At 36.3% G+C, this 57,671-nt stretch carries 48 protein-coding genes and 2 tRNA genes (2 of these 50 only partly in view); 24 read left to right on the plus strand and 26 right to left on the minus strand.

Annotated elements, in window-relative coordinates; translation table 11 throughout:
- The 8 genes from HQN62_RS05870 to HQN62_RS05905 all read left to right on the plus strand — a co-directional run.
- A protein-coding gene (locus tag HQN62_RS05870) for an arylsulfatase (RefSeq protein WP_173503652.1) crosses the window boundary here: on the plus strand, positions 1 to 1,919 show its 3' portion. Its footprint begins 1 nt before the window's first position; 1,919 of the gene's 1,920 nt are visible here — the last part of the coding sequence; the start codon is cut by the window's left edge — 2 of its three bases fall inside, at positions 1 to 2; it ends in the stop codon at positions 1,917 to 1,919.
- Between the two features lie 196 nt (positions 1,920 to 2,115).
- On the plus strand, positions 2,116 to 3,183 hold the full coding sequence (locus HQN62_RS05875; protein WP_173503653.1) for a sterol desaturase family protein: 1,068 nt from the start codon (positions 2,116 to 2,118) through the stop codon (positions 3,181 to 3,183).
- Entirely contained in the window at positions 3,164 to 3,892 is a 729-nt protein-coding gene (locus tag HQN62_RS05880; RefSeq protein WP_173503654.1) for a thioredoxin domain-containing protein, read from the plus strand. Before HQN62_RS05875 ends, HQN62_RS05880 begins: the two co-directional genes overlap by 20 nt.
- 249 nt (positions 3,893 to 4,141) lie before the next feature.
- Positions 4,142 to 5,224, plus strand: coding sequence for a formylglycine-generating enzyme family protein (locus HQN62_RS05885; protein ID WP_173503655.1), 1,083 nt, complete (start codon positions 4,142 to 4,144; stop codon positions 5,222 to 5,224).
- A gap of 32 nt (positions 5,225 to 5,256) precedes the next feature.
- Entirely contained in the window at positions 5,257 to 6,519 is a 1,263-nt protein-coding gene (locus HQN62_RS05890) for a YeiH family protein (RefSeq protein WP_173503656.1), read from the plus strand.
- 268 nt (positions 6,520 to 6,787) lie between these two features.
- Positions 6,788 to 7,615 (plus strand): leucine-rich repeat domain-containing protein, encoded by an 828-nt coding sequence (locus tag HQN62_RS05895; RefSeq protein ID WP_173503657.1) that lies wholly within the window; start codon positions 6,788 to 6,790, stop codon positions 7,613 to 7,615.
- Between the two features lie 566 nt (positions 7,616 to 8,181).
- Entirely contained in the window at positions 8,182 to 9,102 is a 921-nt protein-coding gene (locus HQN62_RS05900; protein ID WP_116796008.1) for a family 2A encapsulin nanocompartment shell protein, read from the plus strand.
- Positions 9,086 to 11,095: a family 2A encapsulin nanocompartment cargo protein cysteine desulfurase gene (locus HQN62_RS05905; RefSeq protein WP_173503658.1), complete on the plus strand. Its 2,010-nt coding sequence runs from the start codon at positions 9,086 to 9,088 to the stop codon at positions 11,093 to 11,095. The genes HQN62_RS05900 and HQN62_RS05905 overlap by 17 nt, the downstream gene beginning before the upstream one ends.
- 56 nt (positions 11,096 to 11,151) lie before the next feature.
- On the opposite strand, the gene HQN62_RS05910 is transcribed toward HQN62_RS05905, so the two are convergent.
- On the minus strand, positions 11,152 to 12,321 hold the full coding sequence (locus HQN62_RS05910) for an acyltransferase family protein (RefSeq protein WP_173503659.1): 1,170 nt from the start codon (positions 12,319 to 12,321) through the stop codon (positions 11,152 to 11,154).
- A 135-nt stretch (positions 12,322 to 12,456) separates the two neighbouring features.
- Entirely contained in the window at positions 12,457 to 13,335 is an 879-nt protein-coding gene (locus HQN62_RS05915) for a LytTR family DNA-binding domain-containing protein (RefSeq protein WP_173503660.1), read from the minus strand.
- Positions 13,336 to 13,668: 333 nt separating this feature from the next.
- Between HQN62_RS05915 and HQN62_RS05920 the strand changes: the two genes are divergently transcribed.
- Complete coding sequence (locus HQN62_RS05920) at positions 13,669 to 13,974, plus strand: hypothetical protein (RefSeq protein ID WP_173503661.1); 306 nt, start codon at positions 13,669 to 13,671, stop codon at positions 13,972 to 13,974.
- 130 nt (positions 13,975 to 14,104) lie between these two features.
- Here the strand turns inward: HQN62_RS05920 and HQN62_RS05925 are convergent, their stop codons facing one another.
- The 3 genes from HQN62_RS05925 to HQN62_RS05935 form a co-directional block, all read right to left on the minus strand.
- On the minus strand, positions 14,105 to 14,803 hold the full coding sequence (locus HQN62_RS05925; RefSeq protein ID WP_173503662.1) for a pseudouridine synthase: 699 nt from the start codon (positions 14,801 to 14,803) through the stop codon (positions 14,105 to 14,107).
- A gap of 303 nt (positions 14,804 to 15,106) precedes the next feature.
- A tRNA-Met gene (locus tag HQN62_RS05930) sits at positions 15,107 to 15,179 on the minus strand.
- Between the two features lie 35 nt (positions 15,180 to 15,214).
- Positions 15,215 to 15,287: transfer RNA gene (locus HQN62_RS05935), tRNA-Met, on the minus strand.
- 117 nt (positions 15,288 to 15,404) lie between these two features.
- Here HQN62_RS05935 and era point away from each other — a divergent pair.
- Positions 15,405 to 16,286 carry a GTPase Era gene (era, locus tag HQN62_RS05940; RefSeq protein ID WP_111411329.1) on the plus strand — a complete coding sequence of 294 codons (882 nt, stop codon included), beginning with the start codon at positions 15,405 to 15,407 and terminating at the stop codon, positions 16,284 to 16,286.
- Between the two features lie 190 nt (positions 16,287 to 16,476).
- On the opposite strand, the gene HQN62_RS05945 is transcribed toward era, so the two are convergent.
- On the minus strand, positions 16,477 to 17,046 hold the full coding sequence (locus HQN62_RS05945) for a hypothetical protein (RefSeq protein WP_173503663.1): 570 nt from the start codon (positions 17,044 to 17,046) through the stop codon (positions 16,477 to 16,479).
- A gap of 74 nt (positions 17,047 to 17,120) precedes the next feature.
- Between HQN62_RS05945 and der the strand changes: the two genes are divergently transcribed.
- Positions 17,121 to 18,431, plus strand: coding sequence for a ribosome biogenesis GTPase Der (der, locus tag HQN62_RS05950; RefSeq protein ID WP_173503664.1), 1,311 nt, complete (start codon positions 17,121 to 17,123; stop codon positions 18,429 to 18,431).
- Positions 18,432 to 18,491: 60 nt separating this feature from the next.
- Here der and HQN62_RS05955 read toward each other — a convergent pair whose 3' ends face one another.
- The 14 genes from HQN62_RS05955 to HQN62_RS06020 all read right to left on the minus strand — a co-directional run bounded on the left by HQN62_RS05955 (position 18,492) and on the right by HQN62_RS06020 (position 31,783).
- On the minus strand, positions 18,492 to 18,722 hold the full coding sequence (locus HQN62_RS05955) for a hypothetical protein (protein ID WP_173503665.1): 231 nt from the start codon (positions 18,720 to 18,722) through the stop codon (positions 18,492 to 18,494).
- 118 nt (positions 18,723 to 18,840) lie between these two features.
- Entirely contained in the window at positions 18,841 to 19,581 is a 741-nt protein-coding gene (locus HQN62_RS05960; RefSeq protein WP_173503666.1) for a DUF2490 domain-containing protein, read from the minus strand.
- Positions 19,582 to 19,651: 70 nt separating this feature from the next.
- Complete coding sequence (gene pstB / locus HQN62_RS05965; RefSeq protein ID WP_173503667.1) at positions 19,652 to 20,413, minus strand: phosphate ABC transporter ATP-binding protein PstB; 762 nt, start codon at positions 20,411 to 20,413, stop codon at positions 19,652 to 19,654.
- Complete coding sequence (gene pstA, locus HQN62_RS05970) at positions 20,410 to 21,249, minus strand: phosphate ABC transporter permease PstA (RefSeq protein ID WP_173503668.1); 840 nt, start codon at positions 21,247 to 21,249, stop codon at positions 20,410 to 20,412. The genes pstB and pstA overlap by 4 nt, the downstream gene beginning before the upstream one ends.
- Positions 21,250 to 21,261: 12 nt before the next feature.
- Positions 21,262 to 22,155, minus strand: a complete 894-nt coding sequence (pstC, locus tag HQN62_RS05975; RefSeq protein WP_173503669.1) for a phosphate ABC transporter permease subunit PstC — start codon at positions 22,153 to 22,155, stop codon at positions 21,262 to 21,264.
- Positions 22,156 to 22,240: 85 nt separating this feature from the next.
- A complete protein-coding gene (locus HQN62_RS05980) occupies positions 22,241 to 23,188 on the minus strand; it encodes a PstS family phosphate ABC transporter substrate-binding protein (protein WP_173503670.1) in 948 nt (315 codons plus the stop codon).
- A gap of 103 nt (positions 23,189 to 23,291) precedes the next feature.
- On the minus strand, positions 23,292 to 25,865 hold the full coding sequence (locus HQN62_RS05985; RefSeq protein ID WP_173503671.1) for a TonB-dependent receptor: 2,574 nt from the start codon (positions 25,863 to 25,865) through the stop codon (positions 23,292 to 23,294).
- A gap of 244 nt (positions 25,866 to 26,109) precedes the next feature.
- Positions 26,110 to 26,523, minus strand: a complete 414-nt coding sequence (locus tag HQN62_RS05990; protein ID WP_111411322.1) for an RrF2 family transcriptional regulator — start codon at positions 26,521 to 26,523, stop codon at positions 26,110 to 26,112.
- 95 nt (positions 26,524 to 26,618) lie between these two features.
- The gene (locus HQN62_RS05995) at positions 26,619 to 28,313 is read right to left on the minus strand and encodes a S41 family peptidase (protein ID WP_173503672.1); all 1,695 of its coding nucleotides are present in this window, start codon (positions 28,311 to 28,313) and stop codon (positions 26,619 to 26,621) included.
- Between the two features lie 96 nt (positions 28,314 to 28,409).
- Positions 28,410 to 29,237 carry a TPM domain-containing protein gene (locus HQN62_RS06000; protein WP_173503673.1) on the minus strand — a complete coding sequence of 276 codons (828 nt, stop codon included), beginning with the start codon at positions 29,235 to 29,237 and terminating at the stop codon, positions 28,410 to 28,412.
- Positions 29,234 to 29,671: a TPM domain-containing protein gene (locus tag HQN62_RS06005; RefSeq protein ID WP_173503674.1), complete on the minus strand. Its 438-nt coding sequence runs from the start codon at positions 29,669 to 29,671 to the stop codon at positions 29,234 to 29,236. The genes HQN62_RS06000 and HQN62_RS06005 overlap by 4 nt, the downstream gene beginning before the upstream one ends.
- Before the next feature lie 44 nt (positions 29,672 to 29,715).
- Positions 29,716 to 30,303: a LemA family protein gene (locus HQN62_RS06010; protein ID WP_173503675.1), complete on the minus strand. Its 588-nt coding sequence runs from the start codon at positions 30,301 to 30,303 to the stop codon at positions 29,716 to 29,718.
- 82 nt (positions 30,304 to 30,385) lie between these two features.
- Entirely contained in the window at positions 30,386 to 30,718 is a 333-nt protein-coding gene (locus HQN62_RS06015) for a MerR family transcriptional regulator (protein ID WP_173503676.1), read from the minus strand.
- A gap of 87 nt (positions 30,719 to 30,805) precedes the next feature.
- On the minus strand, positions 30,806 to 31,783 hold the full coding sequence (locus tag HQN62_RS06020) for a M23 family metallopeptidase (RefSeq protein ID WP_116795989.1): 978 nt from the start codon (positions 31,781 to 31,783) through the stop codon (positions 30,806 to 30,808).
- A gap of 405 nt (positions 31,784 to 32,188) precedes the next feature.
- Here HQN62_RS06020 and alaS point away from each other — a divergent pair, with 405 nt between their 5' ends.
- The 5 genes from alaS (at position 32,189) to tamL (ending at position 44,068) form a co-directional block, all read left to right on the plus strand.
- The gene (gene alaS, locus HQN62_RS06025) at positions 32,189 to 34,819 is read left to right on the plus strand and encodes an alanine--tRNA ligase (RefSeq protein WP_173503677.1); all 2,631 of its coding nucleotides are present in this window, start codon (positions 32,189 to 32,191) and stop codon (positions 34,817 to 34,819) included.
- A gap of 128 nt (positions 34,820 to 34,947) precedes the next feature.
- On the plus strand, positions 34,948 to 35,880 hold the full coding sequence (locus HQN62_RS06030; protein ID WP_173503678.1) for a GSCFA domain-containing protein: 933 nt from the start codon (positions 34,948 to 34,950) through the stop codon (positions 35,878 to 35,880).
- A gap of 2 nt (positions 35,881 to 35,882) precedes the next feature.
- Entirely contained in the window at positions 35,883 to 36,503 is a 621-nt protein-coding gene (locus HQN62_RS06035; RefSeq protein ID WP_173503679.1) for a DUF4230 domain-containing protein, read from the plus strand.
- A 217-nt stretch (positions 36,504 to 36,720) separates the two neighbouring features.
- Entirely contained in the window at positions 36,721 to 41,784 is a 5,064-nt protein-coding gene (locus HQN62_RS06040) for a translocation/assembly module TamB domain-containing protein (RefSeq protein ID WP_173503680.1), read from the plus strand.
- Positions 41,774 to 44,068 carry a translocation and assembly module lipoprotein TamL gene (gene tamL / locus HQN62_RS06045; RefSeq protein ID WP_173503681.1) on the plus strand — a complete coding sequence of 765 codons (2,295 nt, stop codon included), beginning with the start codon at positions 41,774 to 41,776 and terminating at the stop codon, positions 44,066 to 44,068. The genes HQN62_RS06040 and tamL overlap by 11 nt, the downstream gene beginning before the upstream one ends.
- Positions 44,069 to 44,145: 77 nt before the next feature.
- Here the strand turns inward: tamL and HQN62_RS06050 are convergent, their stop codons facing one another.
- The 5 genes from HQN62_RS06050 to HQN62_RS06070 all read right to left on the minus strand — a co-directional run bounded on the left by HQN62_RS06050 (position 44,146) and on the right by HQN62_RS06070 (position 50,551).
- Positions 44,146 to 45,909 (minus strand): aromatic amino acid hydroxylase, encoded by a 1,764-nt coding sequence (locus HQN62_RS06050; RefSeq protein ID WP_173503682.1) that lies wholly within the window; start codon positions 45,907 to 45,909, stop codon positions 44,146 to 44,148.
- A gap of 662 nt (positions 45,910 to 46,571) precedes the next feature.
- Positions 46,572 to 46,964: a group III truncated hemoglobin gene (locus tag HQN62_RS06055; protein WP_173503683.1), complete on the minus strand. Its 393-nt coding sequence runs from the start codon at positions 46,962 to 46,964 to the stop codon at positions 46,572 to 46,574.
- Between the two features lie 52 nt (positions 46,965 to 47,016).
- Positions 47,017 to 47,580 carry a DUF4136 domain-containing protein gene (locus HQN62_RS06060; protein WP_173503684.1) on the minus strand — a complete coding sequence of 188 codons (564 nt, stop codon included), beginning with the start codon at positions 47,578 to 47,580 and terminating at the stop codon, positions 47,017 to 47,019.
- Positions 47,581 to 47,972: 392 nt separating this feature from the next.
- Entirely contained in the window at positions 47,973 to 49,952 is a 1,980-nt protein-coding gene (locus HQN62_RS06065) for a urocanate hydratase (protein ID WP_173503685.1), read from the minus strand.
- A gap of 422 nt (positions 49,953 to 50,374) precedes the next feature.
- On the minus strand, positions 50,375 to 50,551 hold the full coding sequence (locus HQN62_RS06070) for a C1orf53 family protein (RefSeq protein WP_165688760.1): 177 nt from the start codon (positions 50,549 to 50,551) through the stop codon (positions 50,375 to 50,377).
- 93 nt (positions 50,552 to 50,644) lie between these two features.
- On the opposite strand from HQN62_RS06070, the gene HQN62_RS06075 reads away from it, so the two are divergent.
- The 4 genes from HQN62_RS06075 (at position 50,645) to hemL (ending at position 54,199) form a co-directional block, all read left to right on the plus strand.
- On the plus strand, positions 50,645 to 50,986 hold the full coding sequence (locus tag HQN62_RS06075) for a hypothetical protein (RefSeq protein ID WP_173503686.1): 342 nt from the start codon (positions 50,645 to 50,647) through the stop codon (positions 50,984 to 50,986).
- Positions 50,987 to 50,989: 3 nt separating this feature from the next.
- The gene (locus HQN62_RS06080) at positions 50,990 to 51,967 is read left to right on the plus strand and encodes a 1-aminocyclopropane-1-carboxylate deaminase/D-cysteine desulfhydrase (protein ID WP_173503687.1); all 978 of its coding nucleotides are present in this window, start codon (positions 50,990 to 50,992) and stop codon (positions 51,965 to 51,967) included.
- A 46-nt stretch (positions 51,968 to 52,013) separates the two neighbouring features.
- On the plus strand, positions 52,014 to 52,838 hold the full coding sequence (locus tag HQN62_RS06085) for a glucosaminidase domain-containing protein (protein WP_173503688.1): 825 nt from the start codon (positions 52,014 to 52,016) through the stop codon (positions 52,836 to 52,838).
- A gap of 74 nt (positions 52,839 to 52,912) precedes the next feature.
- On the plus strand, positions 52,913 to 54,199 hold the full coding sequence (hemL, locus tag HQN62_RS06090; protein ID WP_173503689.1) for a glutamate-1-semialdehyde 2,1-aminomutase: 1,287 nt from the start codon (positions 52,913 to 52,915) through the stop codon (positions 54,197 to 54,199).
- Positions 54,200 to 54,410: 211 nt separating this feature from the next.
- Here hemL and HQN62_RS06095 read toward each other — a convergent pair whose 3' ends face one another.
- Entirely contained in the window at positions 54,411 to 54,839 is a 429-nt protein-coding gene (locus HQN62_RS06095) for a hypothetical protein (protein ID WP_173503690.1), read from the minus strand.
- Positions 54,840 to 54,966: 127 nt separating this feature from the next.
- On the opposite strand from HQN62_RS06095, the gene HQN62_RS06100 reads away from it, so the two are divergent.
- From HQN62_RS06100 to HQN62_RS06115, 4 genes are all read left to right on the plus strand, one after another.
- Entirely contained in the window at positions 54,967 to 55,341 is a 375-nt protein-coding gene (locus tag HQN62_RS06100) for a hypothetical protein (RefSeq protein WP_254454490.1), read from the plus strand.
- A 103-nt stretch (positions 55,342 to 55,444) separates the two neighbouring features.
- Positions 55,445 to 56,245 carry an MbnP family protein gene (locus HQN62_RS06105; RefSeq protein WP_173503691.1) on the plus strand — a complete coding sequence of 267 codons (801 nt, stop codon included), beginning with the start codon at positions 55,445 to 55,447 and terminating at the stop codon, positions 56,243 to 56,245.
- Between the two features lie 153 nt (positions 56,246 to 56,398).
- Positions 56,399 to 57,439 (plus strand): cytochrome-c peroxidase, encoded by a 1,041-nt coding sequence (locus HQN62_RS06110; protein WP_173503692.1) that lies wholly within the window; start codon positions 56,399 to 56,401, stop codon positions 57,437 to 57,439.
- A gap of 6 nt (positions 57,440 to 57,445) precedes the next feature.
- Positions 57,446 to 57,671: the 5' portion of a transporter gene (locus HQN62_RS06115; RefSeq protein ID WP_173503693.1), read on the plus strand. It continues 743 nt past the right edge of the window; only the first 226 of its 969 coding nucleotides appear in the window; the start codon lies at positions 57,446 to 57,448; its stop codon lies off the right edge, out of view.

A 57,671-nucleotide genomic window follows, 5' to 3' on the forward strand; every position in this document is an offset into this window, starting at 1 on the left:
TGAAAAATTTTAAAATCAGCTCAAAATTTAAAAGCCCTCAAAAAGGGCTACTAGTTACTGCTTTGCTTGTAGCACAATTTAGCATTGCTCAAAATAAGGCGGATGGAAACTATAAAGGCGTTATCGGTAAAACATTGGCAGAATCCAAAGAATATTGGCCAGAGCCTGTAAAAGCGCCAGCTGGTGCACCAAATATTGTTTGGATTTTGCTGGACGACGTTGGATTCGGGGCTTCCAGTGCTTTTGGAGGTTTAATTCAAACTCCAACTTTTGATGCCTTGGCAAATAATGGACTGCGATACACGAATTTTCATACCACGGCAATTTGCGCTCCAACTCGTGCGGCATTATTGACAGGAAGAAATTCAGGAAGAGTTCACGTTAGTGGTTTTTCACACACTATTTTATCGGCAGGTTTCCCAGGTTGGGACGGAAGAATTCCGGCGGATAAAGGAACTATAGCTGAGATTTTAAGGGAGAATGGTTACAATACTTTTGCAGTTGGTAAATATGGAGTGACTCCAGATGAAGATGCTACCGATGCAGGACCATTTGACAGATGGCCAACAGGTAAAGGATTTGATCATTTCTTTGGTTTCTTAGGTTCTCAAACCGATCAATACAATCCTGATTTGGTAGAAGATCAGGCACATGTAAAACCGGATGGACGCCATTTAACAGATCAAATTACCGATAAGGCCATTAGCTATATTACTAAACAACAAAAAGCGGCACCTGGAAAGCCATTCTTTTTATACTATGCGCCAGGAGCTGTCCATGCACCACATCAAGTTGCCCCAGAATGGAGTGATCAATATAAAGGAAAATTTGATGAAGGCTGGGATGTTTATCGTGAAAAAGTGTTGGCAAATCAAAAGAAATTGGGCGTGATTCCTGCCAATGCAGTATTACCGGAACGCAATCCACTAATTACTGATTGGAAAAAATTGACCCCAGACCAAAAGAAAGTGTATGCAAGATTTATGGAAGTGTATGCTGGATATCTTACCTATACGGATCACGAAATTGGAAGAGTGGTAAATTATTTAAAAGAAAGCAATCAACTGGATAACACCTTGATTTTTGTCGCAATTGGCGATAATGGAGCCAGTAAAGAAGGTACTACCCAAGGTACAATTAGCCAAAATCTTTTTGCTCAAGGGGTTTCTGATGAAAAAAATCTTCAGGATAATTTAAACAACATAGGAGAAATCGGTACTGCAAAAGGATTAAATACCAACTACCCTTTGGGATGGGCACAAGCTACAAATGCCCCTTTCAAAAATTGGAAACAAGATGCACATTCAGAAGGAGGAACTCGTAATCCATTGATTATTCATTATCCAAAAGGGATTAAGGAAAAAGGAGGAATCAGAAACCAATATAGCCACGTAACGGATATACTTCCTACTACATTGGAAATTGCCGGAATAAAAGCACCAGAATATATTAAAGAAATTAAGCAAGATGTAATACAAGGATCTTCTTTATATGCTTCTTTAAATGATGCTAAAGCCGAGTCATTACACAAAGTACAATACTATTATATTTTTGGTAACAGAGCCATTTACAAAGATGGTTGGAAAGCGGCAGCGGCACATCTTCCTGATTCTTTTGCCTTAAAAAATTCGTTGGGCAAAAATGAAAAACCGGTAGCCAGTAATTTTGACGCTGATGTTTGGGAATTGTACAACTTGAATGAGGATTTTAACGAGCGTGTTAACTTGGCTAAAAAGTATCCTGAAAAATTGGAAGAACTTAAAAAATTGTTTGATGAGCAAGCCAAAGAGAATAACCTTTATCCGTTAATTGATTGGCAAGATGTATTTGCCAGAAGAATACATAACCCTACAGGAGATAAAAACCAAAATCTTCAGGAATTGATTCATAAAGCAACCCAAGCAGGTAGCACTAATTAATAACTCAATCTGGAATTCAGGTCTTTTATTAGAACTTAAAAAAGACCTGATTCTTTTAAAATTCAGAGATATGAAACTAATAGATTTTCAAATAATAGGAAAAAAGATTGTCGTCGGGGCGATTGTCTTTTTAGTGCCGCTAGTTATTTTGGCTGGTGGCTTGGCATTAGTAAATCATTTTTTAAAATAGTAAATCATGGCATTAGATCAAAATTTAAAAAGAAAACTAACAAGAGATTTGAGTATCAGTTTTTTGTTGTACAGCTTGCCGGTGTTGGCAATTTACCTTTATTTTAAATTAAATAACGGTATCGTAACAGAATCACACCTTACATTGCCATCGTTTTTGGAATTTGCAAAACCGGCGTTTGAGAACATTCGCACTTGGGGTTTGGTTGCTTTTATGCTCGTTTTAGGAGTTGTTGAATTTGCGGCAGGTTTATATGACGACCAATGGACAGGAACAGAACGTAAAATAGATATTGTTTGTTTTTTGGCGCCAAAACTGCTTTTGCCTCCTGTAATTGCTTTTTTTAGCTTAACTGCTTTACCATTTTTAATTCCAAATTTGGCGAATACACTTTCATGGGTTCCGTTTTGGGGAGGATTTTTCCTGATTGCTATAGCTGATGATTTAACCCAATATTGGTATCATCGTTTGCACCATCAGGTACCGTTTTTATGGCGTTTTCATAGAACTCATCACTCAGCTCCATATATGGGAATGGCGATGGCTTCGAGACAAAACTTTATTTATACCGTGTTTTTCTCCCAAATTTACTTGACGGCTACATTGACGTTTTTAGGATTAGGATTGCCAGCCTTGTTCGTTACGGTGATAAAAAGTTTCATAACATTGGGAGCACATTCGAGTATTGCTTGGGATAAACCCTTTTATAAATACAGAATTTTGCATCCTATCGCTTGGGTTTTGGAACGCTTTATTTCGACTCCAGCTACTCATCACGCGCATCATGCCGATACAAGCGGTGACGGAATTGGTCATTTTAAAGGCAACTTTGGAAATATGTTTTTCCTATGGGACGTGATTTTTGGAACGGGTTTAATTACTCGCAAATTTCCTCAGTCCTACGGAACGAAATCGTACAAACAGGAAGAATGGTATGCACAGTTTTTGTGGCCGATATTCAAATCTAAAAAAGAAGGAAGCCCATTGGCAGAAGGTGTTATTGCTTTGCCAATTTCTCAAAAGAAAGAATCCGTTTCATCAAATCCAAACCGATATGAGCCAGTTCAATCTTAAAAGATTTAAAAATAGTGTCACTGCGGTAGTCTTGTTCGTTGCGTTGGGTGCTTTTGCCCAAAATCAAAATACGATTACATTGCCGTTGGATGCTTTTTATACAAAAATAAAAAGTCAAAAAAGCCCACAGATAATTGATGCCAGAAGTCCCGAAGAGTTTGAATTAAACCATATTGAAAGTTCGGTTAATTTTAATCTGCAAACGGAAAATTATGCGAAATATGTTGCTCAATTGGATAACTCAAGACCAGTTTTTATCTATTCAATCGGTGCAGGGAGAAGTAACGCATTGGCCAAAGAATTATTGAAAAACGGTTTCTCCGATGTACACGATTTAGAAGGAGGAATTGCAGCTTGGATAGGAGGAGGAAAGCCTTTTTATACCAATTTGAAAAGTAAATTATCATTGGCGGAATATAAAAAAATCATAGCCGACAACAATGCCGTTTTGGTCGATATCGGTTCCCGTTATTGTGGAGCCTGCAAAAAAGTAAAACCTGTTTTGGAAACCATCAGAGCTCAATACGGAACCAATTTGAAAATTATCGAAATTGATTTGGAAGAAAGCCCACAAGTCATAGCCGATTTGAAAACGGTTAACGTATTTCCAACTTTGATTTTGTATCAAAACGGTAAAATTGTTTTCAAAAAAGACGGTTTGGGTGATTTGAAAAAGGATGTTGATTTGGCTTTGGCCGTAAATAAATAAAAATAGTCATCAGTTGTTCCCGAAAGGGATAAGTAGTGGAATTAAGGTAAGTTTTTTTGGTTATTTTGACCGAATGGAGATTCGAGTATTATCAAATAGGTAAAGCGAATCACATGATGAGCAATAAATGTGATTTCTTTAAATGATTGTGAGAAGCTGTTGGAAATTCGGAAGAAAGTTTTAGGTAGGTTTGGGCTTAGTTTTAATGACATTATGCTTTCGGGGCGACGGATGATGAATAATAGAAACATGAAGATATATAGTTTAATAGCTGGAATTGTTTTGTCGGGTTTAAGTTCTGCTTTTGCGCAAGAAAATAAATCTCTGTCAGTTGTGGCTACAAAAGAGTGTCAAGCATTTTGCAAGGCAAACACTTCTAAAAAAGCTTTGTTGCTACGGGCAATGACAAAGAACGTTCCAGAAGCTCTTGATGCTACTTCAACCATTGGAATGGTTTGGGTTGCATCTGGTGAATTCAATATGGGAACTAATGATTATCCTGATGCAAGGCCTATTCATAAAGTGAGTGTCAAAGGGTATTGGATGGATGAAAATGAAGTTACGAATGCCCAATTTGCCGCTTTTGTGCAAGCAACAAATTATGTGACAGTAGCCGAAAGGCCATTGAATCCAGCTGATTTTCCGGGTGTACCGGTTGAAAATCTAGTGCCGGGCTCTGCGGTATTTTCACCGCCAACGGAGAAAGTGTCTTTGGATAATATTCAACAATGGTGGAAATATGTACCGGGTGCCAGTTGGCAGCATCCAACAGGACCTGAAAGCAGCATCGTTGGATTGGACAATAATCCTGTAGTCCAAATTAGCTATGAAGATGCACAAGCCTATGCGAAATGGGCTGGTAAACGACTCCCGACCGAAGCCGAATGGGAGTTTGCTGCGAGAGCTGGAAGATCTCAAACGAAATATTATTGGGGGACAGATCTTAAGCCAAACGGTAAATGGGCTGCCAATATTTTTCAGGGGAGTTTCCCAAATAATAACACCGCTGAAGATGGTTTTATAGGAGCTGCACCTGTAAAGTCTTTCCCTAAAAATCCTTATGGGATCTATGATTTGGAAGGAAATGTATGGGAATGGTGTAGCGATTTATATCGTGACGATTATTATAAAGACAGTCCCAGTGATAATCCAAAAGGGTCTTCGACTAGTAAGGATTCCGAAGAACCGGGCGTCGAAAAACATGTTCAAAGAGGCGGATCTTTCTTATGTAGTGATCAATATTGCATTCGATACGTTGCGGGAAGCCGCGGAAAAGGAGAAACAACAAGTGCCTGTAATCACTTAGGGTTTCGATGTGTGAAGGATAAATAATAAGATTAAGTTCTAAATAAAAATTTTTAAAAATGTCACAAAACGCAAAACAATTTGCTATTCACGAAGATTGGACGGTAGTAATCTTAGGTTTTCTGATTATTGGGTTATCGCTTTCGGTTTTTCTTCTTCCGGTTCCTGTTTTTAAATGGGGGAATTATGAAGAACTTGCCGAAAATGTTTTTGGCTTAGGTAATTTGAAAACGCTTTTACAACAATTTATATACTTGTTGGCGGTAGGGTCTTTTGGTATTTTTTTGACTGGAAAATCGATTAAGAATTTTCTGCTTGGATTTCCTGCCGTCTATTTTTTAACCATTATTGCATTGATTATTGCAGGAAATGGGCAGGTCAAAGCACTCAATTTGGAAGCGGTGATTTTTAGTCTTTTTATAGGCTTATTCATCGGCAATTTTTTTAAGCTTCCAATTTGGTTTCGTTCAGCACTTTCTACCGAGCTTTTTGTTAAAGTTGGATTGATATTATTGGGTACCAGTGTCATTTTTTCGGATATTCTAAAGGCAGGTCTTTTGGGATTAACACAGGCTTTGGTCGTGGTATTGTCTGTTTGGTATTTTGCCTTTTGGTTGTGTAAAAAATTAAAAGTAGATGATGAACTGACGATGATGATATCCAGTGCTGTTTCTATTTGCGGAGTTTCGGCAGCAATTGCAACCTCTGGAGCCATCAAAGGAGATTCAAAAAAACTTTCCTATGTGATTTCTATGGTCTTGATTACAGCTATTCCCATGATGATTTTTATGCCAATTATAGCAAAGTATTTTAACTTTCCAGAGGAGGTTACCGGAGCTTGGCTGGGAGGAAGCATTGATACTACAGGAGCAGTGGTTGCCTCTGGAACGCTGGTAGGAGAGACTGCATTGAAAATAAGTACAATTGTTAAGTTCTCACAAAATGTGCTTTTGGGTATTGCTGCATTTGCAATATCCGTGTACTGGACATATACAAAGAATGAATCGTCGGAGGCTATCGAATCCAAACCGACCTTAAGTATAATCTGGGAACGTTTTCCAAAGTTTGTACTTGGATTTATAGGAGCTTCTTTGCTTTTTTCATTTTTTGTGTTGTCGGAGACAAGAGATGAGGTGAAAGACAGCTTGAAAAACCTGCAAGGCATTTGGTTTGCTTTGGCTTTTACCAGTATTGGTTTAGAGACCAATTTTAAAGATTTATTCAATTTAAATAGTAAAAAACCGTTCTATGCTTTTTTACTAGCACAAACGTTTAATGTTATCATTACTTTAATCATTGCCTTTATTTTGTTCGGTAAATGAGTACAATAAATAGGCTTTTGGAATGGGACAATTCCTGAGCTGTACAGTAAAATTAATTCTGTTTTTCATACGGGACAGAGTTAATTGATTTTGGGTCATACTTGATTTTTTTTTTTTGTAAGTGCAATAATTCATTTTTTGAATTGTTGCACTTTTTTTGTAAGATATGTATTCGTTAAATATTTTGTTGTGTTAATTTGTCGATTTTTTTTGTTGGTTAGCGAACTTTTTAATTATTTTTGAAGCAATGAATATTTAAGTAAAGCAAATGAGTAATAAAATTACACTTATTTTTACCGTACTATTTTCACTTTCAGTTTTTGCTAATGTTTCGCAGGCAGAAAAGGATGTCCTTATAAAATTAAACCAAGCTACCAATGGTGCTAAATGGATTAATAAATGGGATTTTTCTTTGCCAATGAACAAATGGTACGGAGTAAAAGTCGTTGACGATAAGGTAATTTCGATAAACTTAAACAACAATAATTTGACGGGTCGTATTCCTGTTGAGATTACTAATTTGTTGAATTTGCAGGAACTAAATTTGGGTACCAATTTATTGAATGGTGAAATTCCCCTCAATATCGGCAATCTGAAGAATTTGCAAATATTGGACCTTTCGTTTAATAAATTGACCGGTTTTATTCCTGTTTCAATTTGTACTTTGCCTAATTTAAAAGTATTAGTACTGGATCGAAATATATTGTCTGGTGAATTGCCTCCACAAATTGGAAAACTTGCGATGTTAGAGAATTTATCATTATATGAAAATTCGTTTCAGGGACAATTACCTGTTTCTTTTTACGAGTTAAAATCATTAAAATCGTTGTCTTTATATTCTAATAGATTTACCGGAAAATTAAGTCCGGCGATTGGTAATCTGGTATTATTAGAAAATTTAAACCTTTTTGACAATGATTTTAGGGGGCAAGTTCCATTAGAATTGGAGAAATTAATTCATTTAAAAAAAATGAATATATCCTATAATTTGTTCTCGGGACTAGTTTCCAACAGATTGTCATTATTGGATAAATTGAATATGACCATGCGAAATGAAGTAGGAAACGTAGTTTCATTACCCGTTATTAAAGGGTAAAACATTTTTGCAAGGATTGAAGAGATTGAAAGTTGTTTGTTTTAATACATTTAGTTAGAATACCCTGTAACCTCATACATTACAGGGTTTTTCGTTTTTTGTACGTTACGATAATTGTGTTTATTGTTTATTCTTACTCTTTTTTTCTTTTATAAATAATGGTAAATGGCATAATGTTCGCAAAAAAGCCACTCTAGCGATAGTGAATGGACAAAGCAAATGTTCCTGCTCCAATATCAATAGTCGACTCTAGCTTATTGAATTCTTGTTTTTTTTAGTATTAAAATTTTAATTATTTAAATTATTGTTATTGTGATAGTTATATAATTGTGCTAAATTAGTGAAGAAAATAATGCATTCTTTTTTTATGCATTCTTGATTGGAAACAGTTTTTTTGAGAGTCGTGCTTTTCAGATTAATGGTCAATGAAACTCCTCTTAGAAATTGGCTCTTTTCTTTTTGATTTGGTTTGAAATTGCTTGACATGATTATGTACTTGTTGTGTTATTTTGAATCAACCTTGTCCGTGATTTAGTAATATTAGATATAACTTAATAAATAGAACAATGGCAGAATTAAAAAAACAGCAAACTGCGTTAGGAGACGCAGCAGCGAGACAGTTAGCAATTGCAACCCGTTCGGTTCCTCAAATGGGAACAATAACCCCAAGATGGCTCACGCACCTTTTGCATTGGGTTCCTGTAGAAGCAGGGGTGTACCGTTTGAATAAAGTAAAAGATGCGACCCATATCGAAGTGGATTGTTCGGCTAGAGATGAACGCTCACTTCCCAATACATTTGTGGATTATATCGATAACCCCAAGGAGTATAATTTGGCAGCGGTTCAAACGATTGTTGAAGTACATACCCGTGTTTCGGATTTGTACAGTAAACCATATAACCAAATTACAGAACAATTGCGCTTGGCTATTGAAACTATTAAGGAAAGACAAGAAAGCGAATTAATCAATAATAAGGATTATGGTTTATTGAGCAATGTGGTTCCTTCCCAAATTATTAAAACCAGAACGGGAGCGCCTACGCCAGATGATTTGGACGAATTGCTGACCAAAGTCTGGAAAGAGCCCGGTTTCTTCTTGTTACATCCTTTGGCTATTGCCGCATTTGGCCGTGAATGTACCCGTCGCGGAGTTCCGCCGCCAACAACTTCTATGTTTGGTTCTCAATTTCTTACTTGGAGAGGGATTCCGCTAATTCCTTCGGATAAATTACCGATTAAAAACGGAAAATCTAAAATCATATTGATGCGCACTGGAGAAAGCCGTCAAGGCGTAATTGGACTTATTTTGCCTGGATTGCAAGGGGAACAATCTCCTGGATTATCCGTTCGTTTTATGGGGATCAACGAAAAAGCGATTGCTTCCTATTTGGTATCGTTGTATTGTTCATTGGTAGTTACTGTTGATGATGCAATTGCGGTGCTGGAAGATGTGCAAATAGATAAGTACCATGAATACAAATACTAACAATTTCGGATTGCCGAATATTGAGGATTTGCAGCATTTAGCCAATGAGTTGTTCAGTGCTTTGCCCAACGAATTTCCAAAAGAGATTTCCTTGAGCCCAGATCATAATGAACATCCTCGCGCCACTAAAATAGCCGAAACACTCCTCTCAGCCGGTAATTTAGGTCAGGTAGAAACCATATTTTCGGCAAGTAGCCATGATACTTTAATAGGGCAATCGGGTTATGCACCGCCTGTAATTCCAAATCAGGCTGGAAGTCCTTTGGTTTTTTCTCAATCTCCTCCGTCGATGGGAGGTTTTGGTGGATCTCCATCGGTTGGGTCATATGCTAATATAGCACCTATAGGGGGATCTCGACATCCCTTTTCGAGTGTTTCAGATCCTGCTTTTTTTGAGCAAGATCTAAATGGAATTGATACTTCAAAATATGCATTGGGAAGTGGAGAAGCGCCGTTTGCAATCGGTACAGGTAATAACGTCAAGATGGAAGATCCACAAACTGGATTTTCTGATTTGAATTTAAAGAATAAAAAAGAAGAGTCGTCCTATTTGCCATTTGAATACGAAGGAGCTTCTTTTGAGGCAGAATTAAAAGCGGCATTGGATTTGGTAAACACCAGTTTTGGTATTCCTTTGGAAAAAGGGGCAGTCGGATTCGAACAAAAGAGCAGTTATTATTTTTTGGATCAAAACCCGTTTGCTTTTGATTCCAGAAAACCTGTGATTTCATCTGTTGTGCCTATTCAACCACAATCCAGAAGCGGATGGGTTGGGTCCAATTTTGATGCTAATTTAATTAAGAAAGATTTCCCGATTTTGAGTGAAACAGTAAATGGAAAACCATTAATTTGGTTTGATAATGCTGCGACCACCCAAAAACCAAAGTCAGTGATTGATCGTGTTACCTATTTTTACGAACATGAAAATTCTAATATTCACCGTGCAGCGCATGAGTTGGCTGCACGTGCTTCAGATGCTTATGAAGCAGCCCGTGAAAAAGTAAGGAGGTTCCTGAATGCAGGTTCTGTAAATGAAATTGTATTTGTTCGAGGAGCAACCGAAGGAGTCAATTTGGTAGCTGAAAGTTGGGGAAACCATAAACTGGTGGCCGGAGATGAAATCATTGTCAGTCATTTGGAGCATCATGCCAATATTGTTCCTTGGAAGCGGTTAGCCGATAAAAAAGGACTAAAATTGAGAGTGATTCCAGTGGATGATGACGGACAAATTCTGTTGGATGAATATGCCAAATTATTAAATTCTAAAACTAAGTTGGTTGCGTTTACCCAAGTATCAAATGCATTGGGAACGGTGACGCCTGCCAAGCAAATGGTCGAAATGGCTCACGCTGTTGGGGCCAAAGTGCTATTGGATGGAGCTCAATCTGTTTCGCATATGAAAGTTGATGTGCAGTATTTGAATGCTGATTGGTTGGTTTTTTCGGGTCATAAATTATTTGGCCCAACAGGAATTGGTGCTTTGTATGGTAAAGAAGATTTGCTGAATGAAATGGAACCTTACCAATCCGGCGGGAATATGATCCAGGATGTGACTTTTGAGCAAATAAAATATCACAAAGCGCCCAATCGTTTTGAAGCAGGTACCGGAAATATTGCGGATGCGATAGGTCTTGGAGCAGCGATTGACTACATTTCGAAAATTGGGATTGAAGCGATTGGACAGTATGAGCATTATTTGTTGGAATATGCCACTCATTTGCTCAAACAGATTCCGGGAGTGCGATTGATAGGCACTGCGGCCAATAAAGCGAGTGTGCTTTCGTTCACTTTGGAAGGATTCACAAATGATGAAGTTGGAAAAGCATTGAATAGGGAAGGCATTGCTGTGCGCACGGGACATCATTGTGCACAGCCTATTTTGAGAAGAATGGGAGTGGAAACCACCGTTCGCCCTTCATTAGCTTTTTATAATACTTGTCAAGATGTAGATGTGTTTATAGAAACGCTTTGGCGATTAAAAACGAATAAATAAATGGTAAAACCTCAAGATTGTCTTGAGGTTTTTTGTTTGATTAAGTTGTCCTCTTTTTACAAGATAGAACGAGACGATTGATGAAGAAACTCAGGTTCGGATGTTTTTTTTGTATTCTGTAAGCCAAAAAGAGGTCGAATCAAGAACCATCTTCTAATTAAGAAATCATAAATTATCCATGACAGTAAAAATGTTCCGATGGACATTATCGAAAATTTAAAGAAAGAATTCCACTGTGAATTCATTAAGTAATACCCTAAAATCACCGTTATCGTTTGGTGCAGTATGTAAAAAGGATATACAGCTTCATTACAGTATGCTAATGTTTTACTGGGTTTGTTGAGGTATTTTGAAGCATAACCAAACAGCGTTAGAATCCAAGACCAAAAAGAGAAGACTTTGATTAAGGCTTCAGTAAAATGTCTGGCATAACCATCCTCAAAAGCGGTGATGATACACATTAGCAATGTAAAACCAATGATTCCGCATTTTAAATAGGTCTTTCTGTTTGCTTCTACTGTTTTCCAAAAAGTTTCTTTGACGGAGATTAATAAGAAGCCAAAAAAGAATAAAGTAATGCTATTGATAATCACGAACCAATCGCCAACCAAAGCGTGAGTTTCTTTAAAAAAAGGTTCAATAAAGGTTTCTATTAAATAAAGCGGAACTATAAACCAATATAGACCAAATCTGGTACTGCTTATTTTTGCGGTAGTTTTTAAGATAAAATTATTCGGGTTGTTACGTAAAAATATAAAGACAGGAATCAATACCAATGAGAACAACAATAAGTAAGGTATAAACCATAAATGATGCCAACTCAAATTCCCAACGGGATATGTTCCAATAAACGCATGCGAAGGCCAAAAGGCGAAATAACTTCCTTCAATCATCCCTTTTGAAAACTTTTCAAGATACACTTGTGGAGGCACGATGACCAACATTCCAAAAATTAATGGGAGCAGTAATTTTTTGGTTCTTTCGAAAGCAAATTGAACTGCCGTTCTTTTCGAAAGGGCATAGGATGTTCCCATTCCGGAAATGACGAAAAGGATAGGTAGTCGCCATTGGTTTAAAAATAACATGGGATATTTAATCCATTCGTAGGTAATGTTATTTTTGATGTGCCACTCCCAATCTGGAGCCACAAAAAACATTCCAACATGATAAAAAATGAGTAATCCAAATACTATTACTCTAAGCCAGTCTAAGTCATATCTACGCATAATTTCTAAAGTTTTTTGCAAATGTGTGAGCAAAAAAACAACGCTGCAAATTCTTGTTCTGAATCGCAAGATTATGTGACGAAAGGCATTGTTCTGGGATGGTTGGCAAGGTTTTGGGACAAACAACAAAGTTTTTTATCGCGATGCAGTTGCTGTTTCGAATGATTGAATGAAGTTTCTGGAAACGGGAACGGTATCAGAGCTGCCTTTTAATTGAACTTTATATCCTTGCGCATTTCCGGTAACCTTTTCGATGTAATTCAGGTTTAATAAAATCGATCGATGGGTTTTAATGATAAACGGAAAAGTACTCAATTGCATTTCCAGATTTTTGATAGGGATGCGTTTGATGAGTTTTTGAACTTTATCTTCTTTTTTGAGGAATATTTCTGCATAGTTTCCTTCGGCTTTGGCGTAAATAAAACTATAGCTTTCAAAAACAAATTTCTCCGATTTGACTTCGGTTTCAATAGTGACTGATGTGTTGTTTTGGATTTCCTTTACATCAGTTATGGAGGAAGAAATACGGTCTGCTTTTTGACTGTTTTTAAGTTGTTGTCTGTTTAAATTGATTGAGATGATGATTGGAGCAAGGAAAATACCAGCGATAAATGTATTGGAAATTTCCTCTATAAAATACCTCCAAGACCAATTCATGGGATTGTTATAAATTACATCGCGTATCAGAAATTGCGTGATTCCAGTAAAAAGAAGCAGAAAGAAAACGAGGATACATTCATTTTTGATTTTCCAGTCGTCAGTCGCTTTTGGAAACAGTTTACAGATTAATGCAATGCATAGCAATACAAATATAGGGGAGAAAGAATGAATGCAACATATCCAAAAATAATGCATTTTCTGCTCTTGAGGGTTTACGTCAAAAGGCTGGAGCATGTAGTTGAAAAAAAAAGAAATCAAAAAAAATACAGCTGTTATTTGAAGTAGTTTTTTGCCTTCATAGTAAAACGGATATGGCTGTTTCAAAAAGTTAAGAAGTGATGTTTTTTGATTCATTTTTTTATTTGTCTTATGAGATGCTATAGTTGCTAACCTATTTGTGTCTTGCAGAATTGTTGATTTTAGGCCAAAACAAATATATGTATAATCGTACTAACAGCAAACAATTAATAAGCTGCCAAACGTAGTTTATCCACCGAATAATTTATGAAAATTTTACACACTTAATTTCATTCAGAATCATTTTATTAATTAGCTTTGTTATAAACTGATAATTTAACGGTCGTTATTCTATCATTTTCTTATTTTTAAAAGCTTTAATAAAGAATTCAGCGAATATAGAGCTGAAACTATAAACTTTAATTTAACCACATTTTAATCTTAAATAATATGGTAGTACAGTATCAAGGGGAGCAAAACGGAATCCCGACAACATTCACTTTAAGAATCATCGGAAACAATCTATCGAAAAGTAGTTCGAATTACCAAATTGATTTATTGGTAGGCGACAAACAGTTGCCAACTTTTACGACATTAATTCACCAGAGTTTGTCTAATTGTTTGAAAGAAATTTACTTGTTCAGAAAACACAACGGTATCAAGTTTAATGCGGCTTCAGAGAAAGTAGCACCAAAATTAGTCCCTTACGATTTGGTTTTATACAACGCTCATAAGCAAGGCTTGTTTGCTGCATAAAACAATTTCTTAAATGCGTAGAAAAGACTGTTCAATGAGCAGTCTTTTTTTTGTGGGTTGGGATGAGGTTTTTGAATCGGATAAATTTCGCCACGGCGGATATGAGCCCGATGATTGACAAACTATTATTCTATTTATACTTACTCAAATCTAGATTAAGAATAGTACCTACTCTGCTAAACTCATCATTAATCTTTGCATTCAAGATTAGTTGTTCATTTTTTATTGGATGATTAAAAATTAACTGATGTGCATGAAGCATCATTCCTTTCAGGTCATAATTCTCCAACCATAATTTATTTTGTTTGTTACAGCCATGTGGACGACTTCCTAAAATGGGATGGAAAATATGCTTGAAATGTTTTCGTAATTGATGCATACGTCCAGTTTCAGGAATCGCTTCTACCAAACAATATCGTGATGTTGGTTGATTATTAAATTCTAACTCAACTTCGGCATTTTGCAAACGATGAAAGTATGTTATTGCATTTTGTTTAATGTCATCATCATTGGTTAAATCATAATCAATCGTTAGTTCTTCGGGTGACCAACCACGTAAAATTGCTAAATATTTTTTTTCGACTTCGCGTGTGGCAAAACGATCATTCATAATTTTCAAAACCTCTTTGTTCAACGCAAATAACAAGACACCAGATGTTTTGCGGTCTAAGCGATGAATAGGATAAACGTGTTTCCCTCCAATTTGACTTCTCAATTCTTGAATAGCATAAACTTTTGCATCGCGCGCATAAAATGATTTGTGAACTAACAATCCACTTGGTTTATTAATTGCTATAATATATTCGTCTTGGTAAAGAATTTCTAACATTTGGCAAAAATTAAAGAGGTTTTGATTAAAATCACTTTTAGGACTTATTTGTTTCTATACTTTTCTCCGCAGCTAGCGCGAGCGCAATGTCATTAAGTTAAGGAAAAAAATAAAAAATAGCACGCAGATTCAGCAGATTTTTTTCTCATTTTTCTGCGGAAATCTGCGAAATCTGCGTGAAAAAAATAGTTTTTCCTTAACTTAATGGCATTGGGCGCGAACGTCCCGCTCGTGAATGAAACGAGATGTTTACAAAGATGGTTAAAACGAAAAAAGCTCCAGATTTCTCTGAAGCTTTTCTAGTAGCGGGAACAGGACTCGAACCTGTGACCTTCGGGTTATGAGCCCGACGAGCTGCCTACTGCTCTATCCCGCGATGTGCGTTTTGTAATCTCAATAAGGCTACCTTAGTAGCGGGAACAGGACTCGAACCTGTGACCTTCGGGTTATGAGCCCGACGAGCTGCCTACTGCTCTATCCCGCGTTGTTTCGGGTGCAAAGATACGCCGAATTTTGATAAATCCAATGAAAACTTTAAAAAATGTTTTATTTCCTGTATTGACTTGATATGACTACCTTTGCACCATAAATTTAAGTAGAAATGTCACATAAAGCAGGTTTTGTAAACATCATAGGGAATCCAAACGTTGGGAAATCAACGTTAATGAACGCCTTTGTTGGTGAAAGGTTATCAATAATTACGTCAAAAGCACAAACAACACGTCATAGAATTCTTGGGATTGTAAACGGGGAAGATTTTCAAATGATCTTGTCGGATACACCTGGAATTATCAAGCCGGCATACGAAATGCAGGAATCGATGATGAACTTCGTAAAGTCCGCTTTTGAAGATGCCGATGTTTTAATCTATATGGTAGAAATTGGTGAGCAGGAATTGAAAGATGAAGCTTTTTTTAATAAAATTATCCATTCGAAAATTCCGGTTTTGTTATTGTTAAACAAAATTGACAATTCGAATCAAGCACAGTTGGAAGAGCAAGTAGCTTTCTGGACTGCCAAAGTGCCGAATGCAGAAATTTATCCTATATCTGCTTTGCAGAATTTTAATGTACCGGAAGTTTTTCAAAGAATCATTTCATTGTTGCCGGAATCACCAGCGTATTATCCAAAAGATCAATTGACGGACAAGCCGGAGCGTTTCTTTGTAAATGAAACAATCCGTGAAAAAATATTATTGAACTACAGCAAAGAAATTCCTTATGCGGTGGAAATCGTAACTGAAGAATTTTTTGAAGACGAGAATATCATCCGAATTCGTTCTTTGATTATGGTGGAACGCGATACCCAAAAAGGAATCGTTATTGGTCACAAAGGTGCTGCTTTGAAAAAAGTTGGAATGGATGCCCGTGTGGATTTGGAGAAATTCTTCGGGAAGCAGATCCATATTGAATTGTATGTGAAAGTGAATAAAAATTGGAGAAGCAACGCAAATATGTTGAAGCGTTTTGGCTACAATCAATAAATGTTGATTCGGTAATTCGTTTAATCGAATGTTTCAATTTAAAGTTTAAAATAAATATATAATCAGCATTGGAGTTAGTCTCTAATGCTGATTTTTTTTAACCGCAAAGTTCGCAAGGGTATCGCAATGGACGCAAAGCTTAGCGAACTTTGCGTAATTCTTTGTGAACCTTGCGGTAAAATAGTGTGTGTTATATAGGTGATTCTATGATTTCTAAAAATATTTTTTCGATATCGTTCATTTGTTTTTCGCCGTTGCTTCGGATTTGTTTGGCGATGACGTAGAGTAGGAACCAAGCGAAAACCATAAGGGACATCACTACGAAATCTGCTGTTGTGGATTCTTTTAGAACGTAATGAGAGTAGGCAATACCACAAAAGATGACGAATGTACCCGCTATCATGAAATGCAAAAACATGAAGAACGTCCATAAATCGGGGTCAGGGCCAAACAATCCTCGAATGTGGGTTTGATTATCGCCTTTGGATTCCATTTCGAGGTGTAAATGGGGTGACCAATAGGCTTTTTTGGTGCCTTTGATGTTGATCCAAATGTGGTATTCTTTTATTTTTAAAATGAATTCAGGGGAGTTGGTTGTGGTGAAATGAATGAATTTTTGGCGCAGGGAATCGATGTCCTGATTGACTTCTTTATAGAAACGCAAGCGTAAACGGATTTCATTATTGGTGTCCATAAAATTAGAAATGAAGCGGTTAAGTGAACAAGCAGTGGCTAATATACCAAAAAAATTGATATTCATGGTTTTAAACACTACCTTTGCAACCCGAAACTGGAAAGCAGTATTCGGGAGAAATAAATATTTGAATTTATATTATGAACAATATTGTTGCGATAGTAGGAAGACCTAATGTAGGGAAATCAACCCTTTTTAATAGGCTGATACAAAGAAGAGAAGCTATTGTAGATTCTGTTTCTGGAGTTACCAGAGATAGAAACTACGGTAAAAGCGAGTGGAACGGAAAAGAGTTTTCTGTGATTGATACGGGAGGATATGTCCGTGGATCGGATGATGTTTTTGAAGGTGAAATCCGTAAACAGGTAGAATTGGCTATCGACGAAGCCGACGTTATTATATTTGTGGTTGATGTTGAAGAGGGGATTACCCCGATGGATGATGTTGTTGCCCGTTTGTTGCGTAAAGTGACTAAGCCTGTTTTATTGGCTGTAAATAAGGTGGATAATGCTATGCGTGAAAAAGACGCTCTTGAGTTTTATAATCTTGGTTTAGGTGAATATTTCACATTTGCCAGTATTTCGGGAAGTGGAACTGGGGATTTATTGGATGCTTTAATTGAAGCTTTTCCGGTGAAACCAGAGCCTGTTCAAGAAGAGGTAGTTTTGCCTCGTTTTGCTGTAGTAGGTCGTCCTAATGCAGGAAAATCTAGTTTTATCAATGCATTGATTGGTAAAGAACGTTTTATGGTAACTGATATTGCGGGTACTACTCGTGATGCTATTGATACAAAATTTGACCGTTTTGGTTTTGAATTCAACTTGGTAGATACGGCAGGTATTCGTCGTAAAGCGAAAGTGAAAGAAGATTTGGAGTTTTACTCTGTAATGCGTTCGGTACGTGCGATTGAGCATGCCGATATCTGTATTTTGGTGATCGACGCCACTCGTGGATTTGAGGGACAAGATCAAAGTATTTTTTGGTTGGCTGAGAAAAACCGAAAAGGGGTTGTTATCTTGGTGAATAAATGGGATTTGGTTGAAAAAGATACTATGTCAACCCGTGATTATGAAGAGAAAATCAAAAAAGAATTAATGCCATTTACGGATGTGCCTATTCTTTTTGTTTCGGCTTTGACTAAACAACGTTTGTTAAAAGCATTGGAAGCGACTGTTCAGGTTTATGAAAACAGACAACAACGTATTCCGACTTCAAAATTCAATGAGTTCATGTTAAAAGTGATAGAAGCGTATCCGCCACCGGCAACCAAAGGGAAATATGTAAAAATTAAATATTGTATGCAGTTGCCAACTCAAACGCCTCAGTTTGTGTTTTTTGCCAATATGCCACAGTATGTTAAGGAGCCATACAAACGTTACCTTGAAAATAAGATTAGAGAAAACTGGGACTTTTCAGGAGTTCCGATAGACATTTATATTAGAGAGAAATAAAAATAGAAAAGTCCCGATTTTATCGGGACTTTTTTTGTCTTGCTCTGAAAATACGATTTCTTAGTGCACTAAATTTTTCTTAGAGTTATCTTGATACCAATCCTTAAATTTTTTATTTGTTTTGTATTCCTCATCATGCAAAACGGTAAAAATTAAAAGCACTAGTAAGCTTACGCCAATAAGGTATAGCCCCATCAAAACTGGGAAAAATAGTTTTGTTTGGCATAGTGCTGCAAAAACTACAAGATAAATTGTGGTTAACCACGTTAGTTTAATTGCAAAATTTTTCATGGCCTTAACTTTTCTATTAAAGTTACGGTCAATTTTTACAAAATTTAGTTAATTCATCATCAATCAATTCTTAAAATTGGATTGATAATCTGATAGGATTTAAGAGCTATTTTCTCTATTATTTCTTTTTTTGAAGGTTTATTTTATGAAAAAAAGTAAACCTAATAATGTCCCTGTCAAAATAATCAACACCACTCGCGCGTTGTTGGAAACTGTTTAAATACCCCAATTCTAATGCAATATTTTTGTTGACACCGTATTGTAAAGCGGCATAAATTCTGTTTTGGTCAAATGTGTTTTTGACAACATTTTCACCGCCATTAATCATCAATTCGTCATATACAATTGCTTTCAAATACTGATTTTCCTTTTTCCAGCAGGAGTATTCCCCTTGAAGACGGTATCTGAATCTCCAATAGTAAGTAGTTCCTGGCAGCAATCCATCTTTATCGGCATTGTGAAAAAAACGTTCTTCAACTTGAAAGCGTTGATTCAAGGTAAAGCTACCATATTCTTGCTTCCAAGTGATGTCCTGTTGGCCTCTGTATTCCGGTATTCTAAAATCGTAAGTGACTTCGGGAACTTGGGTTGCAACAGAGAAATACGCATATCCGGCGCCCACTTCTATGTTGTTATTGATTTTATAGCGTCCCTGAATTCGCATTTCATATAAATTCTCCTCGAAAGGACTTATGAAAACCCGATTGTCAAATTCAGTATGAATGGACCATTTGTTGTTTATTGTCAATTGGTTGTAATATCGTGTCCAAAGTAAACTTTGATGATCTACATTTTTTTCGGTTTGCGCTCTGGAAACAAAACATACTAACAAAAGGCAAAAGATTCTGATGATTTTCATGAGGACTATTTCGGTTTTCGACAAATGTACAGAAACTCTATAACCTATATAGAATTTATTTTTTTTGCTGTTAAACCAAAAAGCCTTTTACGTAATCTTTGGTCAGTTTTTCTTTTGGATTCAAAAGCACTTCTTCGGTTGGACCAAATTCTATAATCTCTCCCATATAAACAAAACCGATATAATCAGAAACTCTTCGCGCTTGACGCAAAATGTGTGTGACCAAAACAATTGTGTATTTGTCTTTTAATTGCATAAACAATTCCTCAATGGCTTGGGTTGAAATGGGGTCTAATGCCGATGTTGGTTCGTCTCCCAAAATAATTTCTGGTTCAATTGCTAGTCCTCTGGCCAAACACAATCGTTGCTGTTGTCCGATGGATAATCGGGTTGCAGGCGATTTAAGTCTGTCTTTTACTTCGTCCCAAAGATTTACGCCACGAAGATATTTTTCGACGATTTCATCCAACTCTTTTTTGTTATGATTTCCGTGAATGCGCTGCCCGTAAGCAATATTATCATAAATATTCATCGGCAACGGAAAAGGTCTTTGCGAGAGCAAACCCATTTTTTTTCGAATGTGGGTAACTTCGACTTTTGGGTCGTAAATGTTTTCGCCGTCAACCAAAACTTTTCCGTCTACGCGCACATCATTTTGGCGGTCGAGTAATCGATTCATGGTTTTAAGTAAGGTCGTTTTTCCACAACCCGATGGACCAATTAGTGAGGTCACTTTCTTGTCTGGAATGTCAAGATTAATGTTCTTTAGAATATGGTTTTCACCAATGTGGACATTTAAATTTTGGATACTTATGTGAGGTTGAATGATCATATTTTATTTTTTGAAAGATTTTTGCTGGCTATTTTTGCCACAATGTTAATGACTAAAACAATAATGGTAAGGATTACTGCCGCGGCATAGGCTCTGTTTTGAACTTCTTTTATCGGGCTGCTCAATTGAAAAAAAATGGATAGAGGCAAAGTTGCGGCAGGTTGGTCGAGAGAGGTTGGAATACTATCGGTAAAGCCAGCTGTGAAAAGTACACAAGCCGCATCACCAATAGCTCTTCCGAAAGACAATAATATAGCGGTTATAATTCCAGGAATGGATTGTCGCAAGATGATTTTTGCGGTTTCATAGCGTGTTCCCCCAAGTGCGAAAACAGCGTTGCCCATATCTTCGGGCACGACGCGAACTACTTCATCTATTGCTCGAACCAGTATCGGAATTATCATTAAAGTTACCGTAATGATTCCTGCTAATAATGAAGTTTTCAATCCCATATAGACCATAATTGCAAATCCAAAAGCACCGTAAACGATGGACGGAATCCCAAACAGGATGTCGTAACTCAGTCGGGTAATCGTAGCCAATGTGGCGTTTCTTTTGGCATACACATTTATGTAAATAACAATTGGAAGACTGATCAAAAGTCCCAATAAAGTAGAACCTACAGTGATGTAAATCGATCCCACTATGGCATTCAAAATGCCACCTCCTTTACCAATGTAGAAGCCACCTTCTGGGATTTTTGAAACCATATCCCAATTCAAAGAACCAATTCCTTTGGAAAAAATGGTGTACACTATCATAAACAGGGTACTACTGATGATGATGGTACTCAGTATCATCAAAACTTTGAATATATTTTCTTCTATTTTTCTCATGTTGATACCTGATTAGTTATTTCTTTTTTCGATTCTATATAAAATAATTCTCGACAGTGCATTGAATAAAAAGATGATGACGAATAGGAGTAGGGCTGCAAACATCAATGCAGAATCGTACATCGGAATGGACATCATTTCCCCATAATTATTGGCGATAAGCGCCGGTAACGGATAAGCGGAGTCGAATAGGCTGTGCGGAACTTGTGCCAAATTACCGCAAACCATCAAAACGGCTATGGTTTCCCCAAAAGCTCTGGAAATTGCCAGAACTACAGCCGCTACAATTCCGTCAAATGATTTTCGAAGAACTACTTTTTTGACGGTTTGCCATTGCGTAGCGCCTAATGACAAAGAAGCATTTCGTAAATCCTGTGGCACATTATCAAACACTTCAATGACAATGCTGATGATAAGTGGAAAAATCATAATTGCCAAAACAATTCCTCCTGCCAATACTGAATAACCTGTTGTGAATTCTACGAAATGCGGAGCTATTTTGTCTTGTATTAAAGGTACAATTACCAAGACTCCCCAAACTCCATAAAGCACGGGTGGAATTCCCGATAATAATTCAATTAAGGGCAAAACCAATTTCCGAACTCTTATGTGAGCATACTCCGAAAGATAAATGGCAGTCAGCATTGATAAAGGCAAAGCAATGATAATGGCAATTGCGGTTACCCAAAGTGTGCCGACTATAAAAGGATAAAATCCGAAGGCCTCTTTAAAAGGTTTCCATTCGGAGGAGAATAATAAATTATAAAGTGAAGTGCTGTTTAAAATGGGTGTTGATTTGTAGAACAATCCAACGCCAATTAAAATCACCGTCGAAATGGACAGGATGGTTAACGCCAGAAATGTTTTACTGATGAGACGATCTTTGAGTAATCTTATGTTTTTCATAATTGTAATAAACCACCCCAGCAAAACTGTAACTCCTCATAGTTTTCAGTTCTTACATAGGGTGGATGTTTTATTTAGAAGAATATTATTTTACCTTCGCTAATTCTTTTGTTAATTTTTCTTTGGAAAGTTTAATATATCCCGCTTCCGTAACGAATTTTTGACCATCTGTAAGAATGTATTTTATGAATGCTTTGACAACGGCATTGTTTGGTTTTCCTGTGGTTACAAAATACAAATCTCTAGCTGGAGGTGATGGGTATTTACCCGAAACAATGGCGGCAATCAATTGATCGATGTCATTATAAAAGTTTTCATCTGGATCTAATTTTCCATTATTGTTTAAATCAATTGGCACAGCAACAATTCCATTGGTTGGTTTGTTGGTTTTGGTATCGTAGATGTAAACAATATTATTAAAACCTAACCCAGAAGGATCTCTTTGTACCGCTTGTGCCAATCCAGGATCTCCAAATACGGCAACTCCCTGTAAATCTTCTTGTTTTTTGCCAAAATAACTGGCCCAAGTTTCGGCGGCTCCGGCGGCATCAGATCGTGTGTAAACATGTATAGGAGCAGTGCTCTTGAAACCTAAAGCATTCCAAGTTTTGTATTTTCCGGTGATGAAAATATTATTAAAGGCTTCTTTTTTTACACCTCTTTGGTATAATACTTTTCTATAGGGACTTGTTGCGCTTATTGTCGGAATTACTGCATCTTTGGTAACAGCAATGGCGTAAGCTCCTTTTTTGTATTCAGCAGCATTCAGTTCTCGTGATACCAATCCAATGTCGGTAACTTTAGATAAAACATCCGTTATTCCTTTTCCGGCACCTCCTGCTTGAATGTCTATTTTGACATTAGGGTGTGTTTTTTTGAATTCTTCTGCCCATTTTACAGTAATCGGATACAATGCAAATGCTCCAGAAATGCTTATGTTTCCTGATAAATCTTGTGCCGAAACTTTATTTGGCGTAATGCTTGCAATTATTAACACTACTAGCGTCAATAATAAATTTCTGTTTGTTTTCATCTTATCTTACTTGTCTTGGTTTTTTTCTGTCTTTTTTATAAATAATATAAATCACAAAGTTAACTTGTCGATTATGTCAAGTTAACTTTGCGATTTTAATGAATTATAGAGAATACTTTAATGTAACTCCATAAGTGATTTGATCTCCTAACACTGCTGCGTATTGCCCTGCATTTCCTCCGGCAGGCAACAATTGTTCGTAATAATTTTTGTTTAAAAGGTTGCGTCCCCAAATGTGAACAGATAAACCTTCTGATGCACGGAAACCTAAGCGACCATTAAAAATACCATAACCAGGAACCACTAAATATTTTGAAGCCGAAGGACTTGATGAGAATTCAGAACGGGCATAACCATCAAGAGCTATAAAGAATTTTCCTGCGTTAGCAAAGAATTTTGCTTTTTTTGAATATTCTCCGCTTAAACTTCCTGCCCACCTTGAAACTCCAGGTAAATTAGAACCCGATACATCTTTAAATGACACTGCAGAACCCGTTTCTTCAAGTGGAAGAGGAGCATTTGTAAATTTAACATACTTACCGTCGCTATAAGTTCCAGCTCCGTAGAAGTTAAAATGCTTGTTAAGAATAAAACTAAAATCTAGTTCAACACCTTGTACACGTACTTCATCAGCATTAGCAAGATAACCGCGGTTTACTCCCAATTCAGCTGCCTGAACATTGGTTTGGAAATCTTTGATATTTGTGTTATAGTATGTCAAGTTCAATATTGAATTTGGAACAGGAGAAGTTTTTACTCCAAATTCATAATGGGTAACATCTTCTGGCTTAACTGTTGCAAGATCAGCTAAAGTTTGTCCCGCAGCAGGAGTAGGAAGTCCTGCAACATTCACTCCAATAGGTTTGTAGCTTTTTGCAAAAGTTCCATAAGCATTGATTTTATCTGATGCTTTGTAGGATACAGTTATATTTCCAGAGAAGTCAGTATCATCATTATCTGATGAGAAGTTTTGATCTGTATAAACTTTCTTTTTCAATGCAATTAATTTAGGATCAGTGGTTTGAAGGCCTCCGTATGTTTTACGGTCATAATCAGCATCTTTCTTGTCATAATTGTATCTTAAACCAGGTAATACATGCAGTTTATCTGTTACAGCCCAGTCTAATTGACCGAATACCGCCGCACTTGTTGAATGTATTTGAGCATTTGTATGGATTCCATATCCTTCAAAAAGACCTGGAGTTTTCCATAATGCAGTATTTGCTGGAGTAAATGAGTCCTGAGCAAATCTCCATTGTGCGTTACCGGATTCCTCTGTGCCTTTTGTTTTTGATGTCTGGTCAATAAAAAAGACTCCAGCAACACCGCTTATTTTAGATGTAATCTGACCTGCGTAACGTACCTCTTGGGTAAATTGAGTTTGTCTCGATGGATTTTGTGATTTTGCAAGTTGTTGCAAACCTGTGAAATCTCTGTCATTAGATGGATCCCAAGTCCAGAATCTCCATGCAGTTGTTGAGGTAAGTGTTCCATTTCCAATTTTTGTGTCCACATTAAGTGATCCTCCGCCCAAATCCTGTCCTGAACGCCATGGGGTGTCATGGTCAATTTTACGATCGAAAGCATTTAAGCTTGGAAGTTGGTAGTTTAAATCAGCAATAATTGCGTTAAATTGACGTTGTGGAACTCTATTTGTTGGAGCAACACCAGCAACTACTTGAGCATATCCATCATTATGTTGTGTTGTGATATCTCCTGCTAACGTAATGTTTGTGTTTTCCGTTGGAGTAAAAAGCAATTGACCTCTAATACCTTGATTGTTCAGCGTGTTTGTTGGCTTTCCTGTTCTAATATTATCGATAATACCATCACGTTGCGTACCCGAAAATGACAATCTACCAGCAACTTTTTTACTCAAAGCTCCAGTAACCGAAGCCTTGGCTTGAAGATAGGCATAATTTCCGTAACTCACTTCGAAGTCTGCACCTGAGTTGAAGCTTGGTTTGCGGGAAGTTATATTAAAAGCACCTGAAGTTGTGTTTTTACCAAATAAGGTTCCTTGCGGTCCGCGTAATACTTCAATTCTTTCTACATCGATAAAATCTAGAGTAGTTGCTGCAGGACGGGCATAATATACACCGTCAACATAGAAACCAACACCTGGATCGATACCGTCATTGGTTAGACCAAATGGTGATCCAAGACCGCGAATATTAATCCCAGTGTTTCTTGGGTTTGAAGAATAAAGCTGTACAGATGGAACCAATTCTTTTATACGGTTCACGTTGAAAGCACCTGTCTGTTCAGCTTGTTTGCCTGTAACAACAGATACTGCGATAGGAATATCTTGTGCTTTTTCTATTCTACGTCTTGATGTTACAACTACCTCAGATAATACTTTTTCTTCACCAGTGCTAATTGTTATTTGAAAAGGTTTAGCAACAGTTGGTAGTTCGTTTATTTTAATTTCCTTGGTTGTGTAACCTAAGTATTGTACAATGATTGTAAATGGAAGTGTTTTGGCTTCAATGCTGAAATTACCATTAACATCAGTAGTTGATGAATTAGTAGTTCCTTTTAGAACTATATTAACACCTTCTATAGGGGAGTCTTGATCGTTTTTTACAACTCCTTGTAAAAGGTTTTGACCATAAGAAGTCGAGAAAATTAGTAAAAAGAATAAACTTGCAATTGTTTTTATAAATGTATTTTTCATTATTTCAATATGTTATATGTAATTAGTAGAATTTAAAATAAATTTTTTTAGGCTCTAGCACATACACATACACATCATTTGGAAAATGTTTTTTTCTAAATTTGGAAGATTTGTTTTCCTGACCTCGTTTTTTTTGCTTCGATTAATTTGCATTTTTTCTTAGTTTTGATTGTTAATCATACGTTAATTCGATGCAAATATATAATTAATTCTATAAAACTAGTATAGTTTAAAATATATTTTTTTATTTTTTTACCAATGAGGCGATTGTAATGCCTTGCATTGCTTTCAAAGTTTCGTCTCTAATCGTCATCAATCCGTGTCGCAATAGGCATTCAGACTCGCTTACGCAATCAGAGCAACGCTCGTAAAAATTTAAGGATGCACAAGGAAGTAATGCAATTGCACCATCAAATAATCGGTGAATATCGGCTAAAGTGATTGTTTCTTTGTCTTTCAAAAGGTAATAACCACCATATTTCCCTTGCTTGCTACCTACAAAATGACCTCTCTTTAAATCCAAAAGTATTTGTTCCAAAAACTTTTTTGGAATAGAAGCTCCTTCCGCAATTTCAATGGTTCTTGAAATATGGTTTTCATCTTGTTGCGCTAAATATAGAAGCGCTTTTAGGGCATATTTGGTTTTATGTGAAAGCATTCTGGGCGATTAATTTTTAGAATGGATATAAAATTCAATGGATTCTTCTGGAGAATATATTTATGATTCAAATATAGACTTTTTTTTAATTTTTTTTAATTTAATTTTTTTTTTAGAAATTCCAACGCTCTTTCTAGAACCTCATCTTTTCTTTCTTGAATTCCTTTTATTGTTGGATGAACTTCTATATCAATTTTAACGCCTTTTCTTTGGGTTTCAGTGCCATCAGGATAATAAACTCCAAGGCCACTCATTAAAGATTTAAAACCAATAAATTCTATTTCATTAGTATTCCCATCCGCACCAGCAGTTTGACTTCCTATTGTTGTTACATTGTCGCCTTTCTGCAAACACATCGTATAATATTCACTTGCACTTTGTGTACTCTCGTTAACTAATACAATTACTTTACCAGGGTAATATTCATTTTTTATTGGTGAAATTAGATCTGTTTTTTTCCAAATAAATCTACCAGGATAAGATAAATCTGGCTCTGTTAATTTTGCAAATTCCTTTTTTGTTTGAAATAGTCTTTTTGCTAATGGATAGGGGCGGCTAACAGAAGCTCTCATGTCAATTATAATAGCTTTGGTAGATTTCATTTCTGACATCATTTTTTCAACATCCTCAATTTCTATGAGAGCTGCCATATTAACATATCCAATGTTTCCATCAACTATTTTATATTTTTCCTTAATTTCATTTTTTGATTTAAAATCCTTGAAAAAGTAACGGTGAACAATTTTCTCCGAAATTATTTCGTTTCTATTTAAAGATATTTTTAGAGAATCAGTAAAACCATTAAATATAGCCCAATAGGAGTTTCTTAATTTAGTATTATAATTTGATCCATGAATGTATTTTAATTTTTCTTGAAGAATGTCATTTACATTTTTATCATCCACTTTTTCAATCACGTCTCCAATTCTTAAATCATCCACTTTAGCTAAAGAATCATTTAAAAACTCAGTTATGATTGCTTTTTTGTCAATTATTTTAAATGATGCGGGAATGTATTTACGTCCAAAAAAATCATTTGTGATTGCTGTATTTGTAAATGTGTGAGTGTCGTCTAGTTTTACGGCTGTTTCTTTAATTGCTAATTGATATTCGGTAGCGTTTTTTGCATCTTTAAATTTTGGAATCATTTCTCTTAAAACTATATCCCATTTTTGATCCGTTAAATATTTATAAGGGTAAAAATATTCTACAATATTCCAATATCTGAATAAACTTAATAATCTATAATTTTGTTCTGGAAATTCGAAATTTTTATAATTAGGCTCATTCGTTATTTTAATAATGCCTAGACTTTTCATTAAGGCAATTTTTGGAGCAACTGTGGAAACATAATGGTTTTGGCCTTGAAATCTATTGTTTTCAATATACTTTAACTTTTTAGTAAGTTCATCAGTAAATACATCTGTATTTTGAGTCCAAGAAAGGTCAAAATTCTTGTCAAAATATTCTTTTTTGCTAATATCATCACAAGAATTACAAAGCTTAAATGTTCCTAAATTTTCGATCCAGTCCAAATATATTTTAGATAGTTCTTCTTTACTGTTAGCATGTTTCACTTTAGGGAGTATCGTTAGCAAGTGTTCATCCCAATTGTAACTTCCTTTGGCAACATTGGGGTGGTAATATTTAAGGAATCCCCATATTTTGCATAATGATGATAAGTTTTTTATTTCAGATTCACTTAATTTTGGAGAGTCTATGTTTTGACTATGTATTAAATGTAAATTGAAAGACGTAACTAATAATAAAGCGAAAATCTTTAATTTCATAATTTTTAAATTATGTTGTTTAAAAACGTTGTTTGATTTTTTATAAAATACAAAAGAGAGTCCATACAGAACTCTCTTTTACATTATGTATATTTCTTACCAGCTTCCGCTTGAACCTCCGCCAGAGAATCCGCCTCCGCCAAAACCTCCGCCGAAGCCTCCGCCTCCGCCTCCGAAACCACCGCCTGATGATCCACCACCAAAACCACCTCCGCCACCTCTTCCGAGGCTGCTTAGTATAATGACGTCGAGTAGGCTAGGCCCTCCACCGCCTCGGTTTCCGGAATTTCCTCCACCGCCAGCATTTCTATTCTTGGATAGTAAAATCAAAACAATAACCACAATGACTATGATTGGTAAAATTGGAAAATCTTTTCCTTTTGTTTGTTTGCGTTCGCCTTTGTATTTGCCTTTGAAAACATCAATAATTGCACTGGTACCTTTGTCTAAGCCTTGGTAATAACTGCCTGCTTTAAACTCAGGAACGATAATGTTTCGAATTATTTCTCCGCCAGTTCCGGCGGTTAGCCTATCCTCTAAACCGTAACCAGGATTGATAGCTATCTTTCTTTCGTTTTTTGCCAAAAGAATAATAACTCCATTATCATCTTTTGCTGTTCCACCAATTCCCCAAGTTTGCCCCCATTTAGTTGCTAGTTGACTAACATCTTCATTTTGGAGGCTCTCTATAGTGATTACTACAATTTGAGTAGTCGTAGAATCAGAATATTTGATCAATTTTTCTTCAAGTTGGGCTTTTTCTTCTGGACTTAGAACATTGGCATAATCATAAACCGAAGTTTGAAAACTAGGTTTCTTCGGAATCGTAAATTGTGCAAAAATTGAATTTATGCAGAAAAAAAACAGAATTATTTGTAGCCATTGGCTTTTGACTTTCGTCTTTTGACTTATGACTTTCTTCATCCTTTTGATATTTCGTTTGATAATTCGTTGGTGTCGCCTTCTTGCCAAGGAAAATGCTTTTTCATTTCTTGACCGGCTTTTAAAATACCATCAATTAATCCTTGTTTGAAATTTCCCTGTTTGAATTGTGCAACCATAACATCACGGGTACTGTCCCAAAAGGTATTGGTAACAACATCGTTGATGCCTTTGTCACCACAAATCACAAAGGTTTTGTCTTCAATAGCCAGATAGATTAAAACACCATTTTGTAATTCGGTTTCATCCATTTTTAATTCATGAAAAACTTCCATGGCACGATCATACGCATCTAGGGAAGTTGTTTTTTCTATATGAACTCTAATTTCGCCAGAAGTGTTTTTTTCGGCTATTCGAATAGCTTCCACAATTTCTTGTTCTTCTTCTTTGCTTAAAAAATCTTCTACTTTTGACATCGTATATTTTTTAAAAACCCCGCCATGGCGGGGTTAAGTTTTTTTTAGAATTTTACTTCAGCAGGTTTGTCTGCACCAGCAACTGCTTCGAAATATGGCTTTTCTTTAAGACCATAGATTCCTGCCAAGATATTTCTTGGGAAAGTGTTAATGTTATTGTTATAAGGCTTAACGGCTTCATTAAAACGGGTTCTAGCTGTTAAAATTTGATTTTCTGTACTGGCTAGTTCATCCTGTAATTTCATAAAGCTTGCATCAGCTTTCAGGTTTGGATATTGCTCAACACTAACTAATAATTTTGATAAAGAAGAAGAAACTCCTGATTGTGCCGAATTGAATGCTGCTAGTTGTTCCGGAGTAACATTTTTTGGGTCAATTGTAATTGCAGTAGCTTTAGCACGAGCTTCGATTACGGCTGTTAAAGTACTTTTTTCATGTTCAGCATATCCTTTTACGGTGCTTACTAAATTTGGGATAAGATCATTTCTCCTTTGATAAGAAGTGTTAACATTTCCCCAGCTTTCTTTCACGTCTTGTTCAAGTGTCACTGCATTATTATAAATTCCAGAAGCCCAGCTGTAAATTCCGATGATTACTACTGCTACTATAATCCAAGGCAAAAATCTTTTCATGTTTGTTTAATTTAGAGTTTGTTTGTTGTTTAATGTATTTATTTATTGCTTTTTATATTCCCCCATTTGGGGGTTAGGGGGCTTATAATTCGTTTTTAATGCTAATCAGTTGCATTTTTATAGTTTCTAATTTATTGATAATTTCAAATTTATCCATTGTTTTCTTTTGGCCTTCTTTCAAATGGATTTTGGCACCTTCAAGAGTGAATCCTCTTTCTTTGACCAAATGATAAATAAGCTGCAGATTCTTGATGTCTTCTGGGGTAAACATTCGGTTTCCTTTAGCATTTTTCTTTGGTTTCAGAATGTCAAATTCACTGTCCCAAAACCGAATCAAGGAAGCGTTTACATCAAATGCTTTGGCGACTTCGCCTATGCTATAGTATCTTTTGTCTGGTGATAATTCTATGTGCATGTTTTTTATTAATTATACTATTTTTTGAAATCTAAAATCTAAAGTCAGCAATCTAAAATGCTTCGCCAGTTCGCTTCGCTCGGGTCGTTAATCTAACGATTGATTTTCCTGATTCGCTATTTTTGAAATAGCAACGTATTCCACCGCCGAAATATTGCCATAATAAAAATTTAACGGATTCACTACTTTTCCGTTTTTGTGTACTTCGTAGTGCAAATGTGGCGCCTCGGAACGTCCTGTGCTGCCTACATATCCTATAATGTCTCCTCGTTTAACCGATTTTCCTGCGCGACAATTGTATTTGCTTAAATGTCCATAAAGTGTTTCGTACCCATAACCGTGTCGGATTACGATATGGTTTCCAAAACCGGAAGCAGTATTGTCTGCTCTAGCTACTACTCCGTCTCCTGTGGCGTAGATTGGTGTTCCTGTTTTGGCCGTAAAATCCATTCCTTCGTGCATTTTTCTTGCCTTGGTAAATGGATCTGTTCGATACCCGAAACCAGAAGCCATTCGTTTTAAATTTTCATTTTTTACGGGCTGTATTGCCGGAATTGCCGAAAGTAGTTTGTCCTTTGCTTTGGCTAATTTTACAATTTCATCCAATGATTTGGACTGAATTGCAAGTTCCTTACTTAAGGCATCTACTCTTTCGGTTGTGCTGATTACCAATTTTGAATTGTTATAGCCTTGTAAAGCGGCGTAACGGTTTATTTTGGAATAGCCTGCTTTTCGTTCTTCTTCCGGAATTGCGGCTGTGTTGAAATAAACGCGGTATAAATTATTGTCCCGGTCTTCAATATCATCTATTACATCGTCTACTTCGTCCATTTTTTTGTTTAAAATGGCGTAATTCAATTTTAAATTTTCGATTTCCCTTGCTTGCAAACGGTCTTTTGGTGTGTCAAAATACGGGGTGTTTAATAATATGATGAAGGTCAAAAATCCAAAAATAGCCGATGCTAATAAAAACAGAACGGCAAAGCCAACTTTTCTTCTCTTTCTGATTTTTATTTTGCGATAAGCCAGATTTACAGAATCGTAATAATATTTTACTTTCGCCATATTTTAAAATACCCTATTTTTGCAAATTAGTTAAAAGGTAAGTCGAACAAATTTAATAAATGTTTCAGTTGTTCTGCTGTTTTTTTTAATAATAAATAAATGGTTACCTGTCTTTATGAATATTATGAAGAACTAAAGGGTTGAGGTTCTTACTCCTTTACTTTTTAAGGATTGGATATGTCATTTAGAATGTAGCTCTTTATCTATCGAGTTCGCGTGAGGGATAGAAGCTAGCTACCAAAGTAGCGCGAATAGCCCGACAGCATTAGGGAAAGGAGCCTAATACCCGGTTGCAATATTTGGCTCCTTTTTCTGATGGGGTCACGCCCAAAGGATGATAAAAAATAGGTTTTAGATAAAATAATAAATAATAATTCAACGAATTACTGAATATATACAGCAAAAATGAAATCACAAGACGTACGTAAACAATTTTTAGATTTTTTTGAAAGTAAAGGGCATTTAATTGTTCCATCTGCACCGATTGTTCTTAAAGATGATCCAACTTTGATGTTTAACAACTCGGGAATGGCGCAGTTTAAAGAGTATTTTTTAGGCCTTGGAACACCAAAAAGCAACAGAATTGCCGATACGCAAAAATGTCTTCGTGTTTCCGGAAAGCATAATGACTTGGAGGAAGTCGGGATTGATACGTATCACCACACGATGTTTGAAATGTTGGGGAACTGGTCTTTTGGCGATTATTTTAAGAAAGAGGCGATTCACTGGGCTTGGGAATTGTTGACTGAGGTGTATAAAATTCCGAAAGACATTCTTTATGTTTCTGTTTTTGAAGGAAACCCGGATGAGAATGTACCTTTTGACCAGGAAGCTTGGGATATTTGGAAAACGTTGATTGACGAAGACCGAATTATTCTGGGTAACAAAAAAGATAATTTCTGGGAAATGGGGGATCAAGGACCTTGTGGACCTTGCTCTGAAATCCACGTTGATATTCGTTCTGCTGAAGAAAAAGCTTTGGTTTCAGGAAAATCGTTGGTGAATAACGATCACCCACATGTGGTTGAGATTTGGAACAACGTATTTATGGAATTTAATCGTAAAGCCGATGGTTCTCTAGAAAAATTGCCTGCTCAGCACGTGGATACCGGAATGGGATTTGAGCGTCTTTGTATGGTTTTACAAGGAGTTCAATCAAACTATGATACAGATGTTTTTACACCACTGATCAGAGAAATCGAAACGATTACGGGAGCCAAATATACAATTAAGGCAAAAGACGAAGCCGAAGAAAAAATAAATATCGCGATTCGTGTAATAGCGGATCACGTGCGCGCGGTAGCTTTTGCTATTGCCGACGGTCAGTTGCCATCAAACACGGGAGCTGGTTATGTAATCCGTAGAATTTTGCGTCGTGCAATTCGTTACGGTTTTACTTTCCTGGATACAAAAGAGCCTTTTATTTATAAATTGGTAGAAGTCTTGAGTACGCAAATGAGTGGGTCTTTCCCCGAAATTCGTTCACAAAAAGCCTTGTGCTCGAATGTGATTCGTGAGGAAGAAAGTTCTTTCTTGAGAACTTTGGATCAAGGATTGGTGTTGTTGGATGCTGTGATTAACACTAATTCCGGAACTGTAATCGATGGTAAAAAAGCATTTGAATTGTATGATACTTATGGTTTTCCAATCGATTTAACGGCTTTGATATTGTCTGAAAAAGGTTTGGAATTGGACGAAAAAGGTTTTCAAGAGCAATTGCAATTGCAAAAGGAACGTTCCCGTGCCGCTTCTAAAGTTACTGCAGGAGACTGGAATGTTTTGGTGGAAGATGATGTTCAGGAATTTGTGGGTTACGACCGATTGAAACACAACGTTAGAATCACTAAATACCGCAGAGTCGATAGTGTAAAAGATGGTGAAATTTATCAGTTGGTTTTCAATGCTACGCCTTTTTACGGTGAAAGTGGAGGACAAACCGGAGATAAAGGATATCTAGAAGCTCAAAACGGTGATATCATCTATATTATTGATACTAAAAAAGAAAACAACCAAACGGTACACCTTACTAAATCATTGCCAGATAATTTAACGGATAGTTTTACCGCTGTGGTGGATGCAAATCAAAGAGCAAAAACATCTTCGAATCACACGGCAACTCACTTGTTACACCAAGGATTGCGAAAAATATTGGGAACTCATATCGAACAAAAAGGTTCGATGGTGCGTTCAGCTTCTTTGCGTTTTGACTTTTCTCATTTTGCTAAAGTAACGGATGATGAGATTAAAGAAGTAGAGGATTTTGTGAATGCCAGAATTCGTGAAAGCTTGCCATTGATTGAAAAAAGAGCCATTCCAAAAGATCAAGCAATTGAAGAAGGTGCTATTGCGTTGTTTGGAGAGAAATATGGTGATTTGGTTCGAATGATCAAATATGGTGATTCGGTAGAGTTATGTGGAGGAACCCACGTTCCTAATACGAGTGATATTTGGCATTTCAAAATTGTATCGGAAGGGGCAGTTGCAGCCGGAATAAGACGTATAGAAGCAATTACCAGTGATGCAGCTAAAGATTTCTTTGAATCGCAATTACTTTCTTTTTATGAAATAAAAGAAGTATTGAAAAATGCAGTTGATCCTGTAAAAGCAATTCAAACATTGCAAGATGAAAATACTTCTTTGAAAAAACAATTGGAGGTTTTATTGAAAGATAAAGCCAAAAATATGAAAGGCGAATTGGCTCAGGAATTACAAGAAATCAATGGTATTCAGTTTCTTGCCAAACAAGTTGATTTGAGTCCGGAAGGAGCTAAAGACTTGGCTTATGAATTAGGAACTTTAGGAACAAATATATTCTTGGTATTGGCTACTGCTGAAGCCGGAAAACCAATGTTGTCTTGTTATATTTCCAAAGAATTGGTTGCCGATAAAAAACTTAATGCGGGTCAGGTGGTTCGTGAATTAGGGAAATACATCCAAGGTGGAGGAGGAGGACAGCCTTTCTTCGCTACTGCAGGAGGAAAAAATGCAGATGGAATTGCTGAGGCTTTGGCTAAGGCGGTTGAGTTTGTGAAGTAACAAACTTTTAATGATACTTAACCCTTTCAGAGTTCAAAACTCTGAAAGGTTTTTTTTTGGTTTAAAACAGAATGTTATTTTTTGAAAGTATTCAAATTATAAACTAAATTCGTTGTAAATAAAAAGTAATGAATTTCACAACCAAAATTAATATTCCTAATCATTCCAATCCTATAGACTACAACTCCAAAATTGTCTCATTGGGTTCTTGCTTTGCTGAAAATATGGGAGATAAATTCCAATATTTCAAATTTCAAAGCACGATCAATCCATTTGGAATTATTTTTAATCCAGTTTCGATTGAGAGAATTATTGACAGGGTTGTTAACGATATTTTATTTACTGAAGAAGATATTTTTTTTTATAATGAGCGTTGGCATTCTTTTGAAGTACACTCGGATTTAAGTCATTCGGATGCAACAGAATTATTGGAGAATCTGAATCAAATTCTTCGAGAAACCAAAAAGCGATTAGAGGAAGCAACACATATAATTATTACCTACGGAACATCTTGGGTGTATCGAAGCATTGAAAAAGATACTATAGTGGCCAATTGCCATAAAGTGCCCCAAAAACAGTTTGCCAAAGAATTGCTTTCTGTTGAAATTAGTACAGGGAGTATAAAGAACACGATTAACTTAATTCAATCATTAAATCCCAATTGTAATTTCATTTTTACTGTTTCGCCGGTACGACACCTCAAAGATGGTTTTGTGGAGAATCAAAGAAGTAAATCTCATTTGATTACTACAATCCACAATCTGCAATCTGAATACTTTCCGAGCTACGAAATCATGATGGATGAACTCCGGGATTATCGTTTCTATGCCGATGACATGGTGCATCCTAGTCAGGTGGCTATTGATTATATCTGGGAACAATTCAAAGAATCCACCATTTCTGAAACGGCTTATCCAACGATGGATGCTGTCGAAAGTATTCAAAAGGGTTTGCAACACCGTCCATTTAATCCCCAATCGGAGAACCATAAAAAATTTGAAGTCAATCTTCAGTCGAAAATCGCTACATTAGTGGCTCAATATTCATTTATGAAATTTTAATTATGCTAAAAAGAATTTTAGTTGGAGCAGTAGTAGTAGTGGCAATAATTTTGGCATTCAAATTCTGCGAATTCAAAAAAGGGGACGAATCTTCTTTAGACTACAATACCAATTTGATTCAACAACAAATCGTGAATGTGGGTAAATTGGTGGTTACCGAAGGACATTTTTCGGAAGTAGTAACTTATAAAAATCAACAAAAGTACATGATGGATATGCTTTCGTTTGAGAAAAAAGCATTGATAATCGTTAATGCCGATGTTACCGTATCCTATGATTTACATCAGATGAAATACGATATTGACGAAGCCAATAAAACCATCACAATTCTAAGCATTCCGAAAGAAGAAATAAAAATAAGTCCAGACATCAAATTTTATGATGTAGAACAAAGCCAGATGAATCCGTTTACTGGAGACGATTACAACAAAATCAACAAATCGGTAAAAGCTAATTTAGCTAAGAAAATAGAAAAATCATCCTTGAAATCCAATGCCCAAAACCGTTTGATAAGTGAGTTATCGAAGATTTTGATTCTTACAAATACGATGGGATGGAAACTGCAATACGACGGAAAAGTGATTGAAAATGAAAAAGATTTTGCTACAAAAGTAAAACTTTAGATGACAGTTTTTCAAGAATGAGAAGAGATCTAAATCTCATCAAACATTTGAACTTATTGACAAGTATTAGAACAATCTCACAATAATTTTAAAACATATTAGGGGAATTGTATAACTTATAAAATTATAGTTATTGCATATTTGTAGATTCAAAAATTTCTAATAAAGGGCAGGAATAGTGGAAACGCCATCGCATTCAATTACAAAGATTTTCTATATGGGCAAAAAACTAAATCCTTTTATAAAAAAAGCACTACGTATTATGCTTTGGAGTGCTCTTACAATTGTGTTTTTTTTGATCTTAATTATTGTATTGATTCAAGTTCCGGGTGTTCAGAATTTTACTAAGGATAAGGTACTCACTTATCTGAATGATAAACTTAAAACTAAAAGTTCCTTAGATCATATTGCCATTAGTTTTCCAAAAACAATAATACTTGAAGGTTTTTATTTTGAAGACCAACACAAGGACACTTTATTGAGTGGGAAAAGGCTGGCCATTGATATCGATTTGTTCAAAATCATCAATCACGAAGTAGAAATAAACTCGATTGAACTAGAAAACACAACCGCCAATATATCAAGAAACAAGGACGGGGTGTTTAATTTTGATTATATCATCAAAGCATTTACTTCCAAAGCTCCTTCAGATCCTAACAGTAAACCATATGTTTTGTCGGTTGTTGATGTCAATTTAAAAAACATCAAATTCAGTTTTGAAGACGATTTATCCAAAAATGACGTTCGCCTGAAGCTGGGAAATTTCAGCACAAAATTTAAGAAATTTGATTTGGATAAAATGGATTTCAATATTCCTTATGTTGATTTGAGAGGATTGAATGTAGTTTTAAATCAGGATTTAGTCGAAAAAATAGCCGAAGTATCTGCCAAAACGGTTGACACTATTGCCAAAAGAAGTGATTTTAATTTGGAACTAAAAAAAATCACATTGTCGAAAATTACTGTTTTATACGACAACAAAGATTCCAAAATGAATTCAGGGCTTACTTTAGGCAAGTTAAATCTTTTGGTAAACGATATTGATGCAAAAAATCAAATGCTCGATTTTGAAAAATTTGAAGTCAAAAATCTAAAAGGAAATCTACTGCTTGGGAAAAAGGAAAAACAATCCAAACCATCCAAAGTAAATACCACTATTTCACCAACAAAAGGTTGGAAAATAAAATTGGAATCAATCGATTTGCAAAATATTGCTTTTAAGTTTGATGATATGCAATCTCCTGCGATTGCTAATGGGATGGATTACAGTCATCTTGATTTGGATGGCTTGAATGCCAAAGCGGAGCATATTTATTTTGCAAATGATACTATTTCGGGACGAGTGAAATCTTTATTAGTGAATGAAAAAAGCGGACTGCAAATTCAGCAACTGAAAACACAATTTTTCTATGGGCCAAAGCAAGCCTATCTGAATAATTTGTATGTAAGAACACCTCAAACAGAGTTGAAAGACAAATTAAAAGTGAACTATCAATCGATTGGTGGTATTTCAAAAAACATAGGAGATTTGTTGGTTGATGCTAATTTAAGTCAGTCGAGAATTGGGTTTAAGGATATTTTACTTTTTGCTCCACAATTGCGTAAAATGAATCCTTTTCAATCGAATCCCAATGCTATTTTGTACATCAATTCCCGAGTAAACGGAAAAGTAAAGGATTTGAATATTCCCTATTTTCAAATGCAGGGAATTGGAAATACAAAAGTTTCTGTCTCTGGAAAAATCAAAGGACTTCCCAATTACGAAAAAGCTTTTTTTGATTTGGATATAAAAAACATAACTTCTTCTTCCCGTGATGTAATTTCTTTTGTTCCTGAGGGCTCGCTTCCCAAAGCAATTCGGCTTCCGGAACAATTTAATGCTAGCGGAAAATTTAAAGGCTCCATCGATAATTTCAAAACCAAATTGGTATTAAACAGCAGTTATGGCAAAGCCAATGTGGATGCATTGTTTGATAACAGAATTAAGAACAGTGAAAAATACGATGCTACTGTTGCTTTTATGGATTTCAATCTTGGAAGATTAATCAAGAATGATTCCTTGGGAAGAATTACGCTAAATGCCAAAGTTAAAGGGCAAGGACTGAATCCAAAAACTGCAAATGCTCAGCTGTCGGCCATTGTAAAAAAAGCAAATTTCAATAAATATACGTACTCTAACATGGCTTTGAAAGGGTCAATTGTAAAAGGGAATTTTGATATAAAAGCTAGCAGCAAAGATCCAAATCTAAAATTCAAGTTGGATGCAAATGGTGGTTTCAAAGATAAATATCCGGCTGTAAAATTAAATCTGAATCTTGATATAGCCGATTTGGAAAAATTAAATTTGCATGCTGGCCCGTTGAAACTTAGAGGAAACGTTGTCGCTGATATTGCCAATAGTAATCCCGATTATTTAAACGGGGAGATAGTGGCGTCCAACATTCAGGTTTTGCAGGATAAAGAGCCAATTGTTTTGGATAATGTCAAAATCATAGCTTTTGCAGACGACCAAAAAAACAATATAAAAATCAGTTCCCAATTCATTAAAGCCGAAATTGACGGTAAATATACACTAACCACACTTTCGGATGCGATAAAAAATTCGTTGTCAAAATATATTAATATTCAAACAGCGAAATACAAAACCAATTCGGAGAAACAACAATTTACCTTTAGTGTTGCTGTTCAAAATGACCCTGTTTTGTATAAATTGATTCCAAAGTTGACCGGATTGGAACCTTTAAACATTTCCGGAAAATACAATAGCGTAGGAGATACTATCCAGATTAAAGGAGCGATTCCGAAAATTATTTATGCCAATACTACAATATCCGATGGTAAAATAAATGTCGTAACAAAGAGTAATGCTTTAGAATATCAGGCTTCTGTGGCAACGATTGAAGGCGGGCAATTTAAAATTCCGTTTACAAGTTTAACGGGAAAAGCCGAAAACAATATTCTTTCGTATGCTTTGCAGGTAAAAGACAAAGACAAAAAAGATCTGTATTTTATTGCGGGTGAATTGCGACATGAAGATTCAAAAAATGTAATTAAACTGAATGCCGAAAACTTAGTTTTAAACTATGACAAATGGAATATAAATCCCGAAAATTCAATTGAATTTGGGGGCCAAAGACTTTATGTAAATAAATTTTATTTGGATCATTCCGGAAATGAACTGAAAATTCAATCGCAAGGCAATCAAAACAATGCTCCGCTACACGTTGATTTTGTAAATTTCAAAATAGAGACAATTTTGAATGTGATAAAGAAAGATGAATTGGAAATGCAAGGTTTGATAAATGGATCAGCTGTAGTCGAAAACGTCATGACGAATCCTATTTTTACTTCAGATTTGACCATTGATAAGTTTGTCTTTGGAGGAGAAGCTATTGGTGATATTAGCTTAAAAGTAGATAATAAAACTGCCAATATTCTTTCAGCAAACATGACTCTTTCCGGCGAAGGAAATAATCTTGCGCTTTTAGGGACATATAGGATTGACAGCGAAAATTTAGACCTTAACTTAGATGTCAATCAATTAAATATCAAAAGCATTCAAGGGTTTTCGTTTGGAAACATAACCGATGGTAAAGGTTCTTTGTCAGGGCAATTTAAGATTACTGGAAATATTTCAGAACCAAAAGTGAATGGAGAATTGTTATTAAAAGATGCAGGTTTCCGAATCACAAAACTCAATTCTTATTTTAATGTAAATGATGAAAAAATCGCTTTGCGAAACGAAGAAATTACATTCGACAACTTTTCGATTTATGATGAAAATGGAAATGAACTGGCTGTAAACGGAAAAATGATTACTAAAAACTTCAGGGATTTCAATTTTGACTTAACCGTAAAAGCTGATGATTTTAGAGCAATCCATTCCAAAGAAACCGATAATGATTTGTTTTATGGAGATTTATTTTTGAACACCAAATTAAAAATAGGAGGAACGCTTGACAATCCTGTCGTTAACGGAAATGTAGAAATAAATGACGAAACAAAATTCACAGTTGTATTGCCACAGTCTGATCCTTCCATTGTGGACAGGGAAGGAATTGTGGAGTTTGTAGACGAAGATAATCTGTATTTAAAACAAACGGTTGAATTGCAGAAAGAACTCAATCAATCGAAATTTATAGGAATGGATGTGTCGGTTGCGATTACTATTGATAAGGAAGCCGAATTTACGTTGGTGATTGACAAGGGAAATGGTGATTATCTGAATTTAAAAGGTGAAGCGGAACTTACAGCAGGAATTGACCCTTCCGGGAAAACTACGCTGACGGGTAAATACGAGTTTGATAGTGGTTCTTACGAAATGAATTTTAATATGATCCGACGAAAATTTGACATTCAAAAAGGCAGTTATATTATTTGGAACGGCGAACCAACAATGGCTACTATGAATATTACGGCGGTATATAAAGTCAATACTGCGCCATTGGATTTGCTGAGTGATCAACTTGGAACACTTACTCCCGAGGTTAAAAATACCTACAAACAAAAAATACCATTTCAGACTTTATTGAAAATGAATGGTGAATTGCTAAAACCAGAAATTACATTTGATATTGTTTTGCCAGACGGGAATTATGATGTTTCGTCGGATATTGTGACTGCATCGCAGACCAAATTAGAACAGTTAAGACAAGATCCTTCGGAATTAAACAAGCAGGTATTTGCCTTGTTATTGTTAAATCGGTTCGTAGGCGAGAATCCTTTTTCAAGTGAAAGCGGAAGCACAAGTGCCGAATATCTTGCCCGACAAAGTGCGAGTAAAATACTTTCGCAACAGTTAAATGACCTTGCCGGGGATTTAATTGCTGGAGTTCAACTAGAATTTGATGTGGAATCGACAGAAGATTACACTTCGGGAGCCAAAGAAACCCGAACCGATTTGAATGTGGGGATTTCAAAAAAACTTTTGAACGACCGATTGAAAGTTACGGTGGGAAGCAGTTTTGGTGTGGAAGGAGCAGAACGGGCCAATGAAGATGCTTCAAACATTGCAGGTGATGCTTCGTTGGAATACCAATTGAGTAAAGACGGAAGATACATGATTCGGGCATATAGAAAAAATGAGTATCAAGTTGCCATTCAAGGTGAAATTGTGGAAACAGGCCTTGTCTTTATCATTACGATGGAGTACAATAAATTCAAAGAGCTTTTTAAACGAAGCGCCAAAGAAATTGAGATCACGAAAAAAGAACAACTTCGTAAAGAAAAAAAGAGATTAGAGAAAGAGAAGCAAAAAGCGAAAGTATCTTATGCAAAGTAAACATTCAAAATATCTTTTAATCCTGTGCTCATTCTTCATTTTAGGATGCGGTAACACTAAGTATTTGCCCGAAGGTGATTTGCTCTATACAGGCGGTTCCGTAAAAGTTGAGGATTCAATTATAAAAAGAAAAGACAGGAAAGCATTAGAAACTGAATTGGAAAATCTTTTACGCCCCAATCCTAATAAACAAATATTGGGGCTAAGACCAAAATTGTTAATTTATAATTTGGCAGGAAAACCCAAAAAAGACAAAGGTTTCCAGTATTGGTTAAGGACTAAAGTTGGTGAACCACCAGTTTTATTCAGCAAAGTGGATTTAGAGTATAATGCGTCTGTCTTAAGAAATTATACCGAAAACAGAGGCTATTTTAAAACCAAAGTGCAGTCAGATTCGACAAGACATGGAAAAAAAGCCACGGCAGAATATACCGTGTGGCCTTCAAAACAATACAAAATAAAAAATGTTTCCTTTCCGGATGATTCCACTGCTTTGGGCAAATCGATTGCCAGAACCCAAAGAAGAACCCTTTTGATTCTTGGCAATGCTTATGATTTGGAAGTTATAAAACTGGAACGCGAGCGCATTGATGCCAGATTAAAAGAAAAAGGATATTACTTCTTTAATCCTGATTATATTTTGGCTCAAGTAGATAGTTCCAAAGGTGATCACGAAGTAAGCATTAGGCTAAAAATAAAAGAAGAAACACCCTCAAAAGCGAGAAAACCTTATACCATAAATGACATCATTGTGTATCCTAATTATTCTATTCTAACGGATAGTATTGCTTATAAAAAGGAAGATATTGTACAGTACAAAGATTTTACGATTATTGATTCGGCCAAGACTTTTAATCCCAGAGTTTTTGACCGTACTTTGTATTTTAAAAAAGGCGATTTGTACAACAGAAAAAATCATAATCTATCGTTAAACAGGTTTGTAAATTTAGGTACTTTTAAGTTTGTAAAAAATGAATTTAAAGTAGATGATTCAATTCCAGATGCATTAAATGCATATTATTATCTAACGTTGTTGCCCAAAAAGTTTCTTCGTTTTGAAGTAGGAGCCAGCACCAATTCGGCAGGATATACAGGAACTGAAGCAAAAATTAATTGGAACAACAGAAACTTTTTTGGCGGTGCCGAATTGTTTACGCTTTCCTTATTTGGAGGGATTGATTTTCAAGTTTCAGGTAAGAATGGAGGACACGATATTTATACTTTTGGAGGGGAAGCGAGTTTGGTATGGCCTCGTTTAGTCGCTCCTTTTAAATGGCAAAATTCGAGTGAATTTGTTCCAAGAACCAAAGTGCTTCTCCGCTATGAACGTCAAAGCAAAGCCGATCAGTATACTTTGAATTCTTTCAAAACTTCTTTCGGCTATTTATGGAAAGAGAGCGTCAGAGCAGAACACGAATTGAAAGTGTTGGAAATTAATTATGTAAGTCCAAAAGATGTAACGGATTCATATCTAGAAGAAATTAAGACAAATCCATCATTAGGAAAAGTAATCGAAAAACAATTAATTTTTGGCCCAACCTATTCTTATACGTTTACCAATACGATGCAAAAAAGAAAAAAGCATACGGTGTATTTCAATGGTGAATTGGATTTAGCGGGGAATGTTACAGGATTGCTTATGGGAGCAAATGCCAAAAAAGGCGATACCATCAAGTTCTTTGACGTGCCTTTCAGTCAATTTGTAAAAGTCAAAGGAGATTTCAGGCATTACCTAAAACTCGGTGAAAACAGCAAATTAGCCACTAGATTAATTGCCGGTGCAGGATATGCCTATGGAAACAATACCGTGATGCCGTCATCCAGACAGTTTGTCGCCGGTGGACCCAATAGTATTCGAGCATTTAGATCACAATCATTAGGGCCGGGAAGTTATAAAAATCTTGACCCAAATGCTGAGTTTTTAGAAGATCAATTGGGGGATATAAAATTAGAATTCAATACTGAATACCGGACCAAATTATTCAGCATAGTAAACGGAGCTTTGTTTTTGGATGCGGGAAATATTTGGCTTCTGAATGAAGATAAAAATAAACCCGGTGGTCAGATTTCAAAAGATTTTATGAAACAGATTGCGGTCGGAGTAGGAGCGGGATTGCGTTTTGATTTTTCTTTTTTAATCCTCCGAACCGATCTTGCTTTCCCCATCAGACAGCCGTATTTGATTAACGGAAGTAATTGGGTGATTGATGCTGTCAATTTTGGAAGCGGATCTTGGCGAAAAGATAATCTAATGCTCAATATCGCAATTGGTTATCCTTTTTGATATTGTTTTTTGCTAAAAAAAGACACGAACTACAGTTTCTGTAATTCGTGTCTTTAGTGAATTCGTGTTTTTTAATCCTAATGCGTAGTTTCTTCGTTCTCAAAAATCAACTCCAAACCATTCGAAATTAATTTCTCGATTTCAGGACGTTGTTTTTTTAGGTTTTCCAAATGCAAAAGCAACTGCTGCATTAAATTCATTTCATTTCGAGTATTTAAAAGCTCAATCAATTCCACAGAAAGTAACCAATCATTTGGATGATTATTTTGAAGTTTTTCAAAAATAGGTTCCAATGAAGCTGTTGTGTCATTAGATTCGCGAATGCTTCTTACGGTTTGGTACAGTACTTCCAGATCGTCTCTTTCAGCAGTTTGTTTGGCTTTGATGGTTTTGCTCGAAGGAACGTGCGAAATCAAATTAAAACTGCTTACATCAGCTGGCCCAGAAAAAGCCGAAACTAGTTTTTTACCCACAGCCATGTCATAATTGCCCCATTCCGGTTTGAATAAAACAGTGTCTCCGTGTGTAACCGTACAGTTTTTGAAACAAATTAAGATAATCTCTCCATGTAGATTCCTTTTTCCGGTAATGATTTCTCCAACCACTTTTATATCACCTTCAAATTCCAGAGTTGCAGTTTGTCCTTCATAAACGCCATATGCTTTTAAGTCACGCGGACTCATATCTTCAATGGCTAGATTAATACCTTTTAGTTTTCCTATTGGACTACCAAAACCTTCCGGATGCGTGCTGGTTCCATGACCAACCAATTCTTTTTCGCGATACGATAAAGCAGTTTCGCCTGTGGTTTGAAAGTAAATTGGTTTTCCTTCCTGTTCGATAACATTCGTGAAAACTCCCGAAATTTGTAAACCAGTACTCATTTCAATAGTTCCCAATGCTTTCGAATGAATTAGTTTTTTTATGCCCGACAGTCCTCCTGTACGCAAAGCCATAGTATTGGCAAACTCTTCCAAAATCAAACTCAAATAAGCAAAATCTGGAGTTACATACAGTTGCGGTTGTAATTTGGTAATATCAAAACTTTGGTGAACTGCCGAGAAATCATAAGGGATTTTTTTTACGTTATCTGTCATACACCAAGCGCTTTCGCCAATGGATGACAATAAACCGGCTCCGTAAATTTTAGGGTTTTCCAATGTGCCTATTAAACCATATTCAACTGTCCACCAATGCAGGTTTCTGATTTGGGCCATCTCAGATAATTCACCCATATTGTTTTGAAGGTCCTCAACCGCTTTTTCGGCAGCTTCGATTTCTGCTTTTGGTGTTCCTTCTGCTTCTTTCAAAATAGAAAGCAACCGAATGGCTTCATACATTTCGTAATCTTTATGCGAAGAAATGGCTTTACAGCCTATTTCGCCAAAACGGCGCAGGTATTCCGCATATTCTGGATTCGCAATAATAGGGGCGTGGCCGGCACCTTCGTGAATAATATCTGGTGCGGGTGTATATTCAATATGTTCGAGTTGGCGAATGTCTGATGCAATGACCAAAACATTATACGCCTGAAATTCCATAAAGGCATTTGGTGGGATAAAGCCATCAACCGCCACAGCAGCCCAGCCAATTTCACTAAGTATGCGGTTCATACCATACATACTCGGAATGTTGTCTACTTCAATACCCGTTTTTTTCAATCCTTCAAGATAGGAACTGTGAGCTACCTTAGAGAGATAATTCACGTTTTTACGCATTACATATCGCCAAACTGCTTGGTTAATTGGGGTATAATCGCTGTAATCCTGAGCTTTGATAAACTGTTTTAAATGTTTAGGCAATCGTTCTAATAATGGATTGCTTTCTATTTTTGTGTTCATAACGAAATCGATGTAGTTTATATGCAAAAGTACAATTTAAAGAGGCTTAAAAGAAGTTTTTTAACTATGATTTTAGCAAATTTATAGATTCAAAATCTAACCGTAATGATTCCAATGCAGAATTTTGGTTTATGTAATGTTGCGCCATAATAATATTAGGGCGCGCCTATTAATATTGGAGGTGTCGCCTTTGTTTTTAATAGGCACGCCTTCAGTTTTCATAGGCGCACCATATATTTTACTAGGCGTCGCGTATCTTTTTGATAGGCACGCCTATCGATTTTGAAGGTGTCGCCTTTGTTTTTGATAGGCGCGCGTCTAGATTGTTTAGGCGTGCTATAATTTTAAGTAGGCATGCCTATTGTTTAGGTAGGCATGCCTATGATTTTGGCAGGTACGCCTATAATTTAAGTAGGCTCTCCTATGATTTAGGTAGGCGTGTTTATAGTTTAAGTAAGCGTGCCTATGGTTTTGACGAGCTAGGTGAAATTTTGTATAAACTGCAAAAAGCTTTCTATTTAACTCTGGACTGGGGATTAACTCTTGAGTATTAAATTTTGATAATTTTTAATATTGCATATTTAAGTATTCCTTAAAAATAATTGTTTCAATTTATCAACATAAAAAAACCGCATTATTTTTATTGCGGTTTTTGTTTTAGATTATAAAAGCGGATGCTTCGCTTCATGTCTGAAATACTCAATTTTGTGATGGAACATTTCTGCCATCATTTTGCCTCTGAGTTTGGCTTCATCAGCATTTTTACCTGTAAATAAACTATCCACAGTTTTAGTGAAAATTTCCATCCAGCGGTTAAAATGCTCTTTCTCGACAGGAAGTTGTTTGTGTGGTGGAAAAGGACTTCCGGAATACGTGTGTTCTTCCAGTAGAATAGTTTGCCAAAAGCGGTACATTTTCTCTAAATGTTCGGGCCAGCGGTCACCTATTTTTTCGTTGAAAATAGAGCCAATCAGTTCGTCTTTTCGCACATTAGAGTAGAATGTATCTACCATTAATTGAATATCTTCTATGTTTGTTATGTCTTTGTTTGTCATGATTTCTGAGTATAAAAAAACCTACACAAAGGTAGGTTTTTTAAAAACTAAATTATTTTTTCTTTTCTTTATTTTCCTTTGTTTCAGGTTTTGCAGGCGGATATTGTGCTAAAATTTGGGTGACAATATCATTGACAATTGCGTCTTTTTCATTCATGTCTTTAGAAAGGGTTCCGGTTCCTTCACCTTGCCAGATCAGTTCTTTCTTTTTGGCGTCGATTAGGTCAATGTATAATGTTCCTTCAGTAGAGGAACTAACAGTAGTCTGTCCTCCATACATATAAGGATTCCATCCCCAACCCCAACCGTAGCCATAACCGGCATTGAATTGGTTTACGCTGATTTCTTCGCGGGATTTGGTGAAAATGTTAACCAATAAATCGGGAGTTTCACTTTTGGTAAATCCTTTGGATTGCATTTGTCGATCGATGGCGTTCAGAATTCTTTTTTTATCCAAATCAGAAATCTCTACTTTGTCAATTCCGGATTTCATAAAGGCAAAAGTTTTGTATTGGGTAAAATCAACCGATTTGTCATAATCAGAATATACTTTTACAGTGTCACACGAAGAAACTATAAAAAGTAATAATAAGGGTAGGAGCTTAAATGTTTTCATATTTTTATGTGATTAATGTTGAATCAAATTTAGCACAAAAATCGTACCAATTTGATTACTCTAAGGTAGTTAAAAAAAATGATTTTTCAAAGATCTCTACTAAATACATTTGTCTGCAGTCAGCTGTGTTAGCCCTGATAATAGTGAAAAGCATTTTTTGTTAAACGAGTATTTTTTTCTTGAACAAAAAAAGCGACCAAAGGAAGCTCTTTTTGTTCTTAGAAAAAAACGAGTTTATGAAAAATCTTGAAGCGAATAGCAGGATTAGCTCCTGAAAATTTCTTTAGATTTTATTTTTATCTACTGAATCTGCAAAAATCTGCGTGCCAATTTTTTTATGTCACGCAGATTCAGCAGATTTAAAATGATTTTATGTGTATTTTTTATGTGCTTTATTCTAATAATTTATCATCCACCAAATTGGGTAGCGTCACTTTCAACAATGGTTCGACTTCCATAGCACGTTTTATGGCAAAAACAGCTCCTTCGTTACGAGCCCAGCTGCGTCTTGAGATTCCGTTATTGACATCCCAAAAAAGCATCGAAGCCAAGCGTCTAGAAGCTTCTTTGGAACCATCCAGCACCATTCCGAAACCACCGTTGATGACTTCACCCCAGCCAACGCCACCACCATTATGTATGGAAACCCAAGTAGCGCCTCGGAAACTGTCTCCAATCACGTTTTGAATCGCCATATCGGCCGTGAAACGGGATCCGTCATAAATATTGGAAGTTTCTCTGTAGGGAGAATCGGTTCCCGAAACGTCGTGATGATCACGGCCTAAAACAACCAATCCTATTTCGCCTTTGGCAATAGCCTGATTGAACGCTTCGGCAATTTTTACACGACCTTCGGCATCGGCATATAAGATTCTGGCTTGAGAACCCACAACCAATTTATTTTCTTGTGCGCCTTTTATCCACTGAATATTATCCTGCATTTGTTGCTGAATTTCAATCGGAGCAGTTTTGGCCATTTCTTCCAAAACTTGACAGGCAATGGTATCAGTTTTGGCTAAATCTTCAGGCTTTCCAGAAGTACAAACCCAACGGAAAGGTCCAAAACCATAATCGAAACACATAGGTCCCATAATGTCCTGCACATAACTCGGGTATCTGAAATCAATATCATTCTCGGCCATAATATCAGCACCAGCACGGGAAGCTTCCAGTAGAAAGGCATTTCCGTAATCAAAGAAATAAGTTCCTTTGGCCGTATGTTTATTAATAGCGGCTGTGTGACGGCGCAATGTTTCCTGTACTTTTTCCTTGAATAAATCAGGATTATTTGCCATCATATCATTGGCTTCTTCAAATGAAATTCCAACCGGATAATACCCTCCTGCCCACGGATTGTGAAGCGAAGTTTGGTCGGAACCCAAATCAATATAAAGGTTTTCTTCGTCAAATCGTTCCCAAACATCTACAATGTTCCCAAGGTATGCGATAGAAACGGTTTCGTTATTGGCTTTCGCCAAAGCAACTCTTTTGACCAATTCGTCAATATTCTCAACCACTTCATTTATCCAGCCTTGACTGTGGCGAATGTGGGTAATTTTTGCATTTACCTCGGCACAAACTGTGATACAGCCTGCAATATTTCCCGCTTTGGGTTGCGCGCCACTCATTCCTCCCAATCCGGAAGTTACGAATAAGCCTCCTTTTGGGGAGCGTTTTATTTTTCTGAAACCATTCAAAACCGTGATTGTCGTTCCGTGCACAATTCCCTGCGGCCCTATGTACATATAACTTCCTGCGGTCATTTGTCCGTATTGGGAAACGCCTAAGGCATTCATTTTTTCCCAGTCATCAGGTTGAGAATAATTCGGGATTACCATTCCGTTGGTAACCACAACTCTTGGTGCTTCCTTGTGAGAAGGAAATAATCCCATCGGATGCCCAGAATACATTGTCAACGTTTGCTCATCGGTCATTTCCGATAAGTATTTCATCGTCAATAAATATTGTGCCCAGTTTGAGAAAACTGCACCGTTCCCTCCATAAGTAATCAATTCGTGCGGATGTTGCGCCACCGCATAATCCAGATTGTTCTGAATCATAAGCATAATGGCTTTGGCTTGCTCGCTTTTTCCAGGATATTCCGAGATTGGTCGGGCATACATTCTATAATCGGGACGCAAACGGTACATATAAATACGTCCGTAAGTTTCTAGTTCGTTGCGAAATTCAGGGATTAATTCAGCGTGGTGTTTTGGCTCAAAATAGCGCAAAGCATTCCGAAGCGCCAGTTTTTTGTCGTCGTCCGACAAGATTTCTTTCCGTTTAGGCGCGTGATTAATGTTTGCCTCATACGGTTTTGGCTGTGGTAATATAGAAGGGATTCCTTGTTGTATTTGTTCTTGAAAAGTCATTTTTTTTGTTTTTAAAATCTAAAATTAAATTTGTTCTAATGAGCAACACTTTGGGCGTGACCACAATAGAAAAAGGGGCTGATATAGGTGGGTCTTGAGTCGCCCCTTTCCCTATTGCGGTCGGGCTATCCACGCTACTTCGGTAGCTAGTTTCTATCCCTCACGCGCATCCGTAAATCAAGACCTTTTTTGGAAAATTAGAAATAACTTTTTCAAAAGATTTCTAAATATTCAATTGTCTTTGTTGCTTTTGTATGTACTAAAAAACAACATCCACTAGGGATAACGTATATCCGACCTGTGGTAGGACTTGTGGATTTTAATTTTATATTTTAAAGAAAGGATGTCCATTTCTGTGTATTTAATTTTAAAAAGAATTCTGTAACCTGAAATCTAAATTCTGCGTTCTGTTATCTGAAAATCTACTTCTTAATTTGCCCCGTTTTTTTATCAAATCCATAGGGACAATGGCGACAACCACTTTTGCAGCAATATCCTCTTTTCAAATGGTATTTTTCGGTAAAGCATTTGTATCCTTCGGGAGTGTAATAAAAATCTTCTCCCTCAGTTAATTTATTTTCATTACTTTGTTCTGCCATTCTTTATTTATGCTTGAAATTCTCAATTAGGCGATTGTGTTTTTCTTTAATTTGGACTAAATTGCCTGTACAAATCTATAAATTTTATAACCAATGTTTGTTATTGTTGTCAAATATTTAATTCCTAAAGGATATCGCGGGCTAACAGTCTTTCCTTTTGTGTTTATAAAATACGCATTTGATTCGGAAAATAAAGTACTTGTCAATCACGAAAAAATTCACCTCCGACAGCAATTGGAACTACTAATCTTGCCTTTTTTTGTTTGGTATTTTGTGGAATATGCGGTACGTTTGCTGCAGTATAAAAACGCCAATTTGGCCTATAGAAATATTAGTTTTGAAAGAGAAGCTTATGCCAATGAACAGCATTTGAATTACCTTGAAACGAGAACATATTTTAGTTTTTTAAACTATTTAAAAACTAATAAACCCTAAATTTTGAATCAGAAAATAACATACGAATTGCCTAATGGAATTTCACTTGAGATCAAGCGGGAAGATTTGCTTCATCCTTTTATATCGGGGAATAAATTTAGGAAGTTAAAGTACAACTTGCTTCAGGCAAAAGCCGAAAATCAGGAAACCGTTCTGACTTTTGGTGGTGCTTATTCCAATCATATTGCTGCGGTAGCGTATGCTGGAAAGGAACAGGGTTTTAAAACTATCGGTGTGATTCGCGGAGATGAATTGGGCGATAAAATTGCCGAAAATCCAACTTTGCAGTTTGCTCAAGAATGTGGGATGCAATTCGAGTTTGTTACCAGAGAAGCTTATCGATTCAAAACCGAACCTGATTTTATAGCCAACCTAAAAAGTAAATTCGGATCATTTTACCTTGTTCCAGAAGGCGGTACTAATGAGTATGCCATAAAAGGATGCGAAGAAATACTCATTGAAGAAGACGCTAAGTTTGATTACATATGTTGTGCGGTAGGAACGGGTGGTACCATTTCGGGGATTATCAACAGTGCATTTCCACACCAAAAAGTTTTGGGATTTCCAGCATTAAAAGGAGACTTTTTAAAAGATGAAACGCCCATGAATAAATTTTCTTCCAATTTAAATGAAAAAGGCGTTCCTGACGACCTTAGGCAAATAACTACTTTTTCGGAAGAAATTCGTAAATTTGCCACCAACGAAAATTGGGAATTAATAACCGATTATCATTTTGGGGGCTACGGAAAAGTAAATGAAGAATTGATTCAGTTTATAAATCAGTTTTATAAACAAACACAAGTTCCATTAGACCCCATTTATACTGGAAAGATGGTTTTTGGCGTTATAGATTTAATTCAGAAAGACTATTTCCCCCATAATTCCAAAATTCTATTGATTCATACAGGAGGATTGCAGGGAATCCAGGGAATGAATACGCTTTTGAAAAAGAAGAATAAAACAGTGATTCAATTTCAATAGCAATGGCAAAAATCAATGCCAAATAATAATATTGTAAATCAAAAACATGGTCAAGAAAATATTTTTATTTCTCTTAATTGCAACCCTTATAAGTTGTGGTTCATCGAAACCAACAATCGTTACTACAAAAAAACCAGTGGGATGGAAATATTCCAAACCAATCCAAAACGGAAACAGTAGTAACACGGCAACTCAGTCCAGTTCAAAACCAATAAGTACAAATGAAATAACCAGAGCCTATATCGCACAATACAGTGGTGTTGCGATGAGTAATATGAAAACCTACGGAATTCCTGCCAGTATTATTTTGGCGCAGGGAATTTTGGAATCGGGAGCTGGAAAAGGGGATTTGGCTATGACAGCCAATAATCATTTCGGAATCAAGTGCCATAATGATTGGAGAGGTGATAAAGTCTATAAAGATGATGATTCTGCAAATGAATGTTTTAGGAAATACAATCAAGCCTCCGAGTCCTATCAAGATCATGCGATGGTATTGACGAGTAAAAAAAGATATGCCAATTTGTTTACATTGCCAAAAGGAGATTACAAAGCATGGGCAAAAGGCTTGAGAGAAGCTGGTTACGCCACTGATCCTAGATATCCGGAAAAATTAATAAGCTATATTGAAACCTATAATTTGAGTCAGTACGACACCAAAGTTTTAGGAAAACAAATGGCAAAGGAAGAATCTAAAGTTTTGCTTCAGGACAATTTTGGCGCTGATGAAGCCAGTTTGTATGAAATCCAAAAAGGAGATACTTTTTATTCGGTTTCCAAAAAATTCAATTTGACCGTGGAAGAATTAAAACAGAAAAATAATCTAACAGAAAATACACTTTCGATAGGGCAGAAGTTGATAGTAAAATAAGTTGACAGTATTCAGTTTTTAGTATTCAGTCAAATCTAAAATCTGAAGTCAAAAATCTAAAATTTAAAATCGTAATGATATACCAAAGAAGTAGTCAGCTTTTTGCTGAAGCAGAAAAAGTAATCCCAGGGGGAGTAAATTCACCAGTAAGAGCTTTTAAAGCCGTCGGGGGAACACCAATATTCGTAAAAAGTGCCAAAGGAGCTTATTTGTATGATGAAGATGGAAACCGATTGATCGATTATATCAATTCATGGGGGCCAATGATTTTGGGACACGCCTACGAACCAGTGGTGGAAGCCGTAATCGAAAAAGCCAAACTAGGAACATCTTTCGGTATGCCAACCGAATTGGAAACTCAAATCGCAGCACTTGCAGTATCTATGGTTCCGAATATTGACAAAATCCGATTCGTGAATTCTGGGACAGAGGCTTGTATGAGCGCGGTGCGTTTGGCTCGTGGATTTACCAAGAGAGACAAAATCATCAAATTCGCTGGTTGCTATCACGGTCATTCTGATTCGTTTTTGATTCAGGCGGGGAGTGGGGCAGTTACTTTTGGAACACCAAACAGTCCGGGTGTAACAGCAGGAACAGCCAAAGATACTTTGCTTGCCAAATACAATGATTTGGAGAATGTGAAGACTTTAATAGAAGCTAATAAAAATGAAATTGCTGCCATAATTGTCGAGCCTGTTGCAGGAAATATGGGATGTATTCCACCTGTTAAAGGATTTTTGGAAGGATTACGTGAGTTGTGTACGGCAAATGGAATTCTGCTGATTTTCGATGAGGTAATGACAGGCTTTAGATTGGCCAGAGGTGGTGTTCAGGAATTGTTCAACATCAATGCAGATATTGTTTGTTTCGGAAAAGTAATTGGGGGTGGATTGCCTGTTGGGGCTTTTGCGGCACGAGCCGAAATTATGAATTACCTGGCACCATTGGGACCTGTTTATCAAGCAGGAACTTTATCAGGAAATCCATTGGCAATGGCAGCCGGATTGGCAATGTTACAAGCATTGGATAACGACAGAGAAATTTTCAAAAGACTGGAAGAAAAAACAGCTTATTTAGGCGCAGGAATCGAAAGAGTTTTGAAAGCCAATAATGTCGTTTTTACGATCAATCAAATAGGTTCAATGATTTCGGTTCATTTTGATGCAAATCCAGTAACCGATTTTCAATCGGCTGCAGCAGGAGATAATGAAACCTTCAAGAAATTCTTCCACGGATTGGTAGCCGAAGGAGTTTATATAGCGCCATCTGCTTACGAAACTTGGTTCATCACCGATGCACTGACTTATGAAGATTTGGATTTTACCATTAATGCAATTGATAAAGTTTCTAAAACATTTTAATTCGATATTGAATATTCCTGCAAGGTTTTTTCAAACCTTGTAGGTATGTTTGAAAACGACTTCATAACAATTTACACCTACAAGGTTAGAAAAAAACCTTGCAGGAGTAAAAAACGAATTCCACACCCGAGCGATAGCGAACGGACGAAGTAAATCAGCGCATTTCAATTTGTGCTAATTAGTGGAATTCGTGTTTAATTTTTATTGCTTTCTACATTCCTCCACTTCTTCTTTCTTTCATTTTTGCTTTATTCTCTTCTCTCAAGTCAAGCCATTTTTGATATTGATCGGCAGATAAAACGGCTTTCATTTTAGCTTCAGTATCTGCTTTTTCGGCTTGCATTTGAGTTTTAAAAGCAGTTCTTTCTTCAGTTGTCATTTTTTCTCCAGTTGCTTTTCGGGTATTTTTTTGAGCTTTTAGATCTTGGGCTTTGGCGCTTTTCTCTGCTAAAATTTTACCTACGGCTTCTTGTTGTTTGGCATCCAAAGCCAATTCTTTGGTTAAATAAGCCAAATGTTTTTGCTGGCGTTGCTCTGGAGTCATTTTTTCCATATCGGCTCTGTTGGGTTTTGGAGTAGCTTCTTGGGCAAATCCTGTCAGTCCGATTCCAAATGCTAAGGCAATAATCAAATTTTTCATGTTTATTAGTCTTTAAGTTATAGGTGTAAGATGATTGTAATGGTCAAAGGTTTAATGTTTTAACTATAATTTGTGAAAAACTGACATTAGTCATTTGAATTTAAAAAGTGTGTACTATCTTTGCGCCGTGAAAAACCTTGTATTCATACTCATCATCGCTATTTTTCTAAAACCGATTTTTCCGGTTATAGAATACGTGGTTAATTATGAATACATCTCAAAGGTACTTTGCGAAAACAAGGCAAAGCCAATGATGCACTGTAACGGTAAATGTCATTTGATGAAGGAATTGGCCAAGGCTACCGAAAATGAAAAGCCTGCTTCTTCCGATAAAAAAGGATATACTCCTGTTGCTGAACTATTATTTTTTCAGGAAATTAAAGCTTTTTCTATTGCTTCTGCATCATTTTTAGAAAAAGAAAAAAACAGCAATACCTATTCCAATTTATATTCCAAATCCCATTTGGATTCCCTTTTTCGACCACCCATTTTTATTTCTTAGATTTTATTAAAACACTTTTGTGTCAATTGTTGCAAATGGTATCCATCATTTGTGCACGCTTTTGCGCACGAATCAATCCTAAATAAATTAAGAAATAAATACAATGAAAAACGCAATATATAAAGCAATTGCTGTAATGGCAATGGTTGCTGTAGTATCAGCATGTTCAAACAATAATGACGAAGTTATCACCGGAACCGGTAAATTGGGCGTAGAATTTGACAATGCCTTCGGATCAAATGACTTGATTTTAACAAGCCAAGCCAACACCACCTCACAAGGAGAAGTATTAAAAATCAGTAATGTAAAATACATCATTAGCAATATTGTTTTGACTAAAGATGATGGAACGACACTTACTTATCCAAAAAGTTCCAGCTATTTCATTGTCGATGAAGCTACAGTTGCAAGTCACGAGATTGAATTAGAAAACATCCCTGCAGGGAACTACACCAAAATAAAATTCGGAATCGGAGTAGACAAAGCGCAATGGGAATTGGGAGCAACTGGTCAAGGTGATTTCTTGGCTGCTGCACAAGCTGCCGGAATGATGTGGAGTTGGTCTGCTGGGTATAAATTCGTGGCTTTCGAAGGAACTTTTACTTCTTCTACTGTAACTGCCGATACTTCATTTATGGTGCATACAGGTCAAACTGGAACCGATTACAATTATACCGAAGTCACTTTGGATTTGCCTACAAATGCAATGGTAAGAACTACAATCACTCCAGATATTCACATCATTGCCAATGTGGCTAAAATCATTGACGGAACCAATAAAATCAAGCTTTCAGACAACAATATGGGTGGCATGGGCGCCATGATTATGGGAGGTTCTCAATTGCCTTTGATTACAGCCAATTTAAACGGAATGTTCTCTGTAGCTCACGTACACAACGACTAACAGGTTGCTGAAGTTTTAGGAGCAGACGATTTGTTTTCATAACAACTCTCCTCCCGCTATTGCCTTTATTCCATCTCGTGAAAAACGAGCTGGGATATCGGCGCTATCGGGGCTAATCCACAACTTTAGTAATTCTTTCAACAGTATAAAAACATGAAGAAAAGACATTTCCTGTGGTTCATTATTCCATTAATTTTAAGTTGTTCCAATGATAACGAAAGCAATTATGTCGATGTGCCATTAGCATTTACCGTTCCATCCAATTTTCCTCCTTTGGCTTACAATATTGCATTGAATCCGCCAACAGAGAAAGGATTTGAACTCGGTAAAAAATTGTTCTACGACGGAAGATTGTCTTCGGATGGAGTCGTTTCCTGTGGTTTTTGTCACATTCAGGAAAATGCATTCACCCATCACGGTCACGTCTTTAGTCACGGAGTTGGCGACAATATCGGAACCAGAAACACACCTTCGATTCAAAATTTGGGTTATCAAACAGCCTTTATGTACGATGGTGCCGCTTCTCATCTCGATTTGCAACCCATTATTCCGTTTACAAGTCCAATCGAAATGAACGGCAATTTCAATGATGCGATTGCCATGATGAAGTCGGATGAAACGTATCAAAAATTGTTTGGAGCTGCATTCAAAGATGGAAAAATCAATTCCGAAAACATGCTCAAAGCACTTTCGCAATTCATGCTGATGGTGACCTCCAGCAATTCTAGATTTGACAAATACCGTCGCAACGAAGTTGGTGGAACTCTAACAACAGACGAATTAGCCGGTTATGAAATTTTCAAAACCAAATGCAGTTCGTGTCACGCCACCGATTTGATGACCGACAATTCATTCAGAAACAACGGATTGGCAGTCAATCGGCAAATTAAAGATGTAGGGCGTTATCGAGTAACCCAATTAGCAGTGGATTATTATAAATTTAAAGTGCCGAGTTTAAGAAATGTCGAAAAAACAGCGCCTTATATGCACGACGGACGATTCGGAACTTTAGAAGCGGTTTTGGATCATTATGCCTCGGGTGTCGTAAACTCGGAGACATTAGACCCAATTTTAAATCAAAACGGCAAACTCGGAATTGCTTTGACAACTCAGGAGAAAATGCAAGTAATTGCTTTTCTAAAAACACTAACCGATAATCAATATCTAACGGATAAACGATTTTCAGAATTTTAAAATACAATGAAAAAATATTTTTTTATAATCCTAGCTTGTAGTTTTCAATTGGCTTTTTCAAATCCCATTAAGGACAGTATTTATGCCAATAAATTTCATAATCTATTATTGCTGAGCGAATATGAGTATGAAGATTGTGATGCCTGCGGTTGTTCTGCCAGTAGTGGTGGATTGGGTTTTGGTTCCATGCTAAATTCAAACTTTGTGGGAGTACGATATTTGAATCAAAGCT

Origin of the sequence: Flavobacterium sp. M31R6 (assembly GCF_013284035.1) — a bacterium.
Lineage (GTDB): Bacteria > Bacteroidota > Bacteroidia > Flavobacteriales > Flavobacteriaceae > Flavobacterium.

Bases quoted from the DNA above. Each gene is read 5' to 3' on its own strand.
- HQN62_RS05875 (WP_173503653.1), top strand. From the start codon at position 2,116: ATGGCATTAGATCAAAATTTAAAAAGAAAACTAACAAGAGATTTGAGT.
- HQN62_RS05880 (WP_173503654.1), top strand. From the start codon at position 3,164: ATGAGCCAGTTCAATCTTAAAAGATTTAAAAATAGTGTCACTGCGGTA.
- HQN62_RS05885 (WP_173503655.1), top strand. From the start codon at position 4,142: ATGAAGATATATAGTTTAATAGCTGGAATTGTTTTGTCGGGTTTAAGT.
- HQN62_RS05890 (WP_173503656.1), top strand. From the start codon at position 5,257: ATGTCACAAAACGCAAAACAATTTGCTATTCACGAAGATTGGACGGTA.
- HQN62_RS05895 (WP_173503657.1), top strand. From the start codon at position 6,788: ATGAGTAATAAAATTACACTTATTTTTACCGTACTATTTTCACTTTCA.
- HQN62_RS05900 (WP_116796008.1), top strand. From the start codon at position 8,182: ATGGCAGAATTAAAAAAACAGCAAACTGCGTTAGGAGACGCAGCAGCG.
- HQN62_RS05905 (WP_173503658.1), top strand. From the start codon at position 9,086: ATGAATACAAATACTAACAATTTCGGATTGCCGAATATTGAGGATTTG.
- HQN62_RS05910 (WP_173503659.1), bottom strand. From the start codon at position 12,321: ATGCGTAGATATGACTTAGACTGGCTTAGAGTAATAGTATTTGGATTA.
- HQN62_RS05915 (WP_173503660.1), bottom strand. From the start codon at position 13,335: ATGAATCAAAAAACATCACTTCTTAACTTTTTGAAACAGCCATATCCG.
- HQN62_RS05920 (WP_173503661.1), top strand. From the start codon at position 13,669: ATGGTAGTACAGTATCAAGGGGAGCAAAACGGAATCCCGACAACATTC.
- HQN62_RS05925 (WP_173503662.1), bottom strand. From the start codon at position 14,803: ATGTTAGAAATTCTTTACCAAGACGAATATATTATAGCAATTAATAAA.
- era (WP_111411329.1), top strand. From the start codon at position 15,405: ATGTCACATAAAGCAGGTTTTGTAAACATCATAGGGAATCCAAACGTT.
- HQN62_RS05945 (WP_173503663.1), bottom strand. From the start codon at position 17,046: ATGAATATCAATTTTTTTGGTATATTAGCCACTGCTTGTTCACTTAAC.
- der (WP_173503664.1), top strand. From the start codon at position 17,121: ATGAACAATATTGTTGCGATAGTAGGAAGACCTAATGTAGGGAAATCA.
- HQN62_RS05955 (WP_173503665.1), bottom strand. From the start codon at position 18,722: ATGAAAAATTTTGCAATTAAACTAACGTGGTTAACCACAATTTATCTT.
- HQN62_RS05960 (WP_173503666.1), bottom strand. From the start codon at position 19,581: ATGAAAATCATCAGAATCTTTTGCCTTTTGTTAGTATGTTTTGTTTCC.
- pstB (WP_173503667.1), bottom strand. From the start codon at position 20,413: ATGATCATTCAACCTCACATAAGTATCCAAAATTTAAATGTCCACATT.
- pstA (WP_173503668.1), bottom strand. From the start codon at position 21,249: ATGAGAAAAATAGAAGAAAATATATTCAAAGTTTTGATGATACTGAGT.
- pstC (WP_173503669.1), bottom strand. From the start codon at position 22,155: ATGAAAAACATAAGATTACTCAAAGATCGTCTCATCAGTAAAACATTT.
- HQN62_RS05980 (WP_173503670.1), bottom strand. From the start codon at position 23,188: ATGAAAACAAACAGAAATTTATTATTGACGCTAGTAGTGTTAATAATT.
- HQN62_RS05985 (WP_173503671.1), bottom strand. From the start codon at position 25,865: ATGAAAAATACATTTATAAAAACAATTGCAAGTTTATTCTTTTTACTA.
- HQN62_RS05990 (WP_111411322.1), bottom strand. From the start codon at position 26,523: ATGCTTTCACATAAAACCAAATATGCCCTAAAAGCGCTTCTATATTTA.
- HQN62_RS05995 (WP_173503672.1), bottom strand. From the start codon at position 28,313: ATGAAATTAAAGATTTTCGCTTTATTATTAGTTACGTCTTTCAATTTA.
- HQN62_RS06000 (WP_173503673.1), bottom strand. From the start codon at position 29,237: ATGAAGAAAGTCATAAGTCAAAAGACGAAAGTCAAAAGCCAATGGCTA.
- HQN62_RS06005 (WP_173503674.1), bottom strand. From the start codon at position 29,671: ATGTCAAAAGTAGAAGATTTTTTAAGCAAAGAAGAAGAACAAGAAATT.
- HQN62_RS06010 (WP_173503675.1), bottom strand. From the start codon at position 30,303: ATGAAAAGATTTTTGCCTTGGATTATAGTAGCAGTAGTAATCATCGGA.
- HQN62_RS06015 (WP_173503676.1), bottom strand. From the start codon at position 30,718: ATGCACATAGAATTATCACCAGACAAAAGATACTATAGCATAGGCGAA.
- HQN62_RS06020 (WP_116795989.1), bottom strand. From the start codon at position 31,783: ATGGCGAAAGTAAAATATTATTACGATTCTGTAAATCTGGCTTATCGC.
- alaS (WP_173503677.1), top strand. From the start codon at position 32,189: ATGAAATCACAAGACGTACGTAAACAATTTTTAGATTTTTTTGAAAGT.
- HQN62_RS06030 (WP_173503678.1), top strand. From the start codon at position 34,948: ATGAATTTCACAACCAAAATTAATATTCCTAATCATTCCAATCCTATA.
- HQN62_RS06035 (WP_173503679.1), top strand. From the start codon at position 35,883: ATGCTAAAAAGAATTTTAGTTGGAGCAGTAGTAGTAGTGGCAATAATT.
- HQN62_RS06040 (WP_173503680.1), top strand. From the start codon at position 36,721: ATGGGCAAAAAACTAAATCCTTTTATAAAAAAAGCACTACGTATTATG.
- tamL (WP_173503681.1), top strand. From the start codon at position 41,774: ATGCAAAGTAAACATTCAAAATATCTTTTAATCCTGTGCTCATTCTTC.
- HQN62_RS06050 (WP_173503682.1), bottom strand. From the start codon at position 45,909: ATGAACACAAAAATAGAAAGCAATCCATTATTAGAACGATTGCCTAAA.
- HQN62_RS06055 (WP_173503683.1), bottom strand. From the start codon at position 46,964: ATGACAAACAAAGACATAACAAACATAGAAGATATTCAATTAATGGTA.
- HQN62_RS06060 (WP_173503684.1), bottom strand. From the start codon at position 47,580: ATGAAAACATTTAAGCTCCTACCCTTATTATTACTTTTTATAGTTTCT.
- HQN62_RS06065 (WP_173503685.1), bottom strand. From the start codon at position 49,952: ATGACTTTTCAAGAACAAATACAACAAGGAATCCCTTCTATATTACCA.
- HQN62_RS06070 (WP_165688760.1), bottom strand. From the start codon at position 50,551: ATGGCAGAACAAAGTAATGAAAATAAATTAACTGAGGGAGAAGATTTT.
- HQN62_RS06075 (WP_173503686.1), top strand. From the start codon at position 50,645: ATGTTTGTTATTGTTGTCAAATATTTAATTCCTAAAGGATATCGCGGG.
- HQN62_RS06085 (WP_173503688.1), top strand. From the start codon at position 52,014: ATGGTCAAGAAAATATTTTTATTTCTCTTAATTGCAACCCTTATAAGT.
- hemL (WP_173503689.1), top strand. From the start codon at position 52,913: ATGATATACCAAAGAAGTAGTCAGCTTTTTGCTGAAGCAGAAAAAGTA.
- HQN62_RS06095 (WP_173503690.1), bottom strand. From the start codon at position 54,839: ATGAAAAATTTGATTATTGCCTTAGCATTTGGAATCGGACTGACAGGA.
- HQN62_RS06105 (WP_173503691.1), top strand. From the start codon at position 55,445: ATGAAAAACGCAATATATAAAGCAATTGCTGTAATGGCAATGGTTGCT.
- HQN62_RS06110 (WP_173503692.1), top strand. From the start codon at position 56,399: ATGAAGAAAAGACATTTCCTGTGGTTCATTATTCCATTAATTTTAAGT.